The following is a 56,788-nucleotide window of genomic DNA, read 5'->3' on the forward strand; positions in this document are numbered from 1 at the left end:
AGACAAGCCATCACCCGAACGCGAGGGTCCATACGCCACCCCGGAATCCTCCCACCCACACCACCACAACACCCACCGAACTTACGAAAAGATCAGTAGAACCCAAGTTCCTCAAGGCGGGGTTCTGCCGGGTCACCGTCCCCGCCCGCCTCGGCTTCGAAGGCGCCACTACATGAACTTCGGCGAACTGTGGAAGGGCGGTCCCCTGCCCACCGTCTCCAGCCCCCTCTACCTGCCGATCGCCGACGAGATCGCCGAACGCCTGGACCGCCCCGGTGACGAGATCCCCCAGGGCGACCCGTGGACCGTGCGTATCCCCACTAACCTGGTGCGGCTGCGCGCCGATGACCAGTTGCCCCACTGGGTGCAGAACACCGACGGCGAGTGGGTCGAGGCCCCGACCTGATGAAGCACTTCATCCTGGTGGCGGGATACCCCAAGCCACCCCGCAGCCTGCCCTTCCGGACGTACTGCGAGAACCGCGTCCTGCAGCACGTCGCCGCCAACAAGACCAAGGAGGACCTGGTCTTCCAGATCCTCGACGTGGGGAGCGGGGAGAACATCGTCCGCACCTTCACCTACCCGGGCGGCAACCGCACCGAGACCCGCTCCGCGCTCCGCATCCACGTGCGCGTCACCCGCGCCCACTACAAGGACGACGTCTTCAAGGACGGCCAGGAGGGCGTGATGTCGGCCCTGGACGTCTACGCGGCGGTGCAGGGCATCGGGATCCGGGCGCCCGGCACTCTGAGGGAGCTCAGTTTCTTCTCCCACGGCCACGCCGGAGGCCCCGTCCTGGTGGACAGCATCGACGACGGCCTGCACCCGGGCCCAGGCGCCCCGCCCGGGCCCGAACGTCGGCTTAGGGGAGGGGATCTCCGCGATCCCGACGACATGGATCCCCGGCCGAAGGACTTCAGAGCGGCGAACATGGAGTCGGCGAAACATGCCGCCTTCCGAGCGGCCTACCACCCCGACGCCATCAACTGGAGCTGGGGGTGCGCGTCCGACGACGACGTCAACGAGATCCTCTACAAGCTGGAGCACCATCCCGACTACCGGTCCTCCGGCCTCCCCGACGACAAGATCCTGGTCTTCCGCACCCTCAGCCGCGCCAACGTGGCCGACCTGGAAATGATGCTGAATCACAAGTTCGCCGACCACCGCAAGGTGGAACTCACCTTCAACATGCTGAAGCTGTACATCCGCAGGCACCTCCTGGGCTCCTACGCCCACGCCCTCGCCGTCGCCTCCGACCGGACCACCTACAGCGCCCTGATCGGCACGTACGCGGAACGCGACCTCGCCGGCCCCCGCCCCCTGATGCACGTCAACCCCAGATTCGCCGCGCACTTCACCTTCTACCGGAACTACTTGGGATTCACCTTCGACCCCGAGCGGCGCTGGTACGGGGCCTTCAAGCCGACCTTCACCTGACCAGCGGCCCGCCGACGACATCTCCGCCGAACCACGCTCGTGGTGCGTCTCGCCCTCGACCTTCTCCAACGCCGCGAGCCCGGCGAGAGGATTCCGGTGATCCCGTCCCTCGCCGCGTGGCGGCCGGATGCCGAGCCGGATGTGCGGGGGTGGGCGGCCGAAGAGCTCGGCCGCCGGCACGCGGCGCCGACGGCTCCGCCGCCGCTACGAACGCAACCCCGAACACTCCGCCCCGAGAGCGGTTCTGCTGTGCGGACTTGAGGGGAGGGGCCTGTCAGTGCCCGGCGCCAGCTTGCCTACCTGGGGCATGCCCCAGATCCTCCGTCACGGGCAGGCACTCGGCGAGCAGGTCGACGACGTCGCGCCAGGCGCGCTGCGCGTGCTGTGGGTGGTAGCCGACGCCGGGGACCACGGGGTGGTCGACCGTTGGGTGGTGGAAGGCGTGCAGGGCGCCGCCGTAGACGGTGAGGCGCCAGTCGACGCCCGCGGCCTGCATCTCAGCGGTGAACGCGTTGCGTTGCGCGGGCGGCATGATCGGGTCTTCCGATCCGACCCCGGCCCACACCGGGCAGTCAATGCGCGCTGCCTCACCCGGTCGGCCGGTGGTCAGTGCGTTGACTGTCCCGATCGCGCGCAGGCTGGCGCCGTCGCGTCCGAGTTCCAGGCCGACGGCGCCCCCGGTGCCGTAGCCGACGGCGGCGATCCGGTCGGGGTCGGTCCGCGGTTCGGCGCGCAACACGTCGAGCGCCGCATGGCCGATGCCCCGCATCCGCTCGGGATCAGCGAGCAGCGGCAGACAACGGGCCAGCATCTCCTCGGGGTCCCCCAGATAGCGCCCGCCATGAAGGTCGAAGGCCAGCGCTATGTATCCGAGTTCGGCGAGAGCGTCGGCCCGGCGGCGCTCGACGTCGCTGAGCCCCATGCCCTCGGGTCCGAGCAGCACCGCGGGCCGGCGGTCGACACCGGCCGGGAGCGCGAGGTGCCCGATCATCGTCAAACCGTCGGCCGGATACGCGACCGTACGCGTCGCAATCGTCGTCATGAGACGGGACTGTAATGATCGCCGAGCCCGGTCCGGCTGCTGTTCTGCCACTGGCAGAGCAGAGCAGCACGGATGTCCCTCTGAAATACGGCGAGGGCTCACAAGAACCGTCACAGGCCTAACGGCGCGCGCGGCCTGGGAGCAGGCCCGGGTGGGAGGCGATCAGGTGCAGCAGGGCCGTGAGCTGTCAGTCGCCTCTGTTGTAGGTAAAACGTTCGACCTGGCCTGGCGAAAAGTCGTTTGGGATCACCTTGCCGTTGACGACGAGCTGGACGGCGGAGGCATCGCCGAGGACCAGATCGATACGGCGTTTGTCAGCGAATTCCTTGGTTTCGCCGCTTTCCAACGTTCCGTCGAACAGGCTCCGCCCGTTGTGGCCCTTCGCCGAGATCCAGCTTCCCTCGCTGCCAGCGGTCACCACGATGGTGACCCGGTCCTTGGGTGCTGCGCTAGGCCGGGGCGACGGGGGCTCGGACGGTGGGGCGGAAGCCTGCGGGGTGGAAGCCTGCGGGGTGGTCCGCCGGGATTCCGGGGCGGTGGCGGGAGGGCTGCCGCTCTTCTTGTCGTCCCCTTGCCGCGTGAGGGCGAGCAGACCGCCCGCAAGCGCGCTCGCCACGGCCACGGCCACGATCAGCAGGGTGATCACGCGGGGCTTGCGCGACGGGGCGGGCCGCGGGGGTTCGTCGACGCCGCCGGGAACGTCGGGCGCCAGGGCCGGTACCGGCGGCGCCGCTCGCGGCCGGTCAGGGGCGGCGAGCGCCAAGGTGTTGGTGTCCGGTACGAGGTCCGGGTTTGGGTCCGGTCCGAGCGAGGCCAGGAGCGTCTCGGGCGCGGGACGGTCGGCCGGATCCTTGGCCAGACAGGCGCCGACCAGCGCCCGTAGCTCTCCCGGCAGCGCGGAGAGGTCCGCCGGCTCGTGCACCGACCGGTACATCAACCCCATGGGCGCGCCTCCCCCGAACGCACTGCCTCCGGCCGCCGCGACGAGCACGGCCCCGAACGCGAACACGTCGGCGGCACCGTTGACTTGCTCCCCACGGGCCTGCTCGGGCGCGAGGTATCCGGGTGTGCCGAAGGTGGCCCCGGTGGCGGTCAGCCGGGTGGCCTCCACGGCCCGGGCGATGCCGAAGTCGAGGACGCGCGGGCCGTCCTCCGCCATGATGATGTTGCCCGGCTTCAGGTCCCGGTGTACGAGCCCGCAGGCGTGGACGGCTTGGAGCGCCTCGGCCAGGGCCGCTCCCAGAGACCTCAACCGCTCTTCGTCCAGGGGCCCTTGCCGCTCGACCAGCTCGGCGAGCGTGGGCCCTGGGACGTACGCGGTGGCCAGCCAGGGCGACTGTGCGTCGGGGTCGGCGTCCACGACCGGAGCCGTGTGGAAACCGCCGACTCTGCGGGCGGCCGCGACCTCCGCGCGGAACCGTTCACGGAAGTGCGGGTCGGCCGCCAGTTCGGGGCGTACCACCTTCACCGCGACGGCCCGACCGCCCGGTGAGCGGGCGAGGTAGACCTTGCCCATGCCGCCCGCGCCGAGCTCTCGCTCGACGGCGTAGACACCGATCCGCCGTGGCAGGTCCGCGTCGTTCTCCATCACCTGCACGCCTCCCCCTGCGCACGGTCACCCGCACGCGACGCCGTCCGGTCCACCCCGGCCGGACTCCGGTCCCGCGTATCCGCCCAGCAGCGTAGACGAATTCATGACCCGCCAGTCAGGAAAGCCGGACTCGGCCGCCGCCACGCTGCGAGCGGTCCTGGCCTGCTGGTGTGTCCAGGGCTGTCGGGCCGCCGCGGCAGTGGTGTTGTCCGGTGGGTGACTTTCCGTTGGAGGGGGAGGGCCGCGCCGGGGGCGGCGTACCGCGCGGTGGCGCGCGGGCCTGGCAGCGGCGGCACGCGCGCTCCTCGCTCGCTTCTGTCTGGCTGTGGATCCGTCCAGTGATGATCCCGCTCGTCGCAGTCCGTTCGTATACGCGGAGGACGGGAAGACCGCGGAGGGCTGGCTCATGAGCGCGGACGACGTTGACGCCGCGTGTGTTCGGGCTGAGACGGTGATCGCGGAGCTGCGCGGCCTGGCGGGGCTGGCGCGGTCGGCGAACGGGGCCATCCGGTCTTGAGGTCTGATGGCGGGCACGGTAGCGCCCCCGCATGCCGGTGGGGGCGTGTCTGGAGTTCTCTCTCCTGTTGATCTTTTGGTTGAGAGAGGATGGCGGTCGCTGGGTCGGCGTGTCTGGTGCGTTCTGTTCGGTTTGAGGAGGTAGACGATGTCTGTGTGCTCTGTCGATGTTCCGGGTGGCGGCGAGCCGCTGTTTGCAATGCCGCCGAAGACCGAGGCCGCGTTGCGGGTGGCGGTACGTCGTCTGGATCCGGCGGCCGCCGTTGAATTCGAGCGGGAGTTTCATGCGGCGTGGGAGGAGGCGGTGCAGTCGGACAGCACGGTTCCGATGCACACGTTCCTGCACCGGTGGGCAGTGTTCGTGGCGTTGCATCGGTACCCGGCGCGCTCGGCGCGGGTCCGGGAGTTGGAGCGGGTTGTGGGCCGGGCGGAGTCTCGGGATGAGGCGCGCGAGGCGGCTGCGGAGGTTGGTGATCTGCTAGCCGCCGCGGTGGCCGAGGTCTCTGCCGAGTGAGCGGCTGGGACTGGGAGTACCTGTCGGACGCTGAGCATGTCGTAGGCGGCTTATCGGCCGAGGCTCGGGCTGAGGTAGAGCGGATCGCCGAGCGTCTGGCGGATGCTGCCGCGGTGAAGTACCTGGGGGACCCGCCCCCGGAGGAGGCCGGGGTGGCTCCGCTGGTCTCGATCGCGGAGGGGCTGTGGATGATCTGGTACCAGGAGTACCGAGTGAGACGCGTGGTGTACATCGTATTGACGCAGCACTTGGGTTCCTGACCCCACGACGAAGCCCCCACAGTCTTCCTCAGGTGTATTTGTTCACGGGTTGAACCCGCCCTTGGCCAGTGGATCGCCTGGAACGCCTCATGCTGAGTGGTGGAGACCGCGGTGCGCTCTCGGGGAGTCATTGCCCCAAGACCGCAGTCCAGCAGCGGACCGTTGTCGCTCGCGTACGGAGTCCACGTACGGCTGGAGGTCACACCTGCACCCGTGACCGATGCCCTGTGCCGCCGGACCTTGATCGCGGGACAGCGAAGTTCGATCAGCCGCCTCTGTCAGAGGGTGGGGAGTCGCCCCATCCAGGCGTCGAAGAGGTCGAGGTCGTAGCGTGCGCGTGCCTCACTGGGCGGCAGTTCTTCGGGCCACTCCCAGACGACGCGCCCCGGATCGACGTCGTTCAGGGCCCCGTACCACTCCCGCAAAGGCAGAGCCAGACGGACGTGTTTCTCGAAGTTGCGGCGTTGGCGGGCTACGTCATCTGCCCGGCGTGCGCGGAGCGTCGACTCGGACGGGACGACACAGGCGACGAGGTCCGCGATGCCGAGCGCCCTTCGCCGCAGAGAGTCCCGGACCCATCGCAACTGGCAGCTGTACGTGTCGGCTGCGGAAACCAGGCCTGCCCGCGCAAGAGTCCAGGCGTAGTGGAGCTTCAAGGGATCGGTGTCGCAGACCGCGATGCCTTGCATCGTCTCGCTCTGGACGGCCTCAGCCCACCTCTCTTCGTTCCGACACACCCAGAAGCGGCTCACCTCCTCAAGGGAAGCCGTGCTGTCCGGCTGGAGGTACCCGGGGAGTTCCTCAACCACGCCAGGAGTCCGCAGTGAGCTGACGTAGCGGCTCTTACCAGCGGCGCTGGGCCCCTCGGCAACGAAGATCACCCTGAAAGTCTCCCACGGGGACCGGCGGATTCGGCCCCGCCGGGACCTCTCGCCGGCGCGATCAAGGCTCCGCATCATTCGGCGCCGGTGAGGTGGCCGCGGAGGCTGAACTCGTCGCGGGCGTGGCGGCGTCCGGGCATCTCCAGGTTGGCGATGGTGCGGTGACGGGAGGCGGCATGGACGTCGACGAAGTCGCGTACGGCCCCGCGGTACGCGAGGGCCCGGATCTTGGTGCCGATGACGTCGTCGAGGGCGAGGACCAGGCGGTACTCTCGCGACACCTGCCGATGAGAGTGCTAGATCTCCACGCACGGTGCGGCGGTGGCCAGGATGTTCGCTGTGCGGCGCTGTGCAGATGCTGGACCATCGAGAACTGGGCCTTGCCCCCGGATGTTGAACACGTCTATGCCGCTCGGGTCAGGGTAGTTGCTGCTGGGTGGGGGTCGTTCTCGTAGGCGAGGGGAGATCGCTGGCCGAGGCGGGAGTGCCGGCGGCGCGTGTTGTACCGGGTCAGCCAGCGGAACGCGTCGAGTCGTGCTTCGCGTTCGCTCGACCATGCCTTCCGGCCTTTGAGTGTTTCTCTCTTGAAGGTAGCGTTGAAGCTCTCCGCGGTGGCGTTGTCGGCGCTGGACCCGATCGCTCCGATGCTCTGCTGGACATCTGCTGACCTGCAGATTTCAGCGAATGCTCTACTCGCATATGGGGACCCGTGGTCCGTGTGCAGGATCGCTCCATCCGGACTGCCGCGGGTCTGCTCGGCGGCCGCCAGAGCGTCGATGACGAGCTCGGCTCGCATGTGATCGGCGATCGCCCACCCGGCCGGCCGGCGTGAGGCGAGGTCGATGACGGTCGCGAGATAGAGCGGCTTTGAGCCGCTGACCGGCAGATACGTGATGTCGCCGACGTACTTCGTGTTCACCACGGCAGCGGTGAAGTCATGTCCGATCAGGTCCGGTGCGTTCGCCGTGGCCGGGTCGGCGAGCGTGGTGCGGTGTCGGCGGCGCAGGCGGACGCCCCCGAGGCCGAGGCTCCGCATGATCCGCGCGACGCGCTTGTGGTTGACCACCGGGCCGCCCTCGTCGCGGAGTTCAGCGGTGGTCCTGGGCGCTCCGTAGGCGCCGTCAGAGTCCTGGTGGATCTTGCCTGTCCGGGCGGCCAGCCCGGCCTCGACGGTTTGCCGGGCCGCTCGTGGCGCCGCGGTGCGGCGCCAGTAGGAGAAGCTCGAGCTGGCCAGGCCGAGGATGTCGCAGAGCCGCTTCACGCCGTGACGGCGCTGGTGGTCTTCAACGAACTGGCAGCGGTTCGCCAGCGCGTCTCCGTCGCGAAATACCGGGCCGCCTTGCAAAGGATGTCGCGTTCTTTCTCCAGTTCGCGGATCCTGTTGCGGGCTGCGTCCAACTCCGCCTGAACGTCGTCACCACCGGCCTGCGAGGCGGCCGGCTGTGTCGAGTGGGAGCCGGGGCGGCGGCCGTCAGCGGCCCTGACCCAGTTCCGCAGTGTCCCGGTGTTCACCCCGAGATCACCGGCGACCGACTTGATTGTCGCTCCCGGCCGCGACCGGTACAACGCGACCGCGTCCGCCTCGAACTCGGCGGGGTACTGCTTCATCCCCACGGGGACTCCGTCCTCCTGGACCATCAAGATCCAAGTCTCTCCGGTGTCCAAAGACCGGGGTCAAGGCCCCACCGACCAGAACGGTCGCTGTAGCCGCAACCTCGATCCGGAGTACTACGCTCAGGTCAAAGCCGCTGAGCTGTGCTACGCAAGTGCGCCGCGTAGGGGATCAAACCTCGACGACCAGTGGAACCGTCCTGTCGGCGAGGGCCTCCGCACTACCGTCGAGGTCCTGATGACCGCCCAGCAGTGCTTCGGTGTCGAACAGCAGGCCTTGAGCACGCCCTCGATGCTGTTTGCTGGCGTTTCGTACCGACCTCGGCAACTCGAGATGTGCGGAGTCACAGGAGTGCTTTGAGACGTGGCTACACGCCGACGCGCCGACAACCACCGCTGTGCAGCAGTCACTTCAAGCACGTCACCCCCAACTGGCCAGGGCATTATCACCCGCACCTCGCTGTACTCGCAGAGCGCCCCCGGGCTCCGCCGCGCGCTGGCGGCGGGCAGCGGTCGTTGTGTTTCGTTCATCGACGTCGCCCTCGATAATGGCGTGACGTCGTGGGGGCATGGACGGGGGAGAGGCAGTGGCACGTAGGCGGGCGCTCATCGTGACACCCCATCAAGCGGTGATCACGGAAATAGCCAGGGACGTGATCGAGCAGATAGCTCAGGAAGAACTGCCGATGTTCTCGGCGGTCAGCAGGGCGTACTTCGCCGACCCGCGAAGGGCGTTGTCCGGCAAGGGGACACGGAAGGCGCCGCTCGGTTTCGGATCTGAGGCCGTCGAACTCATCGCGACGCCCGTCGTCCTGGCCGCCACGGCCAAGGCGGTCGAGTGCCTGGCCGACACGGTTCTGAAGCACACCACTGGGGACGGAACCATCGCTGGCCTACGGCGACTCTTCCGTCTAGGGCAGCGTTCACGTGACGTCTCAGCAGCCGACGACGCTGCCGAGAACACGGCGCCTCAGGCCGACGTCGTCGCGCTGCGGCCGGAAGACATCGAACGGCTCAGGCACGTGGTGGAAGCCACGCTCCACGACATCGGGACCACTCCGGAGAACGCACGTCTGATAGCGGACGCGATCATAGGACGATGTCAGGCCCCACGGGCGGCCGACTAGCACGGCGGCACCACCGTGATCGCGTTCAGGGAAGCAGTCTCCAGGCAGCGTGACAGGGCGAAAGCGTCATCGACTCTTCCTGGCGGCACCACCAGTCGACTGGTCCTTCTGATCGCCACTGTGGGCGCAGGCGGGCTGTACGTATTCCTACAGACGTACTTCCTCGTCCCACAGAACACGGACTTCTTCTTCGGCACGTTCAGCCAGTGCTTCCAGGACCCACGGATCGCGCTCCCGGAGCGGAGCAACGGAGGGTACGAGGAGTCACGGCGCCTGTTGGCGAGATGTCAGCAGCCTGCCTTCGTCGATCAGGCACAGTGGGTCGGGATCGGCTTCTCGCTGTTATGCGGTGTGTCTTTGGCCTGGTATTTCGCGCACCCCTGGTGGGTGACCCGTCGCAGGTGCGTGAGCTTCCCGGTCATCCCAAGCCTGCGTTCGCGGTCACTGTCACGGTTCGCGCTGAAGGACGACCCCTACGAGCGAGACATAGCCGAATACCTCGACCAGCTGTGTCACGCGGTTGGCGTGCACCCCGCGCCCGTCTGGCTGCTGGACACCTCGGCACGCACCTCAAGCGGGCTCGCCTTCGGCCTTCCCTGGAGGCGGTACGTCATCATCGACGCTCCACTGGTGAAGCGTTTCCACACCGATCGCGACATGTTCCGCCTCGTGCTCGCCCACGAGCTGGCGCACCTGCGCCATCACGACGTGGACAAGACCTACCTCGCCTTCGGCATCTGGTGGGCCTTCCTGACAGTCGCGGTGCTGCCCTTCGGAATTCTGACGTCGTACAGCGCGGCAACCGGCGGGCCACCTACGATCCCTCCGGGCATCGTGCAGTACCTCGTGGACGTGCCCCATGCCCTGGCGCTGATGGCCACACTCACCCTGCTCGTCCAGCTCGTACGGAACTCGGTTCTGCGGGCTCGTGAGTTGCACGCCGATGCCGCGGCCGCGGCGCAAGGCGGAGCCGATGAAGCAGCAGTGATCCAGCGGGCGTTGCAGGACCGGCCCGTCTCAGGCCGGGGCCAGGCACACCTCGCCCTCTCCCGGCTCGTACGCAGACTCGGATACTGGCCGACCCCCGAAACACGGCGTCGGGTCCTGCTCGAGCCGACCCTCCTGACCCGCCCGACGGTAGGGGAAGCGCTCGGCGCGGGAGTCGTCGCAGGCGTCTTCACCGCCAGTGCGGACCCCCTGGTAGACACGCTCTTCCGCTTGCTCTGGGGCAAGCTCAACACCCGGTCGGGCGATCTGACGGTCGGCTGCACGATCGGCGCCGTACTCACCGGAGTGCTCGCCGCAGCCGTCTGGCGTGCTGTCGCGGCGTCCGACCGGACACGGCGGCCCCCTGGCGCGGCCGTCTGGCTGGCGCTGCCCGCCGCACTCGTCGGAGGCTACCTCGCGGGAGCGAGCCTCCCCCTCGTCGCCGACGGAACCGTCCTGCCCGCCACCGGCCTCGAGACGCAGGGCTTCGCCTGGCTGCTGAAGACAGGACCGACTCTGCTCGCTGGAACCGTGTGCGTCACGGCCTGGCTCATCTCCACGGCGCGCTGTCTGCTTCCCCACGCCCGAGGCCGGGGTCCTCTGTACGCGATGGTGGCCACGTCCATCGCCTCCTTCGCCCCGTGGTTCGCCGTCTGGTACTCCCTCCGGCGCGACGGCTTGACCGACGCGTTCCGGCCCGCCCTGGGCGATGTCCCGGACATCGGGTCCTCGATCGGCTGGTACGCGGAGCTCAGTCAGTGGACAGGCTTCACCTGGCAACCGCTCACCGTGCAGGGGCGGCTCCCGTCCGCTCTTGTGGGCCTGTCGCTGATCTGGCTTGTGCCGCTCGTCCTCGCACTACTCGCGGGGAAGACGACCAACCCCACCACGGATGTGAAGCCACAGCTCAGGACGGCTCTGCTCGCGGGACTGTCCGGAGGCGCCGCGGTGGTCTCTGTGGGCCTGCTCCTGCCGTATCTCGCACCAGCGGCACTGCCGTCCACCGTCCTGCACTACCCGGGAACGCAACAGGACACGGGCTTTCCGGACGTCTACTGGCACACCTACATCGCCCTCGCATGCCTCGCCCAGGGCGCGGTGGCGCTGTGGATCGTTGCCCGGGCCCGAAGGCTGACGCCCGTACTCGCCCTGGCCGGTACAGCAACGACCGCGCTGGCGTCCGCGCTCGGCCGGGCACCGGCCTTCGCGGTGGTCAACTGCACTGGGCTCTTCGGCGCACCCGACCGCCAGTGCTCCATCCCGTTCGCCCCGGAGGTCCTCGCGCAGGACCTCCGGACCATCACACTGCGCGGCCTGCTGATGGTTGTCCCCGCAGTCCTGCTGGGAGCGGGCGCGAGAGCACTCGCGCAGCGCCGCCTCGTTGCCTTGCAGGGCAACGCACACAAGGCAGGCGAGCACCGGAAACGCGCCTGGATCCCTACCGGGGCCCTGGTCACGGGCCTCGTCCTCCTCACCGCGGCCGACATCGCGGCGGTGATCCTCACACTGCCCACAGACCATTTCGTCTGGAAGACCTGGCTCAGAGGCTGAGTCCTGGCGGTCGAGCTGGGCTGAATGGTGTCCAGGAAGCACAGACTGGTCAATCGGAGCTGGATCGTCCGCTACTGAGCCCGCCTGTCTCGCCTGGTGTTCGGTGCGACCACACAAGACGTGGCCGAAAGCGGCTTTGAGGACCTGCAGATTCACCGACAGCTGACGCTGCCGTCCGAAACCGGACGCTGATCGAGAATGGTGCCGATGAGGCAGCCCGACAGCGATCTCTCGCAGGGCTGCGCTCCTGGGTGGCTGGCCTCCCTGACTCGGTGGCGCCGAAGCTCTAGTGCTCTGACCGCGTAGGTTCGCCGGGTCCGCGCGCGGATCACAGTTCACGGTCCACCGGCCTGCCACTCGATACTTGGCCTTCGTCCGCACCGGGGTGAACCGGGGGGCCTGGCCTTTGGCCATCGCTCCTGCAGCGGCCGGCAGGGCCGGTCCGTCGAAAGGTGCGCGTCGGGGTAGTCGTCCTTGTCGAACTTGGGCGGCCGCCCGCCTCACGATCCGCGCTTGAGGCGGCTGCGGACGCGGTCCGTCGGGACCGGGATCCGCTTGCTTGGAGTGCACTCCAAGGCCATAGCGTTGAGACAGCTGAACCGAATACTCAACGCGTCGACGCAGCATCCCGCACGACCAACGGGAAAGGCGGCAAGTGGTAGACAACCAATTCACAACGCATACAGAGCTTTTCGATCTGTGTGGAAAGCGCGCGCTCGTCACCGGTGGTACCCGAGGCATCGGAATGATGATCGCGCGTGGCCTTCTTCAGGCGGGCGTCAGCGTGGTCATCAGCTCACGCAACGCAGAAGCGTGCGCTCAGGCGCAGGACCAACTGTCCGAATTTGGTGAGGTGCGGGCCATCCCCGCCGACCTGTCCCGCCACGACGAGTGTCGGCGACTGTCCGACCTCGTCACCGCCGACTCGGAGCATCTCGACATCCTCGTCAACAACGCGGGCGCCATGTGGGACGAGCCGCTGGCGACGTTCCCAGACGCGGCCTGGGACACGGTCGTCGACCTCAACCTGAAGTCGCCGTTCTGGCTGGTCCAGGCGCTGCTGCCCGCACTTCGCAGGGCGGGCACGGCCGACGATCCCGCACGGATCATCAACATCGGCAGCATCGCCGCCATCCACATCCCCCAGCGGCCCAACTACTCGTACTCCAGCAGCAAGGCCGCGCTGCATCAACTCACCAGAGTGCTTGCCAAGGAACTAGGACCGCAGCACGTCACCGTGAACGCCGTGGCGCCGGGACCGTTCCCGTCGACGATGATGGCTGCAACCCTCGATGAGTTCGGCGAGGCGATCGCGGCGTCGGCTCCACTACGCCGGATCGGCCGCGACGACGACATGGCGGGTGTCGCCGTGTTCCTCGCCAGCCGGGCAGGCGCATACCTAACAGGCGCCGTGATCCCCGTCGACGGCGGCATCGCCACAACCGCGTAGGCTGCCTAGCCGGGTCTGTTGATCATGCGGCGGTGCGGTGGGGACGGCCTGAGCGGTGCCCTCGTTCGCCTTTGATGCGGGCGCGTTCCCGCCGTCGGGCCTCCAGAACGTCCGGGGTGCGTTGGTGGCTGTTGCGCCAGTGCAGGTAGGCGTGCAGATGCTGGATGAATGAGGAAGGGGAGGAGGGGATGTCGTTGCCCAGGACGAAGGACCGCAGTGGGCCGAAGTGCGGCTCTATCGGGTTCGCCCAGGAGGCGTTGGTCGGGGTGAAGGACAGCGCGACGCCGGGTCGGGCCGCCCAGCGGCGTATCTTCCGGGTCTTGTTGCCTGACCAGTTGTCCAGGATGACGTAGATCGGCTCGCCGTCGGGGCGGGCAGTCCGGACGCTGCGCAGCGTGGCGAGGGTGAGGTCGGCACCCTTGCGACGGTGCACCATGCCCCACAGCGTGTCGTCGCCGAGGCTGTAGCAGCCGTGGAAGTGGCTGATCCCCGCAGTACGGTGGTAGGTGGCTGGGATCCGGTCAGGGTGCTTGGCCATCGCCCAGCAAGTGCCGTGGTTGGGCTGGATGTTGATCGGGTCGAACTGGTCGAAGGCGAAGGCCGATGGGTGAGGTAGTCGGCCAGCTTGCGCAGGCTCCAGTGGGTGAGGAGAAGCCCGAGGGCGCGGGGCCGAGTTCGGGCGAGGGCGACGAGGTATGCCTCGTCGCCTGCGGTGATGCGGCGTGGCCGGCCGCCGGCCCAGTGCGGGTCCAGGCAGGCCAGTCCGGTGTCGTTGAAGGCGTGGATGGCATCCCGGACGGTGTCGGGGTCGGCCGCGGCCAGCTCGGCGATCGCGGCGGGAGTGTTCTCGCAGGTCGAGGCGAGGACCAGCATCGCGCGACGGACCTTCACCGTCTCCTGCCGCCCGCGCCGCACGATGCGCCGCAGGGCGCGGCCCTCCTCGTCCGTCAGCCGCCGGGCACGCACCGGAGCGGCCATCATGGCCTCCTCCCGGAACAGGGCTGATGACCAACTCCTACGCCAGGAAGAGATCCACACACACCCACCGGTGAGGATTCACGGACAACGCACTAGCCGGCGTCCGGCAGCTTCAGGTCCGCCTCCGGCGCCGATGGTTCCTCGTGCCGGTCCGACTTGCGCGCGTTCTCCGTCCGCAGCGCCGTCAGCCACGGCCACAGATCCGGCAACTGCTGCTGTGGACACGCCAGTCGGTGCTCGATCCGGCACTGCTGAAACGTCTCCGGCGGGCACACCCCGTACACCGTGACCCGTCCATCCGACAGCACCACCCACCGATGCTCCGCCGGTACCACATGCGCCGGTACGGACATCTCCGGCTCCAGCAGCACCCAATCCTGGTCCAATGTCAGCATGCGATCCTGCGGCAAACCGCAATACGGGCACGTGAACCGCGCCCCGCTGCGCTGCTGCCGCGCCCCCTCACCCGACCCCATGCGTTGAGGCTGCAACCAATCGCCGTCTACCACACGGCACCAACCAGCCGGAAATCCAGGCACCCACACGGACACGCAACAACAGAAGAGACAACTGTGGGGTACCAGAACCGCACACCGCGCACCAGGCACGGCTGAAGAGGCGGTCTGGACACGACAGCGCCCCTCAGCTCTGAGCTTGAGTTCCAGTGGTCGTCACAGGGCCTCAGTCGAGGCGTTCGCCGAGCTTTGTTGCCCGACGGTTGCTGCCCTTCGTGTCCCACCACTCGAAGAGGTGCGCGTGGAAGCTGTTCGCGACGCTGCGGACCAGGTCGTACGGGGGCGCACCATCGAAGATCGCCATCTCGGACCTGTCGCTCTCAAGCCGGACCCGCCACCGCTGGCTAGTACTCTTCAGCTCCATCACCAGCGTGAACGTGCGCTCATGTTCCACGACATCCAAGCCGGTAACCGTCAGCGCGGAGCTCCCGCAGAACAGCTTGCCCATCAAATGTGGGACGAGGAGATCCCTGACTTCTGATGCCGATGGCACGAACTTGCCTCCTCTAGCGCGCTGCAGCGGATGAGGCCGCCATCGGCTTGAACGCCGTGACGACGCCCTGTGGGTTGACCAGGTGATTGCTGCGGTGCGAAACCGTTTGGTGATTGCCCTACGCAGCCTGCTCGGTGGGCACCCTCACCTGTATCCGATCGTAGATCCGCTGCCCGGGCAAGCCCGTGGTGATCTGCTCCTAGTGATCGTGATGCCGATCTCTTGTCGAAGCCCCCTCGACGCTGCTTCATCACCCGGTCATCCACCGTATGACCAGTGTGAAGGACTGGCCCTACTACGGCCAAGGGCCAGCTCCGTCACACCTGCGAGGTCCATGTCAGGAGAACTGCGCGGACCAGACGAACAAGGTCCTCCCGATCCGCACCAGCGGCAAGGAGGGCGTTTGGCGGCGGGCAGTTGATCGAGCGAGTCCGGCTCGATCAACCTTCGATCGCGCTCCCGGCCCGGACCTCCCTCCTGCTGTCCTGCGGGTGTGTCAGGTGGTGGACCAGGGCGGCGGCTTTGGCGTAGGGGCCGTCGTAGGCGGGGCGTCATCCGTCGCCGCCTGGGCACGGTCGCCCCAGCAGTGAGTGCGCCTTCGCCAGGAGCTTGTCGAAACAGCATCACGTGCCAGAGGAGACCGCAGTCGACGGGGCGGATCGCCGCTGGGAGAGGCCGCAGGGCTCGGGGCGGATGTTGACCAGCAAAGCCGGTGAGGCGCCCGGCTGGCGCCCTCCATTGCCCGGCCTGATGGCGGTCACCCAGCGGCATGGGGCCAGGGCAGGCTGGCGGGTACAGGCTGGCGCAGGACTGGCCGTGGTGAAGGCTGCGTCGAGGTCGACTACCGCGTCGGAGCCGCTGGTGTCGACCAAGGGAACTGGTCTCCAAGGAGCCTGCCACTGCCAGCGGCCGTTGCCGGGAACCTCGTCGGCGGGCAGGATCCGCGGCATGCCCTCCAGGACGATCGAGGGGCCACGCGGACTCACTGCCGACCGCACATCCCGGCCGTCGCCACCACCGCCCGGCAGACCCTCCCACGCAAGCGCCCCGCCGGTGACCATGGCCACGGCCGCCACTGCGCCCGCGGCCCGGCGTCGGGCCCGCCGTCGACCGCCCAGCGCGTGCACCCGCGCCGCGCTCGGCGGCCGTACCACCACGTCGTCGAGGAGCTCCTCGACCTTCACGTCAGCCATGGCTCTACCTCCTCGCTGATGCGTGCGGGGCGGCCCGCACCGGTGCCTTCGTCCTCGGCCAGGCGGGCGCCGAGCACCTTGCGTGCCCGGCTCAGCCGGGTGCCCACGGCGCCATTCGACGCACCCGTCTCCCGGGCGACCTGCTCCACCGGCAGGTCCAGGAGATGGTGCAGGACCACTAGCTGCCGTTGTCTGGGCGGCAGTTCACGCAGTGCCGCCACCAGCGACCTGGTCCGCCGACAACTCCGGCAGGTCGGCTTGCGGGCCGTGCCGGGACTGTGCGCGCACCCGGTTCCGCGTACGCCGCCAGGTGCTGATGGCGAGTCGGGCGGCCACGGTCCGCACCCACGGCAGCGGGTCGTCCAGAGTGGACACCGTGCGGCGGGCGGAGGAGTGCGACGCGTTCTACACGGCGACGGCCAAGCGCGTCGTCTCCGCCGTCTACGCGATGACCGGCGATCTCGCGGAGGCAGAAGACGCCGTCCAGGAGGCGTACGTACGGGCGTGGCAGCGCTGGGGGCGGCTCACGGGCGAGGGTGGCGGCGACGATCCGCGTACGACTTCACCCCAGCACCTTGTCCGTACGGGTGCCGCCCCCGCCGCACGACCTTCTGCAGCTTCTGCTCTTCCTGCTCAGTCAGCCGCCACCACCCTCACTCCAAGATCGCCCACCCTGTCTACGCTGAGGCGTCATACGCCCGGCTGCCCCTGGATGTCACGATCCGGCACTCGAACATCCCGAGATCCACTCGGTCCCTCGGAACGCCCTTAAGTACGGATTAGGCTGCCTGAATGGATGCGTCGGCCCCGAGCACAAGCAGGGAGTCGATCAGCAGGCGTCGGAGAGCCGGAAAGGCGGGTGCGTCCACCCTTCGATCGTTGCACGCGCCCAGCTCCTCAGCAGGAGCAAGCCCGAAGGCACCTGTAGTCAGCGACCCGGACAACGTTGCAGGTCAAGCACTAGCTGTGCTTGACCCCGTGCTCCGTGAGGCGCGGTGAGCGTGGGCTGGGAGCGGAGTCTGCTCTGGCAGGACCCACGGTCTGGAGACGTACGCCGGAAGCTCACTGGATCACGTTTTGCTGTGGGAGATGAGCCGCTCGGAGTCGCGCACTTTTCCGCAGACTCTCGTGATCCAGCCAATGGCGCGCTCCATCGCCCGGGCACCCGCATCGCCCTGCCGCGGCGCGTCACCGAGATCCGCGACGGCACCCGGCGCCTGGCGCCCTGGCTCGACAGCGCCCCCGCCCTCGCAGTGGCGGAACTGGCACGCCGCCAGGCCGCGGGTGCGACGACGACCTGGCTCACTAGGAATCCGGCTCGTTCCGTGAGCCGTTGGGAGTCAGCAGCTGCGGCAGCAGGATGCGGGCCAGATGGTCGGTGCCGGTGGCGTTGATGACTGCCACCGTGGCGAGTTCGCAGTTGAGGTTGCGGCGGATGGTGGTGGTGAGTTCGGTGGCGAGCAGGGAGTCGATGCCGAGGTTCTTGAGGGCGATGGACTGGTCGATGCGTTCGGTGGGGGTGCGCAGGAGCCGGGCGAGCAGCTCGGTGAGTGTGTCGCGCACCAGGGTTTCCGCTTGTGGGGGGTCGAGTGCGGTGACCTGTTCGCGCAGGGTGTGGGAGTTGTCGTCGGTCTCGGGGACGGCCGCGAGTACGTGGGTGTGGCGGGGGACGTCGCCGGCCACGGTGGCGGTGCGTACCCGGTGCCAGTCGACGTGGGCGACGACGGTGGCGACGTCGATGGTGGAGTGGGTGAGGAGCGCGAGGGATTCCAGGGCCGCGGCGGGGGCCAGCGGGGTGGTGATCTGCCGGCTCAGGTACTCGTCGGTGTAGGTGCGGGCGGCGTAGCCGACCTCGGCGATGGCGCCCCAGCCGACGGCGAGGGCCGGCAGGCCTTGTCGGCGGCGTGAGCGGGCCAGGGCTTCGGTGTAGACGTTGGCCGCGTTGTAGTTGGTCTGTCCGGGCCAGCCGAGCAGGGAGCTGGTGGAGCTGTAGAGGACGAAGAGGTCGAGGTCGAGGTGGCGGGTGAGGGTGTCCAGGAGGTGCGCGCCCGTGGCCTTGGCGGGGAGCGCGGCGCGGAAGGCCGTGTCGGTGGAGTCCCGGAGCAGGGTGTCGTTGAGTTCCATCGCGGCGTGCACGACACCGCGCAGGGGCAGGGGAGCGGAGTCGATCACGGTACGGAGGGCCGCGGGGTCGGTGACGTCGGCGGCGTGGACACCGACGTCGACGCCCTGGGCGCGCAGGTCGGTGAGGAGGGCCGCGGCTTCGCGGGTGTCGGCGCCGCGGCGGCCGACGAGGGTGAGGTGCCGGGCCCCGAGGGCGGCCAGGTGGCGGGCGGTGGCGGCGCCGAAGCCGCTGAGGCCGCCGGTGATCAGGTAGGTGCTGTGGGGGTCCAGGCGGAGCGGGGTGGGTGCGGAGCGGACCGGCGGGCGCTCTTCGAGTGACAGGACGACCTTGCCGACGTGGCGGGAGTGCTGGAAGAGGGTGAGTGCCTCCTGCAGCTGCGCGGCGGGATGAATGGTGTGCGGGAGGGGCCGGTAGACGCCGCGGCGGACGAGATCGGTGACGGCCTCCGTGACGCGCCGCGCGCGGCGCGAGGGACCTGCGACGATCTTGAGGATGTCGACGGCCAGGTAGCTGCAGTTGGCGGCGAGGGCCTTCGGCAGCAGACGGCTGTTGGTCTGGAAGCCGCGCTTGCCGAGTTCCACGAACCGGCCGCCGGGGCGCAGGAGTTCCAGGCTGCGGGCCGCGGCTTCGCCGGTCAGGGAGTTGACGACCACGTCGACTCCCTCGTCGCCGGTGAGTCGGCGGACCTGTTCGGCGAAGTCCAGGCTGCGCGAGTCGAGGACGTGCGCGGCTCCCAGGTGGCGGAGCAGACGGCGTTTGGCAGGGGTTCCCGCTGTGGCGATGACCTGGGCACCTACGTGCTGGGCGTGTTGCAGGACGGCCAGGCCGATGCCCCCGGCCCCGCCGTGGACCAGGACCGTCTCGCCTGCCTGCAGATCCGCGCGGTCGGCGAGGCTGTAGTGGACGGTGGCGAAGGCGATGGGCAGTGTCGCGGCTTCCGCGAAGCCCATGCCGGGAGGAATGCGCCCCGCCAAGTGGGCGTGCGTGGTCACCTGGGACGCGATCGAGGACGTGGTGAAGGCGAACACGCGGTCGCCCGGGGCGAAGTCCGTCACTCCGGGGCCGACCGCGGTGACGGTTCCCGCGCACTCCAGGCCCACACGGTCGTGCTCGAAGTCGGACGAGTCGGCGTCTTCGGTGATCAAGCCGGTGACGGTCATGACGTCGTGGTAGTTGAGTGCGGCGGCCTTCACGGCGATCGCGATCTGCCCGGGCCCAGGCTCAGGGCCGACACCGGTACCGGGACCGGAGGTGCGCTCCGCGTGCTGGACCCACGACAGCGACGGCGCCGGGCCACCGCGGTCGGTGTGCAGACGGTAGGGAGTGCTGGCCGCGGTGGGGGCGGCGGGCAGACGGGCCGTCGTGCGCGGGGCGAAGCAGCCGCCGCGGGTCAGGACGAGTTCGTCCTCCGCCGTGTCCGTGTTGATCACTTCAGTCAGCCGCGCGGCGTCCCGGGCGGCGTCGCTGCCGCGGTCCAGAGAGATGCGCCGGATACGCAGAGACGGCTCTTCGTTGGCCAGACTGCGCGCCATGCCCCACACGGCCGCGTCCACGGGCACGAGGGGGCGTTCGGGCGCGGGCAGCGCGCCGCTGGGCCGGGTGACGACGACGAGGGGCAGCCGGTCAGCCGACGGGTCGCGGTGCCGGGCGGCGACCAGTTCCCGCAGCAGGGCGGCCCGTTGGAGCATGGGGTCGATGAGGTCCTCGTCGGGCGAGGAGCGGCATGACGGCCGCCGGGCCCCCACCCCCGTGGTCTCGGAAGCCGTCTCGTCGAGGAGCACGATGACGCCGGACGGACGTACGCCGTGCGGCTGCGGCCACTCCGCACCAGCGGCGTCCCGCGCGGAGACGAGCGCCACCTCGGGGCTGCCGCCCTCTCGCAGCGAGTCGACGAGCCGACCCGCGAGCTCCGCATCGGGGCGCTCCGCGACGACGAGCCACCGTGCGGCGTTCTGCCCGTCCCGTGCGGCGGGCTCCGGGGCGACAGGTGTCGTAACAGCGACAGGTGTCGTATCAGCGGCAGGCGTCGTACCAGAAGCGGGCGTCGTATCAGAGGCGGGCGTCGTATCAGAAACAGGCGTCGTATCAGGGGCTGTGCGCGTGGCGAAGATGACGGTGTCGTCGGCGTCGTCGACGTCGAGGTCCTGGGTTGCATACGTGGCGTCGGTGAAGCCGCACGCGGTGAGCAACGGCATCCACCGGTCGGCGGTCAGCAGGCAGCTGCGGGTGCGCAGAGGGGCGTCGGCGAACGTCCAGAAGCCATCGAAACTGCCGAAGCACAGGTCGTCGAGGCGCGGATCGCTCGCCTCCACCGCCAGCAGGGCTCCCCGGTCGCCGAGCAGCGAGGTCACGTGGTGGAGCGCCTGGGTGAGACGTGGCGCGACGTGCAGGACGTTCGCGGCGATCACCAGGTCGAACTCGCCCTCGGCGAAGCCCTGGGCCACCGGCTCTGAGGTGATGTCCAGGGTGCGGTACTCGACGAAGTCGTAGGCGGTGAAGCGTTCTTGGGCCCGGGTGAAGAACCCTGCCGATACGTCGGTGAAGACGTACCTGGTGCGCTCGGGCGGCAGCAGCGGGAGGAGGGACGCGGTGGTGCCTCCGGTGCCGCCGCCGACCTCCAGCACGTTGAGCGGCCGGTCGGCAGGCCATCGTGCCAGGAACTCGCGCAGATAGATCCCGGCCGCTCGCCGGGCAAGGCGGGAGGGGACGGTGGTGCTGTACACCTGCTCGATGAGGTCCCGGTCGGCGCCGTTGAACATCAGGTCCACCGGATCGAGGTCACCGCGGAGCATGGGTGCCAGGTGGCTGCCGCACAGGGTGGACAGGGTCAAGAAAGCGGCCTCGGCCGGGAAGTCGGCCGCCGTCTTCCGCAGCACGGCCGCGGGGCGCGGCGGCGCGACGATCCGCCAGCGGGGGTCCTCCGCGTCGCCGTCCAGGCCCTCCGCGTCGCCGTCCAGGCCCTCCGCGTCGCCGTCCAGGGCCGTCGGGACGTCGCCGTCCAGGGCCGTCGGGACGTCGCCGTCCAGGGCCGTCGGGACGTCGCCGTCCAGGGCCGCCGAGACGTCACCATCCACGGCCGCCAGGACATCACCGTCCAAGACCTCCAGGACACCGGCGTCGCAAGCCATCCGGGCCAACGAGCGGACCAGCAGTTCCCTGTCCGGCCGCAGCCCGACCGCCAGCAGCCCACTCAGCGAGAACTCGTCTTCACCGGGCAGCATCTCCTGCACCGCCTGGGCGAAGAAGTGACCGCTGAGCTCGCCGGTCCGGGCGGCCAGGCCGTTCTCCCGGCTGTCGCGCCACCCGCGTGGCAGGGCCTCGCGTTCGGTGCGGGTCGCCTCCGCGAGTTCGGAGGCCGCGATGGCCGGGGCGGGGACGGCGGCCAGCGGCACCGCGCGCAGCTCGGTGGTGTAGTACTCCGTGGGCCGACGGCCGCGCTCGTCCAGGGCCTTCAGGCGTACCTCGGTCATGGTCAGGGTGACCTCGCCGTGCGGGTCGGTCACCGTGACGTCCACGACGCCTTCGTCAGATGTGATCGTCCGCGCCCGTACGTCGATGAGGCCGACGGCGTCCGGGGTCTGCCAGCACTGGATGGCTCCGGCGGACACGGGCAGGTAGACGCGGCCGTCGTCGGGCAGCAGCGTCAGCGCGGTCTGCAGCGCGGCGTCCATGACGACCGGGTGGGCGTGAAAGGCGGTGGTGGTGGACGGCGGCAGCTCGTAGCGGGAAGTGGCGGTGTGCGCCGTCGCCCGCAGGTCGTGCAGGACCCGCAGGTGCGGACCGTAGGTCAGGCCGGCCTCGGCACAGCGGGCGTAGTGGGCCTGGGCCGCCCGCTCCCCGGCCCCGGCATCGGCACCTGCCTCGGGTGCGGGGGCCAGCGGGTCGGGCCGGGTGCGCAGGAGGCGCCGCACCTGGGCGTGCGCGTGCGTCTGCCAGCTGGAACCGTCGCCGTCGGTGCTGCTGATCCGCGTCGTACCGTCGTCAGGAGTGAGGTGGGTGCGCAGCCGCACGTCCATCGCGTCGTCCTGCCAGGGCAGGGTCAGTGCGGCGTCGATGTGCAGGCCGACGACCTCGACGGGTGCGCCGAACACCTCGACGCCCGCGGCCACGGCCATCTCGGCGAAGGCCATGCCGGGCATGACCACGCTCTCGCTGATCTGGTGGTCGCCCGTCCACGGCACCCTCTCGGGCTCGACATCGCACTCCCAGCCGGGCTCGGGGCCCGGGACGCGCTCTCCCAGGAGCGGATGGCCGGTGCTGCCGAGCGCAAGGCGCGCGTCCCACCAGTCGGGGGAGCCGTGCCAGTGCCGCTCGTGCTGCCAGGGGTAGACCGGCAGGTCGACCACCCGGGCCGGCCGGGGAAACCACTCCTCCCATACGACGTCGGCGCCGACGGCCAGGAGATGCGCGAGCGCGGTGTCGAGCGCGGCGGATCCGTCGGCGTCGCGGAGCAGCGTGGGGACGACGGCCGTCTGTGCGGAGACCTCGGAGCACAGGCGGGTGAGGTAGCCCTTGAGGACGGGGTGGGGCCCGATCTCCACGAACGTGTCGTACCCCGTGGCGAGCAGCTCCTGGACGGCGGAGGCGAACCGCACCGGCTGCCGTACGTTGTCCCACCAGTAGCCCGTGCCCAGGGTGCGGGTGTCGACGAGGCCTCCGGTCACGGTCGAGGCGAACGCCGTGTCCGCGGTGCGCGCCTCGACGCCTTCGAGTGCCGCGAGCAGCCCGTCACGGATGCCGTCCATCGCCGCGGTGTGGAACGCGTAGTCCAGGTCGAGCAGCCGGAAGAAGATCCCTCGCCGTGCCGCTTCCTCGCCCAGCTCCCGCAGCGCGTCCAGCGGGCCGCCGACGGTGAGGTCGCGGTCGCTGTTGAACGCCGTGATCTCCAGGCGCCCTTCGTACGGGGCCAGCAGGGCACGGGCCTGTTCGCCGCCGACCCCGATGGCGGCCATGCGTCCCAGGCCCGCGGTCGGCCCCTGCGCCCGGCTGCGCTCGGCGATCACGCGGCACGCCGTGGCCAGGTCGAGCGCGCCCGAGGCCCACGCCGCCGCGACCTCCCCGACGCTGTGCCCGACCACCGCCTCCGGCTTGAAGCCCCGCTCCGCCAGTACGCACACCGTGGCCACCTGCACGGTGAACAGCAACGGCTGGGCGATCTCCGTCGCCGCCGAACTCTCCGACTTCGCCGCGCGCAGCGCCTGCTCCACCGACCAGCCCAGGACCGGTGTCAGCAGCGCGTCCACCCGCGCCACGGCGGCGGCGAACACCGCGTCGCCGTCCAGGAGATCGGCTCCCATGCCCGCCCACTGCGCACCGTTGCCGCTGAACGCGAACGCCACCTTGCCCCGCGGCACGCCACGGGCGGCCGCCGCTGACCGGGAGTCGGGTGAGTGCTCCGCCAGAGCCCGCAGCCGCCCGGCGGCCTGCCGTGCGGTGCTCGCCAGGACCGCCGCACGGTAAGGGTGCCGCTCACGGCGGTGGACCGATGTGGCGGCCAGGTGGTAGAAGTCCGGCTCGTCCAGGTCCTCCAGACGCCGCACCATCCGCTGCGAAGCCTCGACGAGAGCTTCACGGGTCCGCGCCGAGACGATGACCGGTACGTCCCCGTGCGCTGACGGCTCGTCAGGGGCGGGCGCGACGGAAGGGGGTGCCGCGAGGATCGCGTGGGCGTTGGATCCGCCCGCGCCGAAGGAGTTGACGCCGACCAGCGAGCGCGCGCTCACCTCAAGGGGGCGCGGGGCGAGGACGGGTTCGAGACCCAGCGCGGGGAAGTCGATCGCCTTGCTGAGAGGGGTGCCGTGCAAGGAGGCAGGGATCGCCCCGTGGCGGAGCACGAGCATCGCCTTCAGCAGGCCCGCGATCCCGGAAGCGCCTTCCAGGTGCCCTACGTTGGTCTTGATCGAGCCGATCGGCAAGGCGTCGGCCGCCCCCCGCGAGCGGCCCATCGCAAGACCCAGGGCCCGGCACTCGATCGGATCTCCCACCGGCGTCCCCGTACCGTGGGTCTCCAGGTACACCACATCGCCCGGATCGACGCCGGCCCGGCGATAGACCTGCTCCAAGAGGGACTGCTGCGCGCCCGCGTCCGGCACCGAAATGCCGGGCGTGTGACCGTCGTTGTTGGTGGCGGTGCCCAGGACGAGCGCGTGAACGCGGTCACCGTCGCGCTGGGCGTCCGCGAGCCGTTTGAGTACCACGAGGCCGCCGCCCTCACCGCGTACGTATCCGTCGGCGGCGGCGGAGAACGTCTGTGAACGGCCTCGTCTGGAGAGCATCGTGGCACGGGACGAGGCCACGAAGTCGGTCGGAGCGAGCAGCAGATTGGCGCCGCCCGCCACGGCCATGCCGACCCGCCCCCGGTGCAGCGCTTCACACGCCTCGTGCAGAGCCACCAGAGAGGACGAGCACGCGGACTCCACCACCAGGCTCGGCCCTCGGAGGTCGAAGTGGAAGGAGATGCGGTTGGCCGCGAAGGAGGTCATGATCCCTAGAGCGCTGTGGCTGTCCATCAGCTTGGGACGCATCGCCTGCAGCGTGGCGTAACTGTGGCCTCCCACGGAGACGAAGACACCGGTGTCCGTGCCCGCCAGCGAGCCGGTGACGGCGCCCGCGTCGTCCAGGGCCTCCACCGCGAGCTCAAGCAGCAGCCGGTGCTGCGGGTCCATCTGGGCCGCTTCCCGGGGGGAGATCCGAAAGAACCCGGCATCGAAGCCCGCCACGTCCTCCAGGAACGCGCCCGCCACCGTGTACGACTTGCCGCTCCGACGAGGGTTGGCCGATAACCACCGCTCGGCGTCGAACCGGTCGGGCGGTGCCACCCCGACCAGGTCACGCCCTTCCATCAGCGCGGTCCACAGCTCATCCAGGCCGTTGATCCCGCCCGGCAAGCGGCACGAAGCGCCTACCACTGCTATCGGCTCGTCCAGAGTCACGTAAGGTTCACCCTCCACCACCGCCTCCTTTGAGCCAGAGCAGCTGCCATCGCAACGGAAGTGCCCATAGGGGCGGACGATAGCCGTGGGCCCAGAAGGATGGCGTGAACGTTCGCAGGTATGCGCTCCCTACGCACTCCTGTTTGTGGCCATCCTGACAAATCCAGTCTGTCGCGGCCAGCTTGACGCTGTCCTTGGGCAGGTTGATCGCCACCAGCGTGTTCGTCCGCCCTCCTGCCGACGTACCGTCCCGCTGGCAGCGCCTCCAGAATCCAGTTGAGGGCCGGACCAGCAGGGCCTGTTGTAGCAGCTTGTTTGAGACTGAGCATTCCCCCTGCGCATTGGCGGTGAGGGTGAAGAAGACCATGGGGGCAGCGCAAGAGACTGCGTTGGCGTGCGGGGACGTGGTGGAGCATGAAGGGGAGCGCCGTGTGGTGATCACGTGGCGGCGGGTCGTCGAGTCGGACTTTCCGTTGCTGGGCAGCTGGCTGCGACAGCCGCATGTGCTGCGTTGGTGGAATCACGAAACCACAGCGGAAGCGGTGGCGCGTGACTTCGGCCCTGCTGCCCGGGGCGAGGAGCCGTCGGAGGACCTCCTCGCCCTGCTGGACGGCTGTCCGGTCGGCCTGGTGCAGCGTTCACGCCTGCACGATTACCCCGATTACTTGACCGAGTTGGTGGCCGTCGTTGCCGTACCTGACGAGGCGATGACCATCGACTACCTGATCGGTGATCCGCAGCGGATCGGGCAGGGCCTGGGGACGGCGATGATTCGCTCGGTCATCGACCGCACCTGGTCCGAGCACCCGGCGACTCCGTGCGTTCTCGTCCCTGTGGCGGCCGCCAACCGCGCTTCGTGGCGAGCTCTGGAGAAGGCCGGGCTGCGCCGGGTCGGCACCGGAAACCTGAAACCGGACAATCCGGTCGATGGCTGGACGCACTACGTCTACCGCGCTGACCGGCCCGGGCCCGGCGACTGACATGCGCCCGGCGTCCGCGGCAGCTGGCGCGCGGCCTTGCGCCCGCTTGCCGGGCGATGACGCGAACGCCAAATGGCTTACGCCTTCCAGGTGCAGGGTTGGCGTGCCGAGGTCGGTGCCGAACTCGCCCCGGACGGTGAAGGTCACGTCCCCTGAGCACATGCAGGCGAAGGGGGCGGCGGTCGGATCGACTTCCAGGAGGCCGGCCAACTCGGCGACGGCGTCGCGCTCCGCGCGGCGCGGCGGGACGGGGTCAGAGCTGGCGGATGTGGTCGGCCGTCTGGTAGACGGTGGATTGTGGCTCTGGGTCCGAGCCGGGGCAGGGTGTGCAGCGGGACGGCGTCGCGCCAGACGATGTCGATGTTACGTTCCCAGCACCTTCCGGCGCCTACCGGTCCGCTCCCCGTGAGGGCCGTCAGCTTCGGCGCCGGTATTCGCGGGCCAGCAGGCGCAGTGCCGCCGGAATGGAGGCGCGCGCCGAGGAGCTCAGCAGTTGTGCTCCCTTGCGCCTGGCGGCGTCGGCTGTCAGTTCTTCCATGCCGATGAGCGCCCTTCCCATCGGGCGGTGGGCCTCGGGCAGGTACGCCACCAGGGTGTAGCTCTCGATGAGACTTGCTTGGGCCTGACGAATCAACTCGGCGAGGAGGGCACGGACGTCTGGGGATTCCCTGCGCGATTCGAGGTCGGCACGGGTCACCCCGTGCCGCTCCAGTGTCTCGGTGGGGATGTTCAACCGCCCTGCTCGCAGGTCCTCGGCCAGGTCGGTGGCGAAGTCGAGACGCTGGCTGCCGTCGATGAACCGGCGGCAGGCGCTGAGGTAACCGGCCTCGTCCGCGCGGGGCGTCAGAAGGCCGGCCACGAGCATGAAAGCGGGCAGGGAGTAGGCGTCGATGTAGTGCTGGTAGTCCTGTTCACCGGCGAATCCGGTGAACTCCAGGTCCACCCGTCCGGCGCCGAGGAACTCTTTGATGTGGTGTTCGAGCTGGGGGAACGCCCTGTACGTGTGCAGGAGCGGGCGCAGCACGGGGTGGTCGCTCTGCTGGGCCGTCAGGGCTTCGCGCACCAGATCCTCCCACCGGTCATAGGCGGCGGCACGCCCTTCCACCGGCCCTTCCCGGTCCAGGATGGTGTCGGTGTGGTGCATGAAAACGGTCGTGGCGATCACGTGCGGGACGATGGGCTTGGGCAGCAGCAGGCGGACAGCCAGGTACTGGTGGCGCCGGTAGCGCGAGACCACACGGCGCAGGCGGGTGAAGTCCGCGCGCAGCTGGGGACTGTCGATGCCCGCCGCGTCCAGCGTGGCCTTCCACGAATTCATCGCACTCCTCAGCTTCCCGGGCGGTTGCCGTCGCTACACGGACGATCTGTCCTTTGAGGTGACGGTACGCGGTCCTGACGGCACGGCATCGGCCCCCACCCGCAGCTCGTGCCTGCCGACGGCGGGACTGTCGTCAGGCGTGGTTCCGCCCGGGGCCCCATCCGTGGGGATTGTCGCGCTCGCCCAGGCAGCACGCCGACGGCGTGGCAGACTGCCAGGACCATCAAGGCCGTCCGACCCGTCGACATGATCGTTCTGTGCAGTGTGGCCTGTGGCCGTTCCGGTACACGCATCGGCGAAGGAGCCGGCGGGACTGGTCACGCGCAAGACGCTCGTCGTCGCTGCGATCCCATCCCTCCCACGCCGGGCGTCCTGTGGGAGCGATTCCCGCCCGACAGGATCGCTGTGATACCAGCACTCCAGTCACGAGTCGACCGACGTTCAGGGGCGTAGCCGTGGACGAACCGGCTGAACGGCGGCTTCGCGCGCCCCACACGGGGCGTCTGCCCTGCCAGGGCCGGGCGGCTGTATACCCGGCGCGGCAGATGTCCGCGCACCTGAGGTCGATTCCCGCATCAGCGTTGATGTGGTGGAAACGCGACACGAGGCCGGTGCCTACCGATGGGACGCGATAGGCACCGTCTCACTGACGCTGGCGGCGACCGCTCGACTGACGACGGAGTGACCCGCTGTGATGTGGGGCGGGTACGGACCGGCGGCGTGGAGTCGGCGCACACGTGGACGCTAAGGGTGACTCGCCTCCTGTTCGACGGCGTGTACCTGGTGCGGGGCACGGTTGCGCGGGTGGTGCGGGTTGAGGAACCACTTCCGGGCCGAGGCCAGCCACCAGATGCCGCAGAAGGCGATGACGATGCCGACGGCGATGGGGGCGTAGTTGAAGGTCTTGGCGGTGACGGGAGAGGCCTGGGGGAGCATGAAGAGCACGGTGATCACCGCGACCCAGGCGACGGCGACGGTGCCGATGATGGTGGACCAGGAGCCGAGGTGCCAGGGGCCGCGCTCGAACCGGTCGCCCTGGCGCAGGCGGAGGTAGGTGGGGATGACGTAGGCGATGTACAGGCCGATGGTGGCGATGGAGGTGACGGCGGCGTAGGCGGTGCTGTTCCACAGGTAGGGCAGGCCCAGGCAGAAGGCGCCGCCGGTGGCGAGCCAGACGGCGTTGGTGGGGGTGCGGGTGGCGGAGTGGAGCTTGTGCCAGATCCGGGAGAAGGGCAGCGCGCCGTCACGGGAGAAGGCGTAGATCATGCGGGAGTTGGCGGTCACCGAGGCCATGCCGCAGAACAGTTGCGCGACGATGATCACGACGAGGAGCCACTTGCCGGTGGCCGCGCCGAGGGCGTCCATGAGGATCTGAGCCGGGGGTACGCCTGTCTCGGAGCCGAGGGCGCCGGAGTACGACTGGATGGCGTAGGTGAAGCCGAAGAGCAGGACGAATCCGGCCGCGAGGGAGACGAGGATGGAGCGGACGATGCCTTTGGGTCCTGCGGTGGCCGCGTCGATGGTCTCCTCGGTCATGTGGGCGGAGGCGTCGTAGCCGGTGAAGGTGTACTGGGCCATCAGCAGCCCGATGGCCACCACGTACAAGCTGGAGGTGAAGCCGGTGTTGTTGACGAACTCGCCGAAGACGAAGCGGGTCGACTGGTGGTGGTCGGGGACGAGGACCAGGGCGCCGCAGATGACCAGGACGCCGCCGATGTGCCACCAGATGGAGAGTTCGTTGAGGAAGGCGACGATGCGCACGCCGAAGGTGTTGAGGACGCCGTGCAGGAGCAGGATGGCGCCGAACAGGGTGATGGTGTGGCCCGGGGTGGCTGCGTAGCCGAATTGGAGGTCGAGCAGGGCGTTGAGGAAGGTGGCGGCGCCGAAGTCGATGCCCGCGGTGACCGCGATCTGCCCGAGGGTGTTGAACCAGCCGGTGAACCACGCCGCCGACGAACAGCGTCATCAGGCCGACGAACAGCCAGCCCCACATGATGACGGCGGGGCCGCCGGTGTTCATGCCGTAGCCGTACAGCGTCATGCAGCCGGACAGGATCGAGATGATGGTGAAGCTGACGCCGAAGTTGGCGCGGCCGGACATGGAGCGCGACAGCGTCTGCCGGTAGCCGAGCTGCTTGAGGCGCTCCTCGTCGGAGACGCGGGATACATCGAGAGGCACCGGGTGCCCTTCCCTTCCTGTGTGACTCCTGTGTGACGGTCATGGCGTGCGGGGAGCAGCCCCGCCCTCAGGGGCGCTTTCGCCGCCGGGGCGGGCTGTGGGCCCAGGTGCGGTGGCGCAGGAACAGTTCGCGGGCGCGGCCGCAGTAGGACCAGGGGACGTGCGTGGCGTACGGGCCGATCGCGTCGAAGACCTCCCGCGCCTCGCCGTGCCGGTTCGCGAACGACAGGGCGTGCGCCAGGTAGTTGGCGTCGTCGGCGAAGCAGGCGTGCGGCTGCGGTGTCCGGTGGCGCCACCAGCGCTCCAGTGCCTGCTCGGCCTGTGGGCAGTCGGCCCAGGGATGGATCACCAGGCCGTACGCGCCCTGGTTCTGCTCCTGCCGACAGCGGTGTGCCTCGGCAAGCACCACGAGCGGCAGGACCGCGAGGGGCTGGCCTTGGGGGGCGAGGGCCACCTGCTCCTCGGCCCACCACATGGCCTCGCCCTGGGCGCCGTGATGGCGGGGAAAGAGATAGGTGACGATCTCGTGGTGTGCCTCGCGGTTCCACGGATCGCGTTGTTTGATCTCCGACCACACGTGGTTGAGGGTGTCGCGGTCGGGGGCGTGGGTGCGGAGCAGCGCGAGCATGACGACCAGGGGCGCCACGTCTTGGGGCCACACGTCCAGCGCGGCTCGGCAGGTGGCCCAGGCCTCTTCCATCTGAGTGCGGCCCTTGTCGTGTCCCGCGAGGGCGTGCGCGGAGTGCGGCTCGGCCTCGGCCCAGGTGTCGGCGAACCGGAGCCGTGCCCCGGCCTCCGCGAGAACCTGAAGGCGGAAGATCCTTCGGTCCCAGTCCGACCCGGTGGCGACGAGTACGTCCCGCGGCCCTTCCCACCGGCCCATCGATGCGTCCTCGAGCACGTGCCGCAGCGCTTCGTCGTCTCTCGCCGGGTGCGAGTCAAGCCTGGTGGACACGGCTCGGCTTCCTGCGGGTGGGGGGAAACCCTGCTCCGGGGTGCCCGGCCGTGTCGCGGGGGAGTTGGATACGACGTCGGCCGGGGCCCCGGAGCAGGCAGCCGCGGGTGGTGCGCACCCTCCGCCGGGCGCCGCGGGGTGGAGATTGTCCTGATGCCATGTGCGTCGTCCCCCTCATGGTCTGTGCCGCCGGTTCACGTGGCCAGTTACGAGTGACGTTGCTGTGCGTGCCGTCCGAAGAGGCCTGGGTGCCGTGGCTCTTGGTGGTCAGTCAGGATGGTGCGTCCTGGTGGGCGTGGTCCCGTGGTTCCGTGGTGCCGACGCCCCGCGATGCAGTGGTCCGCGGTGCCGTGATGCCCGCACCGGCACGTGCAGGCCCCGCTCTGCGGTGGTGGCGATCGCGTGCGCGCAGCCGTCATCGAGTCCGAGGAGGGTGGTGAGCCCCGCCCGGTGCGCATGGGGGCGCCGGTGCACCCATCATTACTCCCTCTTCTCCCTCTGGCCGCAAGAGGCGCGTGCGTACCAACTCAAAGTGGGGAGGCGAGCTTCGGCCATCGTTGGTGTGTGGTGAGCCGGGGCGCGCGGTGCCTCGAGCCTTGGCCCCTGACACGTCATGGACTGACGGCTAATCAGATAGCGTGCCATTGCGAACACGGCCTGAAGAGTGGGTAGTTGGCGTGTGCCGAAGGGCATTTACTCCTTCCACGTGCACTACGGCACCCCCGATACGACCCAGGTGCCCCGGCTCTGGCTCCGGCAACGATCAGCAATGCCCCAGACGGGCATAGAGAACCACGCGGGCCCCATCGGCGCGGCGAGTCGCGCAGGGCTTGAAGTGCCGTGCCAGCACCTCCCGTTTCACCTTCTCGCCCGGTACCGCGTCGACGGGCTGTCCGGCGGGATCGGTGACCACGACGACGCGGTTCTCGGCGAGCAGTCGCACGCGCAGGACGTCGGGGGCCACCTCGGTGCCGTACAGGGTGTGCGAGTCGGCCGGGCTCCGGGCGAGGGCGATGTCGCGCAGGCCGCGCGCGGCCCACGGGTACGGGAGTGACCACACGCGGCGGCGCAGCGGAAGGTACAGCACGGCGTCGCCGGACTCCCCGGTGGCGCGCAGGGCCCGCGCGGCCGCCGTGGTGTCGTCGACCCGGCTCTCCGGGGCCCGTACATCGAGCGAGACCGGCAGCAGCGCCACGACGGCGGTGCCCAGTGCCACGACCGCCCCGAGGGCGTGCCGTCGCGCGTTACGGGTGAGCCGGTCGAGGGCCGCGCCGAGCAGGAGGGCGAGACCGGCTTGCGCGTACAGCACGTACCGGTCCACGTAGAGCGGCTTGACCACGGAGACGAGGCACAGCACGAGCGGAGGCAGGACCAGCAGCGCGAGGCCGAGGACCGGCAGCGAGACGGTGGCGCGCGCCCTCGGCCCGGGGTGCGGGCGTCTCGTCACGACGGTCACCGCGATCAGCGCGAGCGCCCACGTGCCGAGCAGTGACAGGACCGACGACCAGCTCGGGGCGCCGATCCAGTCCACCTGTGCCGACTGCCGGTGACTGAGCAGCGCCAAGGGGGCGAGCCCGAGGCCGACCGCCGTGGCGGCCACGGCCCAGGGGCGCCGAGCCGCGCGGGGCAGGGCCACGGCGTGGGCCGCCAGGGCGAGCACCGCGAACTCGTGCAGCACGCAGGCCGTCAGCATCAGCGCCCCGTAGAGGGCCCATCGGTGTGGGCGGCGCGTCTCGACCGCACGTACCAGCGCGTACGTCGCCCAGACCACCGCCGCGAGGACCAGCGCGTACGACCGTCCCTCTTGCGCGTACCACTGCACCAGGGGCAGCGGCGCGAAGGTCACCCCGGCCAGCAGCCCCGCGCGCGGCCCCGCGAGGCGTCGGCCGAGGCACGCCACCCCGGCCGTGGCGACGGCGGTCGCGGCGACGGACGGCAGCCGGAGCACCAGCAGCGGATCGGCGTCGCCGAACAGGAGGAACAGGCTCCGCATGAGGAGGTAGTACAGCCCGTGGACGGCGTCCGCGTTCTCCAGCGTCCGCCACAGGTCGGGCAGGCCGCGCCGCGCCATGTCGTAGGTGACCGCCTCGTCCCGCCACAGCGTGCCGTCACGCCGCACGCCCCACAGGCCGAGGGCCAGGGACAGCAGGACGCCGGGCGCGGTGACGGCCCGGGCGGTTCTCCGCCGACGGCGCGGGGCCGCGGGAGGAGCGGTCGTGCGAACAGGGCGGGGTACGTGCGCAGAGGTGTCGACGGCAGCGATGGCGGGCTCCGCCTACGTAGGTGTCGGCCAGGGCTACGGCCTCTACGTGCTCAGTGGCGGGCCCAACTACACGGTCGACGGCGCAGTCCTCTCCCAGCGACTCCTCTTGGCCCTCGCTCTTTCATGCATCGCGATCTTCTTCAACCGCATCCCCAAGACGCACCGGAAGATCGCCGCATACGCTCCGGTCAAGGCCCGCGCACTCATGGCCGCATCCGTGCTGCTGGCCTTCGTTCTCGTGCCGCTCATCGCCGTGTCGGGACCCGTACGGGTAACGCGCCCGGCCACGGCGGTAGCACCCCTGTGCGATCGCGGCAGTGATCGCAGCGCCTAGGTCTGCGTATGGCCGGAGCATCGCAAGTACCTCCCTGAACTGACCGCCATGGCCGATCGACTCGCCTGGATTCCGCAAGGCTGGGTCAAGCAGCCGGCCGCGTTCTACGAGTTCGGCCTGCGACCCACGAGGCTGGGAGATCCCGGCTTCGACATAGCCGAGGGGCACGTACGCCCCGCCGCCATTTCCATGGCCGCTCAGGTGTCCACACAGTCCCTGGGCTGCACGCCCCCGCGCAACGCCCGGCGCGCCTGGGAAGCCTCCAACCGCCTCGACCTGTGGCTGGAGTACCGAGCCATGGGCACGGACCCCAAGGCAGCCGACGCAGGCCTGAACATGGTGGGAGTCGCTCAGGAGCAGAGGGCAGCCGGCGAAGCCGTCGCCCTCACAGAGGCCGAGCAGGAGGTGTGGGCTGCCAAGCAGCGCGCTCAAATGAAGAAGGCCGGATGCGAAGGCTGATGCCCAGCCCTCATGTGCTCAGCCTCGCGAGGGTTCACCGGGTCGTCCCCGTGCTGGGGGGAGTCGCCGCCGTCACCGTCCTGTCCGCCGTCCTCGGCGGCACCCAGGTCCCCGTGCCTTCCCTCGAGGACGGCGGCGGCACCGTCGGCATCCCGTTCCGACGGGATCTGCCTCTCCTGTCGGCAGTGTTCCTGGCCACCCTGTGGTCGGGGCCCATGGCTGCCCACGAGCAGCTCGGCTCACGCGCCTTCCACCGGGCTCGCGTCCAGCTCCTTGCCGGAGGGGTCCTGATTGCCGTCTGCCTCTCCCTGGCAGCCGAGCCCCTGGCGGTCGACGCGGCGGCCGGACTGGTCTTCGTGCGCTCATTGCTCACCTGGTTCGGCCTGGCACAGCTGTCCACCGCCCTCTTCGGGTCCCGCCTCGCCTGGGTGCTCCCTCTGACCTCGGCCTTCCCCATCATCTGGTTCACCGGCAGCACCTGGGACTGGACCGACGGGGCTGCCCCTGATGTCGGCTTCTGGGCACTGGCGGCGGGATCTGTCGCACTGGGGAGCGCGAGCCTCGCCTGGACACCATGGCGACGGTACGCGTCACGACGTCGCAGCGAGGAGCCGAGCTGAGTGCTCAACTCGTGAATCTCCCGGCGAAGTGAGCTGGGGCAACACCACCGCAATTGGTCAGGCGGGACCACCGGGAGGGCGGCCATGATCGGCGGTCGCCTTGCCGCGGCCGCCGCGCGGTTTGTCGGATCCGGATCCGGAGCCGGCGTTGGCTGATCCGTCCGCGATGCGCTGGTGGTAGGTCTGACGGTCGATGACTTCCAGTCCGTCGACCTCCCACGGCGGCAGCCTTGCGGAATCCCGGTGCTCGTACCACACGCGCAGCGCGACGGCGGCCGCATCGTGCAGGTCATGGGCCTCCTCCCAGTAGCGGATCTCGGCGTGGTCGGTCGTGTAACGGCTGGTCAGTATGAAGGGGTGCTCATGGGCCAGTTGCTCCAGGGCTCGGCGCACCTCGGCCAGCGGCCTGGCAGGGCCGGTGACTGTCAGGGTGACGTGCCAGAGCCTTGGGGCTTCGGCGCCTTGCTCCTCGGTGTGGCTGGCACGAGTGTGCGTGGTGGTGCTCTGGCCGCTGGCAGTGACGGAATCGTCGGAGTCGCTGCCTTCCTGGGGGCCGAGGGTGCTGAGTCCTGGGCCCTCGGCGGGACGTTCACGAGTGCTTCGAGAGGCGGACTTGCGTGCCGTGGGAGTCGATGCGCGACCTGTGGTCGACTGACGGCGGGAGAGCTCTCCGGGGTGCCCGGATGCTTGCTCTGCGCGGCTCGGGTCAACGGTCTCCGTGCACGCTGTGGGCAACGCCGTGGGGCATGCCGCCTCGCGCGGATCATTGGAGGCCACGTCGTCCGCGGCGTAGCCGAGGGACCCCACCAGATGCTGCAGCTCACGAACAGAAGAGAGTCGTTCGGCCTCTCCGGTGGTCAGGCGGGTGATGTGGTGGCGCAGATGCGCGATCCTGCGCACCGCCCTGGCCAGGGAGAGAGGAGTGCGTTCACTGAGCTGCCGGGCCCCCTCGGTCCCCAGGGACGATTGCTTCAACAGAGCGTCGAATTCCTCATCCTGGGCGTCGACGGCTTCGTCCTGGTCACTCATGGCGCTCATCCTCCTCCCGCTTCGCCGCCGTCCTCCACCGGTAGAGCAGTCCCTCGATGGCGCGGACCGATGACGCGCCGAGGATCTGCTTGATCTCTTCCTGCGTGTAGTCGTCAAGTGTCAGGGCGACGGCCGTCCGCATGCGAGGGTCGCAGATGTTGGTGAGGTCATCCAGCACCCGAAGTTTGCCCAGGACCTCGGAGGCGACGTTGTTGACCGTGGGGGGTTCAGCGGTGGCCCCGGCCTGGTGCACGGCGCGGCGCCACCTCTCTTGGTGGCTGCGGTGTCGGCGGTACTCGTTGGGAAACTCGTATGCGCACGCGCCCATGAAGTACGTGGCGATACTGGCGCCGCCGTTGGGGCTCCACCCGCCCTCCACCAGGGCCCGCTGGCGGAACCGCGGCAAGGCGCGAGCCACCGTCATCGTCGCCAACTCCTCCCGCACGTCGCTGTCCCGGGCAAGCTCTTCGATTTCGCGCTCATCAGGGTGGAGGTCGAAGCCGTGCGTGGCGAGGAGCTGGAACAAGAACCCGGAGTGCATCCAGGCGCGGAGCACCGAGATGCCGTACCTGGCCAGTTCCTCCTCGAACCGTTCGTAACGACGTCCGGCGAAGCCGTCCCGGGCCAGCAGCAGGACCATCTGTCGGTCGGCCATCCGACGGTCGATGTTCTCCTGCAACCGCCGCGTCTCGCGCCTGTGAGGGGAATCCACCTTGCGCAGTGTGCTCGCGGGGACCGGGGCGCCGAGCTGGTTCCCGCAGGGCTCACCGGCAGGTGGTAGGTTCCGGGCACGCGTACCGGCGGACTGCCCGTCGCCGGGCTGACCGTCATCTCGCATCGCCTCCCCCTTTGGTCGTCACCGTCGCGCCCCGGCCGGAAGCGCTGGCTCTGGCTGCTACCTCGGCTCCCTCACAGGACGCCCCCTTGTATGTCCGGTGCCCGCAGGGACCCCACGAGCTCTTTCATGATTCTTTGGGGCCGGTCCGTTCGGAGTCGTCCGGTGCAACACGTCCGTGGGGTGCCAGGAGAGCCACGACATAGGAGCGGTCGTCACAACCCCGACCCAGCCATGGAGACGTACGTGAGCTCTTCGCCTGCACCCACGCCGCCGAACCAGCCCGAGCGCGATCCGTTCCTGTCAGTGCACACCGCCCTCGTGCTCCTGACGGCGGCCGTCGTCGGCCTGGTCATGGGAGGGCTCGTCCTCGTCGGCGGCGGCACGGCCGCCGAAGCGGCCCTCACCGGCCTCACCGCAGGCGGCGCCAGCGTTCCCGTGCTCCGTCGCCTCATCGGCTGATGTCCCGCTCGCACGGAGGCATGCGACCGGGACAAGCTGGCCTGGCACACCCGGACGCTTCTCGGGCGCGCACTTCTCAGGGCGAGTCTGCTGCTGAACGGTGGCACCCGGTAGAGGTTCGTCCGCATCCGTGTCTGAGTGGCCACCTGGCCCGCGCGGCCGAGGCACTGATCATGAGCTGGCTGCCCGGCGGGCAGAGAGGAAGCAAGCAGGCCGAGATCACGTACGCCCCTCTGAACCCCGAGATCAAGAAGCCGGTCGGCTGATGACGACTCGTGCTCGCCGCGTCGTTCATCCTGCTGTTCGGCGCGATCCTGGTCGCCGGTAACGCGTCCGTGGCGGTGGGGGGGGCAGCGGCGCTGGCCTGACCGAACGACGATGAGGGACGGTGCTGCCGCGGCTCGCTCTGCTGTGGGTCTGTGGATGCTGGCGGCCCATCATCACCGGACCTCACCACCATGCACTCCGATGCATGGCTGATCGCTGGGGTCCGTTGTGCCTCCCTGGTCGGAACGGAGACGTAACATCGCCGCCCTCCCGGGCGTGTACCAGGCAGACAACAACGACCGGGCGAGGGAATGGGGGACGATGGGACAGCGTAGAGAGGGGCCGGCCGCAGCGCGGCGGGTGGAGGAGTTCGACGCGTTCTACGCCGCGACGGCCAAGCGGACCGTCGCTGTCGTCTACGCGATGACGGGGGACCTCGCCGAGGCGGAGGACGCCGTCCAAGAGGCGTACGTACGGGCATGGCAGCGCTGGGGGAAGCTCACAGGAGAGGGGGATGACCCCTTGCCCTGGGTGCGGACGGTGGCTGCCCGTCTCGCCATCAGCACCTGGCGCAGGACGCGGAACCGGGTGCGCGCCCAGTTCCGGCACGGCCCGCAGACGGACGTACCGGAACTGTCGGCGGACCGGGTGGCGCTGGTGGCGGCCCTGCGCGAACTCCCGCCCCGGCAGCGGCAGGTGGTGGTCCTGCACCACCTCCTGGACCTGCCGGTGGAGCAGGTCGCCCGGGAGACGGGCACGACCAACGGCGCGGTGCGCACCCGGCTGAGCCGGGCACGCAAGGCACTCGGCGCCCGCCTGACCCGTGACGAGGACACCGGCGCGGCCCGTTCCGCACCCATCACCGAGGAGGTCGCGAATCATGGCTGATGTGAAGATCGAGGAACTCCTCGACGACGTGGCGGTGCGACTGCCGAGTGCGGTGCAGGTGCGCGCCCGGGGCGGACGGCGGCGGGTCCGTCGCCGGGTCGCGGGCGCGGTCATGGGCGCGACGGTGGTGATGGCCGGGGCGCTGGTGTGGGCGAGCACGGATGCCCTCGACCGACGGGCGCACCCGGCAACGAATCCGAGTACCCCGGCGATCGTCGTCGACGGCATGCCGCGGATTCTGCCCGCCGACGAGGTCCCGGGGAACGACCGCTGGCACTGGCAGGCCCAGGAAGAGGACACGAAGGACTCACCGCTGCCGCGGATCGCGGAGCGCGACACGTGCCCCGATTCGTTCCGCGAGCGGAAGACCCCCGAGCACATCCAGTACTCCGCCACGTACTACTCCGAGGCCGTCGACGGCGGGGCTTCCGCGAGTCACCGCATCGTCTCCTACGCGAGCTCGGAGGAGGCTGGCCGCGAACGCGCGGCTTACGAGGCGGAACTGGAGGCCTGCGGTCTGACCTACCGGGGCGGTGAGCGGCCGCGCTGGTCGGGCATGGCCACCGGCGATGGCAGCCGCCTGCGCGTCACCGTCCAGCAGGACGGCAAGTGGCTCTCGGTGGTGGAGGTGCAGGTCGAGTCCTCCTGATGGAGTTTCCGCCCCCTGCACGCGGCGGTCAGCGTGGACCAGCACGCCATCAAACAGAAGGCTGACTACCCATCAAATGGATCAACTCGCGCGACAGCGTTCTCTGCGCTGGCTGGGTGCCGTTCAACGAGGTGGCTGTTGCCGACTCGACTCGTACAGCCTGTGCAGGCCGCGGAGGAACGCCTGTCGGTCTGGGGCCGGGATCTGTTCGAGCAGGCGATGCGCTCCGTCCTGGATGGCGGTCCGCGCGGAGTCCCGAAGCCGGCGGCCTTCGGTGGTGGGAGAGAGCAGGCGTGCCCTGCGGTCCTTGGGGTCCGGCTGGCGGGTGAGCAGTCCGCGTGCCTCCAAGTCGTCGAGTACGGCGATGATTCGCGTCTTGTCGGCGCGGATGGCCTCGGCCGGCGCGGCCTGGGCAGCTGCGGGCCGCGCCGCGGCGGCCGAGTGCGCAACGGCGTCTCATCGAGCTGGGACAGCACGGCGTAGGCCCACATGGTCAGGCCGTGGGCGTCAAGGACCGGCTGTTGGGCTGCCATCAGAGTCCTGGACGCCTGGTGCCGACCACGGCCGGGGCGGCTCCGTCCTGGTCAGCACCACCGACTTCAAGCTCGACGGGATCACCGACCTACTGGGCGTCCATCGCGCGGCCCGGCGGCTCGCGACGGGCTGGCCGGAGCTGGCAGGGGCCTACGGGATGTGGCTCTGGGCGCGCACAGCGCCTGAACGGCGTGGCAGGCGGAGGCTTGTGGGTGAGGTCGCTGTTCGAACGGTTCCGCAGCGGGTCGGGGTCGACGGGGCTCGGCCTGTCCATCGCCTCCTGGGTCGCCCACGCGTACGGCGGCAGCCTCACCGCCGAGAGCGCTGAGCGCGGAGAGGGTGGCGGGGCCCGCTTCGTGCTGCGCCTGCCCGCCGGGGACTGACCGCTCGCCCGGCCGGGCCGCGGGCCTCATCAAAACCTCATCATCGTCCAGCGATGCGTCCGTGCCCTGACCCGATCGTAAATCCCGGAGCCCGCGGCGGCTGGTGGGCCCTCGGGGCGGCTCGTGGTGCCCGGCCCTCAGGGCCACACGCTCAGTAACCGAAGGGTGAGGTCTTGCGACCGAGCCGAGGAGCAGCGGCCGGTTCGCACGGGCGAGATCACGTGCTGACCCACACACTGCTCCGGTCGTCTCCTAGGGTCGTCCTTATGATGATCGACACTGCAGCCGACGGCTTGCTCTTCGAATCGCTTCGGGCGGACGCCCTCACCAGCCCTGACCAGCTGCGCGAGCTCTACGAGCAGCCGAACGAAAACGCGCTCCGCAAGGAGATCGACCACCTGACCGAGGAGACCCGGGCGCTGATCGGCTGTTCCTCGCTGATGTTCATCGGCAGTGCGGACGCCGAGGGCCGGGCGGACGTGACGCCGCGTGGCGGCCCGGCGGGATTCGTCTCGGTGCTGGACGAGCGAACCTTGGTGATACCCGACGCGACCGGCAACAAGCGGCTCGACACCATGCACAACATCCTGCAGACAGGACGCGTCGGACTGCTCTTCCTCATCCCCGGCCGCCCGACCACGCTGCGCGTCAACGGCCGCGCCTGCGTCTCCGCGAGCCCGGAGCTGCTCGCCCAACTCACACCCGTGGGAAAGCCGCCGGTCGCGGCGATCGTGGTGCAGGTCGAGCAGGCCTACCCGCACTGCCCGAAGTCGCTGATGCGCGCCAACGCCTGGCGACCGGAGCAGTGGCTTCCTGCTGACGCCCAGCCGACCAGCGCCGAGGTGACGCTGGCTCAGCTGAACCTGCCGGGCCTGACCATCGAGCAGATCGAGGAGATCGAGCGGGAGTCGCTGCGCACGCGGTACGAGTGACTTCGGACGGAGTCGCGCCTCGACCGGCCCTGACCGATGGCGCGGCTTCCCCGTACGGCCCGCGTCGCTGTGGGACGACGGGCCGTACGGGGGTGACTCGTTCACCGCAGAAGCGGACGCAGCGGGGTCTGTCAGTGGGTCCTGCCAGACTCCGCGGTATGACCACCGACTCCTTCCACCTGCACCAGGCCGCCTCAATCCGCGACACCGATCCGCACCTGCGCCAAGCCCTGCTCGAGTGCTGGGTCGACGTCACCAACGACGGCGGCGCCGCGGGCTTCCCCTTACCGCCCATCGACACCCAGCACGCCGCGCCCGCCCTCGACGCCATCATCGAGAGCCTCGCCCCGTACACGTCCCGTCTGCTGACCGCCTGGGACGGCAGCGAACTGGTCGGCTGGCTGCACCTGCGCCGCGACCCGGCTCCGCTCACCGCCCACTGGGGGACCGTGCACCACGTGCAGACCCACCCCAGCACCCGCGGCCGGGGTATCGGCGCCGCCCTGATGGAACACGCCCACCACGTCGCCCGCACCGAGATGGGCCTGGAGCAACTCCACCTGGCCGCACGCGCCGGAGCGGGTCTGGAGACCTTCTACGCCCGACTCGGCTGGAAGGAGATCGGCCGCTGGCCCGGAGCCCTGCGCCTGGCCCCCGGAGACGACCGCGACGAAGTCCTCATGCTCCTCCACCTGTAACGGCACGCGGGGGCGGCCTTCATCGTCGCTTGGGTCACGCGGCGTCGAGGGCATCGGTGATCTTCCGGGCCACGGCGGCCGGCGCGGGCCCGGGCTCACCCTGGTGTGCGCGGGCGGCCGCCTTCACGGCGATGACGACGGTGTCGCGGAAGTCGGCGGCCTCTGCCGGGGACTGCTGGTTGAGCAGGTCCATCGCCGCGGTGAGGGCGGGCAGGACGTGGTCGGCGAGCGCGGCCGTGGTGGTGCCGCCCAGGTTCTTGATGCGGGTCTTTTCAGCGAGGATGTGCCCGACTTGGCCGGTGGCGGACGTGAGGGCGATGGTGCCGTGGGTGGCGGCCATGTGGGGCTTGCCTGCGGCACCCGCGGCGGCCATCAGCGAGACGGCACCGTAGGCGGCGCTGCGCAGGGTGTCCTTGTCCTGGGCGGTGAGGGCAGGACACCTCTGCTCCCGGGGAGGTGTCTCGGCGGCGGCCGTCAGCGCGGCACGGTGGTAGGCGTCCGCTCCACAGGAGCGGCGGACACGCGGCCGGCGTCAGGAGTCATCACGGACGGGCAGCTGAAGCGTGCGCGCCAGGGCCTGGATGCTCTCGTCGACGCGGTGCAGGTGCCGCAGGGCCCGTCGTGTCGCGTGGATGTCCTCGGCGCGCGCCTCACCCTCGCTCACTGCTGGCTGGGTGGGAATTCCGGGGCCGCGCACGAGCGCGGTGCCGCCCTCGTTTCGGACGGCCACCTGGCTGATCAGGATCGCGAGGTTGCGGTCGATCCGGTAGGCCTCGCGAACCAGGCGGGGATCGGTGCCGATGCGGAGGTCGGCGGGTACCAGTTCGGCCGTGGCAGCCAGGCTGCGGGCGTGGAAGGCCGCGGTTTCCAGCAGCCCCAGCACGCAGAGCGCGGTGCGCCGTCGGGACCGCGACGGGCTGAGCGGGGTGATCAGCGGCTGCACCGAAAGGCGCAGGCTCTCCAGGGCCGAATCCAGCGCGCGGGCCGGATCGAGCAGGTCTCCGCCGGACTCGCCGCCCAACTGGGCCAGCGATGAGGAGAGCACCGCGCGCAGTTGCTCCAGCGCGTCGCGCAGCATCTGGTCCGTGCGTTCCCGGGTGCGCACCGGCAGTACGAGCAGAGCGGCGATCAGCCCGCACGCGATCCCCAGCGCGGTCTCCTCGATCCGCACCACCAGCACGCCAGGGGTGAGGGAGTGGAGCAGCGCGTACAGCATGCCGATCATCGTGGTGACGAAGAAGGACATCAGGGTGTAGGACACCGTGATCGTGTAGTACATCCCGAACACGCTGAGGCCCGCCAGGGCGAAGGACAGCCAGGAGGTGTTGCCTATCAGGGCGGCGAGGGCGAGCCCGGCGGCGACACCCGCGACCGTGCCGACCAGGCGCCGGTATCCCCTGACCAGGATCTCGCCGGTGGAGGAGGTGCTGATGAACACCACCCAGCAGGTGAACACGGCCCAGTACCAGCGCTGCGGCGAGATCAGTTCACCGCCGATGACAGCCAGCGCCGATCCCGTCGCGACCTGGAGTGCGGTCCTGGTGGTGGGGCGGACGCGAGGGCCCTGTTGCTGCGGTACGGGCTCCTTTGCCAGGCCGGAGTCCTCTGTCATGGACTCCTTGCGCGACCGAGCCGTCTCGGGGGTGCCCCGGGCCGCCAGGGTTGGCCCGTCGGCGGCCGGGCACAGCCCGATCAGGGCGCGGGTGAGGTCCCCGGCAGAGCGGAAGACGTCCTGCATCGCCGGGGACGCGTCGGGCAGTTGCTCGTCACCGAGGTAGCCGAGCAGCCGATCACGCACCGCGGCGGGATCGGTGTCCGCCGGCCGCTGCGGACCCGTGCCGATCGCCGCGCGCAACGCACGCAGCTCCGAGACCAGCACGGGCAGCGCCGCCGCATCAAGGGCGCTGATGGCGGATCCGGCGGGGCGGACCTTCGGCAGGTGCGGGGTCAGGGTGTCGACGTCCGCACCGGGCCGCAGGACCCGCAGCACGAGGACGGCCAGCCGCTCCACGGCCGTCTCCGCTTCGGCCACGCGGCGCTGGACCGAGGAGGCGGTGCGTGCGTCGGGCGTGCCGGCTGCCAGCCCGTTCTGGATCATCAACGCGCCTGTGTGCAGGCGGGCCGTGGACCGGCGCAAGGCGCTCACCGCCCGCTCGGCGCGCGGCGCTCGCGGTCCGTCCTCGGCCACTTCGATCAGCGCGTCGAGCACCAGGGCCAGACGCAGCCCAAAGGCCCGCCGCAGCCGTGCCAGCGTCCGCCCGGGCGACGAACGCAGGACGGCGAACCGGACCAGCGCCGAGCTGGCGAAGGCCACAAGGACGGCCAGGAACAGCTGCGGCAACTGCTCCACGCGGGTGTTGACGAACTGGGTCACGAAGAAGAGCTGGAAGGCGAAGATGCCCAGCGTGGTCGCGCGCGGGCCCAGCCGCCGGATGTAGAGGGCGGCGAAGATCAACAGCACGAACACCACGTCCGCCGCGACCCGGTACGGTGCCAGCACGCTGCCGACCGCCACGGCCGCCAAGGCGACCGGCACCCCCGTCGCGAGGGTCAGCGCCTGGTCGCGCGGCCGGGGTTCGGTGACCGCGGCCGCGCTGACCATCGCCGTGAGGGCACCCGTCACCAGGATCGGCACCGGGGCATGCAGCGCCGCGAGGACGCCGAGTGTCAGCCCGGTCGCGCAGACCGTGCTGAGCGCGGACCGCATCCGGATCAGTCCGGGATCGGATGCCAGGAAGCGGTCGTAAGCGTCCGCCAACCGCGTTCGTACCCGCTGCATGCCCTGCTGCTCTCTTCGCCGGATCGGTGGTGAAGGTGTTACGCCGTCAGCTCGTCGAGCGAGGCCAGGAAGTCGTCAACGCCGGTCACGTTGTGGGAGACCATGGTCAGGCCGCGCATCATCGCCTGGTAGGTGACCAGACCGCCGGGGGCGGCTATCGCATCGGTGAACGCCGTCACGTGGTAGCCGCGCTCCATCGCGGTGCGGGCCGTTGACTCCACGGCCATGATCCCGGAGACCCCCGCGATCGCCAGATAGTCGACGTTGCGCTGCCGCAGCTGGAACTCGAGGTCGGTGTGCTGGAGCACGTCGAGGCCCTTGTGCGGTGCGAGGATCACCTCACCCGGCTGCGGGGCCAGCTCCTCGTGGAACTTGGTGTTCCAGGTGCCGGCCTCGAACATCCGCTGGTCGAACATCTGCCGGTGAATCCCGGAGACGTGCCGCCAGGTCGAGTAGTCCTCATCGGTGAAGGCGGTCGTCGAGTAGAAGACGGGAACGTCCTGGTGCCGCCGCACTCCGGCGATGAGCTTCTTCAGGCTGTCGATCGTGCCCAGGCGTTCGTATTCCGGCGCGTAGATGGAATAGCCCTTGCCGTCCTTCGAGAAGTTCTCGTTGACGAGGTCAACGAGCAGCAGTCCCACTCGACCGCGTTCGTAGTTGCCTGCCATGGCCGTCCTCCAGGTAGAAGTCGTCAGCGGTGGCCCCGCCGAGGTCAATCGTTACAGTGAATGACTGTAACTTAATTGGTGCGTGAGCGCGAGCCCGACCATCAACTCCCCCTCCTGAAGCGGTTGCGGAGGGACGGACAGAACGCCGTCCCTGTACGGCCCACCGAGTGCCGAATGGCCCGAGGCCCTGGTCCGCAGGGCACCTTCAGGAGGTGCTGGACACCTGCTGCGGAAGCGCCAGGGCCAGCCTCCTCGTGCTGATCCAACGGCTCGGCTCGGCCGGCACTGTCTTCGGCGCCGCTACGCCGAGCTCGCCCGGGAGGCCGCCGAGCTGTGCCCGCCACCACGCGAAGCGGACCCCAGCGCGACGAGAGCGCGTCGCACGCAAGACGAAGCCCTGCCGTCGGCAACCGGGAGTCACCCCGCGCTCGCCCGCGCCGCCCCGCAGGGCCCGCGCTGCCGGAACCGCCGGGCCGGGCGTCGTGCGCATCGCTGGGCCGCGTGACTTGCCGGCGCCGCTGGGCCTGGCGCGGCCCGGCAGAACCTCGTCCTGGCCGAGGCCTGGATCGAGGATCCAGTCGTCTGCGAAGGCGGAACACCCCGGAGATCTGCAGGGTGTCGCCCGCCGCGCGTAGTTGAGCAGTTCGCGGAGCTTCGGGCGCTGACGGGGGAGGCGGCTGGAGGTTCCGGAGCCCTCTCGTGCGCGGCGCCCGGCACATCCTCGAGGTGCTCGACGTCCTCCACCGCGGCCGCCCCGCCCTGCGCATCCGACGCGCTCTTCGTGATGGACCTCGCCGCCCGCGCTCCGGGGAAGCGCAGTCGAGGACGAGGGCGTTGCCGTCCTTGTCTCGCCGCGAGCGAGGTCCTTCCTGACGGTCGCGTGGCTCAACTGTGAAGGATCATGCACCATAGATAACGTTACAGATAAGGTACGTAACTAAACTTCGAGTGCCGCAGATCCTAGAGGCCTACTACTGTGAACCCGACAAGGAGGAACCGCTGTGAGCAGCAGGAACGAGACGGCCGTCAGTCGCACGCGCCGCCCGCGGGGCCGCGCGCAGGCGGCCGAGGCAACGACCAAGCAGCAGGCCGCACCGCATCCCGGTGGCAGGCCCCGCGACCCCGCGATCGAGGAGGCAATCCTCAAGGCCACCCGCGCGCGCCTGGCCGCCGACGGCTACTCGCGCATGACGATCGGTGACATCGTCGCGGACGCCGGCGTCACCCGCCCCACCCTCTACCGCCGCTGGCCCGGCAAGTACGAACTCACCGTGGATGCCCTCCTGTACGGCCTGCGCAAACAACGCGAGGCCTACCAGCCCCTCGCCTTGGAGGCCATGACCCCGCTCGAGGCGTTCACCGAGGCGGTCCGCCGGGTCGACCCCCGCTACAGCAATCCGCGTGCCATGTCCCTGCACGGCAACTTCATGGCCGAAGCCGAACGCGAACCCGAGCTGTTCGCCTTGATCCGCGAGCACGCCACCAAGCCGCGCTGCGACGAACTCCTGGAGACCCTGCGCCACCTCCAGGACGCCGGGGCTGTCCGACAGGACGCCGACCTCGACGCCGCCGTCACCCTCTGCCTCGGCAGCTACTTCGGCGACTACCTGCTCACCGGTCGGGAGACCCCCGACGACCTCGCCGACCGCACCGTCGCCCTTCTGTGGCCCGTCCTGCGGGCGGACGACAGCGCACAGGCGCCGCCCGCCGCGTGAGGGCGGACACACCCGGAGGGAATGCCCGACGGCCGCGGCCCAGTGTGGTCTTGGCCGTCTCCCGGGCGCCCCACCCGTCTGCAACCGGTTACTGAGTTCCGGCACGGGCGACCGGTCCAAGCCCTAAGTCCGGGTGAGAGGTCTGGGCTTGGGGGCGGACGGGGGTGAGGCGACACCGACGGAATGCGCTGCCCCAGGCCTCGACAAGGGCGCGGCGGCCGCAGGCTCCGGGCCGGCTGGCTGGAGCGGGCTATGCGGTGCGGTTCTGTGCGGCGAACAGCCTGGCTGCTGCGGCGCTGCTGCCTCGTCGCGCCGGGCGGTCGCCTTGCCGGTCAGCGGGACCGGCTGATGGCGATCGTCGGCCACAGGGCGGCGGCGACCCGCTGTGTGTGGTCGGCGGGGGTCACGCGGCCGGTGCGCAGGTAGTCGGCGAAGTAGCTGCCGAAACACAAGCGGACGACCGTTTCGAGGTCGCTGTCCGCGCGCACGGCGCCGCGCTGCCAGCCGAACTCACATAGGCGGTGGAGGCTGGTCAGCCGCGCAGGGCGCGGGCCCGTGCGTCGCGCTGTGCCAGCACCGTTTGGCGGTTGGCGGCCATCTCCTGAAGTGCGCGGGTGCGCTGCTCGGGGGTGAGGTGGTCGATGTAGAGGGTGCCGTCGAGGTGGTCGGTCTCGTGCTGGAAACACCGGGCGAGCAGGCCCTGGCCCTCGAGGGCGTTGCCGTCCTTGTCCTGGCCGCGCACGATCGTACGCGCGGCCCGGGGGACTTCGTGGAGCCCACCGCCCGGCACCGAGAGGCAGCCCTCCTTGCCCGCGGCGGGCTCTGCGGGTTCTGTGGGCCCAGCGGGCTCTGCGGGCCGAGGGGCGTCGATGACGGGGTTGCAGATGTGTCCGATGTGGCGCAGCCCGTCCTCGCCGGGGCAGTCGTAGACGAAGACCTGGAGGTCGACACCGATCTGGTTCGCGGCCAGGCCGACCCCCTGGGCCACGTGCATGGTGAAGAACATGTCATCGATGAGCCGCGCGAGCTCGGGGCCGAACTCGGTGACCTCGGCACACCGGCGGTGCAGCACCGGCGCACCGACCTCGGTGATGGACTGGTAGGAACCGCGCAGGGCTTCCGGTGGCAGTGACCGCTCAGTCGGCGGGGCGGGGACGGCATCGGTCCGGGGCGTGGACATAGCGAGTGAGGTCCTTTCTGATGGCCGTACGGCTCAGCTGTGGAGGATCATGCAATGAGTAGCGTTACAAAGAAGAATTGTAACTAAATCTGGATCGCGGACTTCAGGGCCTGCTACCGGAAGGCGCGGGGCGCTGCGGTGAGCGCAGCAAGAGGGATCGAGACCAGGTTCAGTTCGCCGCAGGGGCGGGCGTGTGATGCGGGCCGCGGTGGCCTTGGATGCTCCCCAGAGGGACGGCGGTGTGCTGAAGCAGCCGCCCGCCGAGGGCGGTGGTTGCTGCGCTGGCCATCCGGGGCCGACATCGGCGTCTCAGTGGGTGTGGTCCAGCCAGGGAGCCTCGGGGTGGGCCAGGAGCTGGTCCATGCGCGAGCGGCTGTCCTCATCGGCAGGGGTCCACACGGTGACGATCGTTTCGGCTACGGCGGGCAGTTCCATGCGCGTCAGGGACAGCGACAGCTCGCCGACCGCCGCGTGGTGGTAGGTCATGGTCTGGGTCGGCGGTGCCCCGACGTCGTGGGTGGCCCACAGCCGCGTGAATTCCGGGCTGGCGGTGGCCAGTGCGCGGATCAGGTCGGTCCAGGCCGGGTCGTCGAGGTGGTGGGCGAAGTCGGCGCGGAACGAAGCGACCATGTGCGGCAGGCCGACGTCGCGGTTGACGAACTGGCGGCAGCACTCGGGGGTGGTGAACATCTCCCACAAGACGTTGCGGGAGCTCTCGGGTGAGGTGAGCCGTGGCCACAGGGCGGCGGCCGCCGCGTTCCAGCCCAGCAGGTCCCAGCGGGTGTTGATGGCCGCGGCGGGGAAGCCGGTGATGGCGTCGAGGATCGTCTGCAAGGTGGGGGTGATCGGGTTGGCGGTGGTGGCCACCGCGGGGATCGGGACCTCCGCCAGGCGGTAGAGGTGGGCGCGTTCGGCGGCGTCCAGGCGCAGGGTGGTGGCGATGGCGTCCAGGATCTGCGCGCCGACGTTGATGGGGCGTCCCTGCTCGAGCCAGGTGTACCAGGTGATGGAGACTCCGGCCAGATGCGCGACCTCTTCGCGGCGCAGTCCTGGTGTCCGGCGGCGCAGTCCTGGTGCCAGGCCGGCCGCGGCGGGGGTGAGGCGGTCGCGGCGGCTGCGCAGGAACGCGGCGAGTTCGGTGCGGCGGGGGGTGGCGGCGGAGTTCACCTCCCCATCATCAGCCATGCCCGGCACCGACTGCCAGGTGCTGCTGGCACCAGCGTTAGCAGCGTCTTGGTGCGGGTGTCACAGCGGCGACAGGGTGGCTCTGCGACACCCGCTCCGACAAGAACTGGAGGTCCGCGCTGTGCGTGCCGCGCCGTTTCCGATGCGTTTCACCGTCCACAGTGACGAGCCCGCCACCCAGGAAGACGTGCTGCCCTCACCGGACGGCACCCTCGCCGCAGAGGCGCACAGCATCAGCGGGCCGCTGGACGTGCGGACTTGGCGTCCGGCCGACCCGGCGACCGTGGTGCGGGCGCGTACCACCCGTCCCGCGCTGCTGGGCCCGGCGTGATCAAGCACCCGATGCCCGCCGCCCAGACCACCAACCAGCGGAGAACGACATGAAATACCCTCTGGGACTGATCGATCACGGCTTCGTGCCGCGCAAGCTCACGGTCAACTATGTGGCGATCTGTGCGGGTGCGGTCGATATCGCGGGACTGCAGACCGCGTTCGGGCTGCTGTGCGACAAGTATCCGATGCTGCGCGGCACGATAGAGACGACCGGCGAGCAGTGCTGGCTGCACATTGACGACGACGGCGCCGGCAACGCGGCCACCGAAGTCGTGCACGGCACGGTCTCCGACTGGCTCGGGCGCGGCCTCACCGTCCTGGATCCCGCGCGCGGCCTGGCAAGACTCACCATCGTGACCGGGGGCGAGCGGACCGCGGTCGCCCTGCAGGTGTCTCACGCGATCAACGACGCCACGCTGGGATCGGTGCTGCTGGAGTACTTCTGGCACACGGCCGCCGCCCTGGCCCAGGGCGCGACGCTCCCCGATCCGGTCCCGGTCCACCCACGCAGCCTCGAACAGGCCCATCACACCCGCGCCATGGCCCTGCCCGGCCTCACCGCGGCGGCTGCGGGCCCGGTGCACAGCCTCCCCGTCGCCGACACCGGGGGCGGCGCGGGCTTCGCTCCCGACCCGGCACAGCGGATCACCCTGTCGCAACGTGAGACCGCGGCCCTGCTCGCTCACGCGCGGGCAGCGGGAACGACGCTGCACGCCCTGCTGGCCGGGGCGATCATCCGCGCCGAACGCGCGACGCTCACCGAAGCAGCCGGTGCCGGCCCCGAACTGCCGATGATCATGTTCCATCTCGTGGACCTGCGTCCCCATCTGCGCCCCGTGGCGCGCCCCGACGAGGTCACCAATGCCCTGGGATTCGCGCCCACGGTCACCGCGTGCGGGCCCACTTCGGATCTGGGTGTGCTGGCCAAGGAGACGAAGAAGCAGCTCGTCGCCGGGATCGAAGACGGGAGGGCGCTCGCGGTCATGCGAGCCGCGGCGTCGGCGGCCGCCCAGGGCCGCGCGCGTACCGGCGTCGGGAACTTCATCACCAACTGGGGCCCGGTGCCCGAGCTCGCCGTGCCGCCTGGGACCGAGATCGTCGACTTCCGCGGCTTCGCCACCTCTGAGGCGGTGTCCTGGGTGGGCTATTTCATCTCCACCTTCACCGGGCGGTGCAGCATCGAACTGGCCTGCTCCCCGCGCTATCACCCGCCCGCGCAGATGGCACACCTGCACGAGCGCATCGTCGCGGGCCTGGCCGAACTGACCGACCCCCCTCCACACCCACCCACGACTGCCAGGGCAACAAGCGGCATGGCGCTTTCCGGCAAGGCAGGCCCTTCGGCATGACGGCCACCGCACCCCCTCGGGCGGACACCCCCTCCCGCCCGTCCGGCCCGCCCGCCCGCGTAGTCATCACCACGCTCCTGGCAACGACCTTCCTGGTCAAAGCCTGCGGCTTCGCCTACGACTTCCTCGGCTACTCCATCAGCGCCGCGCACGGCACGACCGCCGCCGGCGCCGCGCTCACGGTCTTCGGCCTCGGCTGGTGCGTCGGACAGCTGGTCAGCGGGGCGATGACCGACCGGATCGGAGCCCGTGCCGCGTGCACGGCGGGACTGCTCCTTGCCGCAGCGGTGTGCGCCGGGCTGGCCGTGGCCAGCAGCCTGCACGCCCTGCTGCTGCTCGCCTTCTGCCTGGGCTGCACCATGGACGTCCACCGGCCGGCCGTCTCCGCGCAGATCAACGACCGCCTGACGAACGAAGGAGCACGCACCCGCGCCCAGGGCTGGGTCTACTGGGTGTCGAACGTGGGGCTCTCGCTGAGCTCTGGTGTCGGCGGCTTCATCGCCCACGCCCACGGCTACCGGCTGCTGTTCGCCCTCAACGCCGTTGCCTGCGTGGCCGCAGCCCTCCTGGTGCGCGCCATGCTGAGTGGCCGCCCCAACACGCCCCGGGGCGAACGCCAGCACGAGCACGCCACCTACGCACAGATCGTCTCCGACCCCCGGCTGCGCTGGATGGTCGCCGCCGCCGTCGCGGCGACGACCTGCGCCTACGGCCTGATCAGTGTCCTGCCTCTGGTCATGAGCGCGGACCACCTCGCCCCGTTCGCCTACGGCACCGCCATGCTCGCCAACTCCGCTGCGGTCCTACTGCTGAGCCCGCCGCTGACCCGCCTGCTGGTCGGCCCCGACGACCGCGTGCGCTATCCCATAGGCCCGGTGTTCGCCGCCGGAAGCCTGATCCTGGGTGCCGCCATGGCACTGGCGGCACTGCAGCACACCACCGTGGGGTACACCAGCGCAGCAGTGATCATGGTGCCCGGCGAGATCTGCTACAGCGTCGCCGCCGGCGCGTTCGTCGCAACGGCCGCCCCGCCCGGCGCCATCGGCCGCTACCAAGCCGCCCTCAGCATCGCGGGCGCGATCGCCTCGCTCACCCCGCTGGGCATCGCCGGCGCCCTCAACGCGGGAGGCCGCCCCCTGGTCGCCGGCCTCCTCATCACCAGCGCCGCGCTGGGAGCTCTGGCCTGCGTGCCGCTCTCCCGCGCCCTGCACGCCTCCCACACCTCAGAACCCGCCTAGCACCGCCCCTGCCCAACTGCCCCTGCGACAGCCGGCATCCCCACTCCCACAGCACCACGAGAGGAACAGCTCCATGAAGGTAGCGATCGTCGACGGATACTCCACCGGGGCGACGCTGGCCAGGCGACTGGCACAAGCGGGGGTCGACTGCATCCACGTGCGAAGCCAGCCGGACATAGGCGCCTTCCTCCTGCGCTCGTACAGCCCCGACGACTACGTCCTCGATCTGGGCTTCACCGCCGACTTCACGAACCTCACGCGGGAACTCGCCCGCCTGCGCGTCTCCCGCGTGATGGCCGGCACCGAAACCGGTGTCGTGCTGGCGGAGACCCTCGCGAGCGCTCTGGGGCTGCCGACGAACGACCCCGCGCTGGTCGCAGCCCGCCGCGACAAGTTCCTCATGCAGCAGGCGGTCCAGGCCGCAGGCCTTGCCACCCCGCATACCACCGTCGCCCGCTCCGCCCGCGCCGCAGCCGACTGGTACGCCGCATGGGGCCTCCAGGAGGCGGTCGTCAAGCCCCTGGCCAGCGCGGGCACCGACGGCGTGACGTTCTGCGGCTCGGCCGAGGAGGTCGGCCAGGCCGCCACCGCCGTCCTGGGCGGCCCCAACCTCTTCGGCGAACCCAACGACGCCGTGCTCGTCCAAGAACGCCTGCACGGAACCGAGTACTGCATCAACACGGTCTCCTCGGGTGGGCAGCACCACGTCGCCGAGATCTGGCGCTACACCAAACGCCTCGGCCCCACCGCCGCACCCATCTACGACTTCCAGGAGCCCGTCGCCCCTGCCAGCGCCGACGGGAAGGTGCTCACCGGCTACGTCCGCGACGTCCTGGACGCACTTGGCATCACCGAGACGCCCGCCCACACCGAAGTCATGCTCACCGACAGGGGACCGATCCTCATCGAGACCGGCGCCCGCCTGGGCGGAGGCACCGGGCCCGACGTGGTGGACGCCTACCTCGGCCCCTCCCAGACCACCCTGACGGTCACCGCCACGATCGATCCCGCATCCCTGCACACCCGCACCACTCCCGATCCGGGTCGGCAGCCGGTGCTGCGGTGGGTCGACTTCATCAACCACCACCCCGGCCACGCCAACCCCGACGCCCTCACCAAGATCGCGGAACTGCCCAGCGTCGTCGCCGTCTTCCCCGGCTTCGCCCCGGGCCAGCACCTCGCCCCCACCAGCAGCCTGCCGACCTCCCCCGGGTTCGCCTACCTTGCGGCCCCCACCGGCCCGGAGCTGATCGAGGACTACGACACCCTGCGGGCCTGGGAGCACGAGGGCCTCTACACAAGTCCACGCTGAGGCACGACCAGGCCGGGCTTTATGAGGCCGTTGAGGACGCATGGCGCGCCGCGTACACCGGCGAGGCCGTCACACCAGGCCTGCGCACCGGACTGCGTCTGGCGGCGACACATGCCGCTCGCACGTCCGCGGACGTCGTCCGGTCCATGTACGACCTCGGCGGCGGATCGGCCATCTACGACGACTCGCCGTTGCAGCGCCGCCTCCGGGACGCGGCCACCGTCACCGCCCACGTCCAGGTGAACCCGGCCACTTGGGAGACAACCGGCCGCGTGCCGCTCGGCATCCCGACGGACACGGACCGACTGTAGGAACCGTACCGGCGCAGCTCCCTCCGGCAGCAGGTGCTGTTCCGCTCAGATGTCCGCGTCCTTGCTCCAGACCACTGGCTGGCCGCGCTGCTGGTCCAGGCCGCGGGGGAGCGCGTCCTCCACCCGCTCGCGATGGTTCGGCCAGCGTCGGTTCAGGGCAGGCGCCGCCGCACAGGCGCCCGCCAGCACCTTGCCGACCGTCATCTACGTGGGCCCGCCGGTGGCCAGATATTCGCTCCCGGTCTGCAGGGCCGCCTGGCGACCGCCGGGTCCCGCGGTCTGCCCACGGGCGGGGTGCGCACCGTCGCCCCGGCCCGGCGCCGCGGTCGGTGTGCGCGGCCGACGCCCGCCTGGTTCTTGCTGATCACAGCGCGTTCCTGCCTGCTGGCCACCCGCACGAGCGCCGACGCGGCGCCGGCCCCCGTGAGGTTTAGTTTCAGCTATTGACTGTAATCAAACTTGTGGTGCATCGTTGTCCCGCCGGACGGCGCGCCACTGGGCGGCCTGGCCGAAAGCCTCCGCCCACCGCCCCTGCTGGGAGCGCGACATCCGCGCCCGGCGATCCATCCGCGGCCATGCCGCACCCTCACGAAGGAATCTCATGAGCACCGACAAGCACACCGGTCGCACCGCCGCGGTCGTCGGAACGGCCGCAGCAGCGGTCGTCGCCTCCCTCACCTCCCTGGCGCCTTCCGCCGGCGCGCAGGACCTGGACGCCGCGAAGCCCAAGCCGACGGTGGTGCTGGTCCACGGGGCCTTCGCCGACGCCTCCGGCTGGGCGGAGACCGCGGCCCGGCTGCGCCACCAGGGCTTCAAGGTCCGGGCGGTGGCCAACCCACTGCGCGGCCTGGACTACGACACGGCGTACCTGCAGGGCATGCTCAAGGGCATCAAGGGGCCGAAGATCCTCGTCGGCCACTCCTACGGCGGCGCCGTGATCACCAATGCGGCCACCGCCATCCCCGACGTCAAGGCGCTGGTCTACGTCGCCGCCTTCGCTCCGGACAAGGGCGAGACGCTCGGCGGGCTCCTCGAGACGCACCCGGACCCGAGCGTCCCGCCGCTGCCGCAGCAGGCCTTCCAGTTCACCCGGCCCGACGGCACCACCGGCACCGAGGTCATGCTCGACCCGGCCAAGTTCGCCGACGCGTTCGCCGCCGACGTGCCCGCGAAGACCGCGGCCCTGATGGCCGCTTCCCAGCGGCCCATCGCGGCGGAGGCCTTCGGGCAGCCGGCCAAGCACGCCGCGTGGAAGACCATCCCGTCCTGGGCGCTGGTGGCCAAGAAGGACCACGCCATCGCCCCGAGCCTGGAGCGCTTCATGGCCAAGCGCGCCGACGCCCACATCACCGAGGTCAACAGCTCCCACGCGGTCATGGTCAGCCACCCCAACGTCGTCGGCGATGTGATCAACCGGGCCTACCACGCCACCCGTTGACCCTCAGCTCCGCGCGGCGGCAATCCGCCGCAGCCGCGCGGACAGCGCCCGCCCGGCGGTATCCCCCGGCCACCGGGCGGGCAGCCCCCTTCTTCCGCCCATCCGACGTTGCACACGTCCGCCCTGCGGCGGGCCGAGAAATTCGAGGAACCCATGTCTTTGTTCGACCCTGCCCTCTGGTCCGGAAAGATCAACATCGACGGCTGGCAGGACGCCTCCGGCGGCAAGACGGACGTCATCAACCCCTCCACCGGTGACACCCTGGAGCACATCGGCTCCGCCGACGCGAGCGACATCACCCGCGCCGCCGCCCGCGCCGCCGAGGTCAAGGGCGCCTGGGCCGCCACCCCGCACACCGAGCGCGCCGCCATACTCCGGCGGGCCGGGGAACTGTTCGCCGCCCACGCTCCTCAGATCCAGGACTGGCTGATCCGCGAGAGCGGCAGCACCCGGGCCCGGGCCGCCTTCGAGACGGACCAGGCGGAGCAGGAGTGCTACGAGGCGGCCGTGCTGTGCTCGCACCCGACCGGCCAGGTCATGCCGTCCACCGAGCCGCGCCTCAGCATGACCCGCCGGATGCCCGCCGGAGTCGTCGGCGTCATCTCACCGTTCAACGTGCCGCTGATTCTGGCCATCCGGTCCGTCGCCCCGGCCCTGGCACTCGGCAACACCGTGGTCCTCAAGCCGGACCCGCGCACCGCGGTCGGCGGCGGCGTCACCATCATGCGGATCTTCGAGGAGGCGGGCCTGCCGCAGGGCGTGCTCACCCTGGTCCCCGGCGACGGCGCGGCGGGCGCGGCGCTGGTCGATGACCCGCACGTGCGCGTCATCTCCTTCACCGGATCCACCGGGGCCGGCCGCAAGGTCGGCGAGGCGGCGGCCCGCGGCGTCAAGCGCGCCCACCTCGAACTCGGCGGCAACAACCCGATGATCGTGCTGGCCGACGCCGACCTGGACCGTGCCATCTCCACGGTGGCCTGGGGGTCCTTCTTCAACCAGGGCCAGGTCTGTATGGCCACCGGACGCATCCTCGTCCACGCCGACATCGCCGAGGAGTTCACCGCGCGCCTGGTCGCCAAGGCGGAGCAGCTCACCGTCGGCGACCCCGCCGCTGCCGACGTCGACCTCGGCCCCCTCATCAACGCCCACCAGCGTGACACCATCCACGCCCAGGTCACCGCCAGCATCGCCGCCGGCGCCCGCCTGCTGGCCGGCGGCACCTACGACGACCTCTTCTACCGCCCCACCGTCCTCGTCGACGTGCCCGACGACGCGCCCGCCTACGCCGAGGAGGTCTTCGGCCCGGTCGTACCCGTGCGGACGTTCACCACCCTGGACGAGGCCGCGCAGCTGGCCGCCGACGACCCGTACGGCCTCTCGCTGGGCATCCTCACCCGCGACGTGATGGCCGGCCTGGAGCTGGCCGAGCGCATCCCCAGCGGTCTGGTGCACATCAACGACCAGACCATCAACGACGACGCCCGCATCCCCTTCGGCGGGGTGGGCTGGTCCGGCACCGGCGCCCGCTTCGGCGGCGAGGCGAACATCGACGCCTTCACCGAGACCCGCTGGATCACCGTCCGCAGTTCCCAGCCGGTCTACCCGATCTAACAGCCCCACCTCGGCCCGCGCGTCGGCCCCCGCAGCCCCGCGGGCGTACGCCGCGGTGCCCGGCCGGGCCGGCACCGCCTCTGGTGCCGGCCCGGCACCGACCGCCCTCCCGCCCCGCCCGTGCCTCCTTCGAAGGGCCCTCCGCGATGTCCGACCTGACCTTCCTCGCGATCTCCGGCAGCCTGCGCCGCTCCTCCCACAACACCGGCCTGCTGCGCGCCGTGCAGAACCTCGCGCCCCACGGTGTCACCATCGACCTCTACGAGGGTCTTGGCCGGCTTCCCTTCTTCAACGAGGACCTCGAGGACGGCCCCGAACCCGCCGCCGTCGCCGACCTGAGCCGACGCGTGCGGGAGGCGGACGGCGTCCTCATCGCCACCCCGGAGTACAACTCGGCCATCCCCGGCGTGCTGATGAACGCCCTCGACTGGCTCTCGCGCCCTGCCGGGCGGCACGCCCTGCGCCACAAGCCCGTCGCCGTCCTGGGCGCCTCGCCCTCCCAGTTCGGCACCGCCCGCGGCCAGCTGGTCCTGCGCCAGATCCTGCACCGCATCCAGGCCCCGGTCGTGGCCCACCCCGAGGTCACCGTCTTCCAGTCGCACCAGCGCTTCGACGCCGACGGCGTCTTCACCGGCGACGACATCACCGAGAGCCTGCTGCGCGCCCTGCTGGCCGAACTGG

General features: G+C 70.2%; 51 protein-coding genes and 4 pseudogenes (1 of these 55 cut by a window edge). 28 read left to right on the forward strand and 27 right to left on the reverse strand.

Annotated features, from left to right (window positions below; translation table 11 throughout):
* Positions 1-172 precede the first annotated feature (172 nt).
* Positions 173-406, forward strand: a complete 234-nt coding sequence (locus IG74_RS0139115; RefSeq protein ID WP_030687310.1) for a hypothetical protein — start codon at positions 173-175, stop codon at positions 404-406.
* On the forward strand, positions 406-1,437 hold the full coding sequence (locus IG74_RS0139120) for a hypothetical protein (protein ID WP_030687311.1): 1,032 nt from the start codon (positions 406-408) through the stop codon (positions 1,435-1,437). The genes IG74_RS0139115 and IG74_RS0139120 overlap by 1 nt, the downstream gene beginning before the upstream one ends.
* A gap of 274 nt (positions 1,438-1,711) precedes the next feature.
* Here the strand turns inward: IG74_RS0139120 and IG74_RS0139125 are convergent, their stop codons facing one another.
* Positions 1,712-2,479 (reverse strand): dienelactone hydrolase family protein, encoded by a 768-nt coding sequence (locus IG74_RS0139125; protein WP_030687312.1) that lies wholly within the window; start codon positions 2,477-2,479, stop codon positions 1,712-1,714.
* A 187-nt stretch (positions 2,480-2,666) separates the two neighbouring features.
* Positions 2,667-4,067 carry a RodZ domain-containing protein gene (locus IG74_RS50150; protein WP_078869446.1) on the reverse strand — a complete coding sequence of 467 codons (1,401 nt, stop codon included), beginning with the start codon at positions 4,065-4,067 and terminating at the stop codon, positions 2,667-2,669.
* Positions 4,068-4,734: 667 nt separating this feature from the next.
* Here IG74_RS50150 and IG74_RS0139140 point away from each other — a divergent pair.
* Together IG74_RS0139140 and IG74_RS0139145 are read left to right on the forward strand one after the other, a co-directional pair.
* On the forward strand, positions 4,735-5,100 hold the full coding sequence (locus IG74_RS0139140) for a DUF6247 family protein (RefSeq protein ID WP_030687315.1): 366 nt from the start codon (positions 4,735-4,737) through the stop codon (positions 5,098-5,100).
* The gene (locus tag IG74_RS0139145) at positions 5,097-5,360 is read left to right on the forward strand and encodes a hypothetical protein (RefSeq protein WP_030687316.1); all 264 of its coding nucleotides are present in this window, start codon (positions 5,097-5,099) and stop codon (positions 5,358-5,360) included. Before IG74_RS0139140 ends, IG74_RS0139145 begins: the two co-directional genes overlap by 4 nt.
* Positions 5,361-5,638: 278 nt before the next feature.
* On the opposite strand, the gene IG74_RS0139150 is transcribed toward IG74_RS0139145, so the two are convergent.
* From IG74_RS0139150 to IG74_RS0139160, 3 genes and pseudogenes are all read right to left on the reverse strand, one after another.
* A complete protein-coding gene (locus tag IG74_RS0139150; RefSeq protein WP_030687317.1) occupies positions 5,639-6,241 on the reverse strand; it encodes a hypothetical protein in 603 nt (200 codons plus the stop codon).
* Between the two features lie 77 nt (positions 6,242-6,318).
* Positions 6,319-6,510: pseudogene (locus IG74_RS0139155) on the reverse strand (nucleotidyl transferase AbiEii/AbiGii toxin family protein); the annotation flags it as partial.
* 134 nt (positions 6,511-6,644) lie between these two features.
* Positions 6,645-7,855, reverse strand: a protein-coding gene (locus tag IG74_RS0139160) for an IS3 family transposase (RefSeq protein ID WP_420710020.1) whose coding sequence is annotated in 2 segments (ribosomal slippage) — positions 6,645-7,561 and positions 7,561-7,855 — 1,212 coding nt in all. Because the reading frame shifts where the segments join, the coding sequence is not laid out codon by codon here.
* 566 nt (positions 7,856-8,421) lie between these two features.
* Here IG74_RS0139160 and IG74_RS0139170 point away from each other — a divergent pair.
* The 3 genes from IG74_RS0139170 (at position 8,422) to IG74_RS0139180 (ending at position 12,967) form a co-directional block, all read left to right on the forward strand.
* Positions 8,422-8,979, forward strand: a complete 558-nt coding sequence (locus tag IG74_RS0139170) for a hypothetical protein (RefSeq protein WP_158857964.1) — start codon at positions 8,422-8,424, stop codon at positions 8,977-8,979.
* 15 nt (positions 8,980-8,994) lie between these two features.
* Positions 8,995-11,517, forward strand: coding sequence for a M48 family metalloprotease (locus IG74_RS0139175; protein WP_078869448.1), 2,523 nt, complete (start codon positions 8,995-8,997; stop codon positions 11,515-11,517).
* Positions 11,518-12,172: 655 nt separating this feature from the next.
* Complete coding sequence (locus IG74_RS0139180; RefSeq protein ID WP_030687325.1) at positions 12,173-12,967, forward strand: SDR family oxidoreductase; 795 nt, start codon at positions 12,173-12,175, stop codon at positions 12,965-12,967.
* Between the two features lie 22 nt (positions 12,968-12,989).
* Here IG74_RS0139180 and IG74_RS54825 read toward each other — a convergent pair whose 3' ends face one another.
* From IG74_RS54825 to IG74_RS54840, 7 genes and pseudogenes are all read right to left on the reverse strand, one after another.
* A complete protein-coding gene (locus IG74_RS54825) occupies positions 12,990-13,505 on the reverse strand; it encodes a transposase (protein WP_420710021.1) in 516 nt (171 codons plus the stop codon).
* 107 nt (positions 13,506-13,612) lie between these two features.
* A pseudogene (locus IG74_RS54830) lies at positions 13,613-13,948 on the reverse strand (helix-turn-helix domain-containing protein); the annotation flags it as partial.
* Positions 13,949-14,037: 89 nt separating this feature from the next.
* Positions 14,038-14,421 (reverse strand): DUF6083 domain-containing protein, encoded by a 384-nt coding sequence (locus tag IG74_RS0139190; RefSeq protein WP_030687327.1) that lies wholly within the window; start codon positions 14,419-14,421, stop codon positions 14,038-14,040.
* Positions 14,422-14,626: 205 nt separating this feature from the next.
* Positions 14,627-14,908, reverse strand: coding sequence for a hypothetical protein (locus IG74_RS0139195; RefSeq protein WP_234334597.1), 282 nt, complete (start codon positions 14,906-14,908; stop codon positions 14,627-14,629).
* Positions 14,909-15,576: 668 nt separating this feature from the next.
* Entirely contained in the window at positions 15,577-16,146 is a 570-nt protein-coding gene (locus IG74_RS0139200; RefSeq protein ID WP_030687332.1) for a hypothetical protein, read from the reverse strand.
* Positions 16,134-16,325, reverse strand: coding sequence for a sigma factor-like helix-turn-helix DNA-binding protein (locus tag IG74_RS54835; protein WP_051856324.1), 192 nt, complete (start codon positions 16,323-16,325; stop codon positions 16,134-16,136). The genes IG74_RS0139200 and IG74_RS54835 overlap by 13 nt, the downstream gene beginning before the upstream one ends.
* 25 nt (positions 16,326-16,350) lie before the next feature.
* Positions 16,351-16,521: a hypothetical protein gene (locus tag IG74_RS54840; RefSeq protein WP_420710024.1), complete on the reverse strand. Its 171-nt coding sequence runs from the start codon at positions 16,519-16,521 to the stop codon at positions 16,351-16,353.
* On the opposite strand from IG74_RS54840, the gene IG74_RS54845 reads away from it, so the two are divergent.
* Complete coding sequence (locus IG74_RS54845; RefSeq protein ID WP_078869454.1) at positions 16,463-16,918, forward strand: sigma factor; 456 nt, start codon at positions 16,463-16,465, stop codon at positions 16,916-16,918. The genes IG74_RS54840 and IG74_RS54845 overlap by 59 nt on opposite strands.
* A 310-nt stretch (positions 16,919-17,228) precedes the next feature.
* Complete coding sequence (locus IG74_RS54850) at positions 17,229-17,540, forward strand: DUF6545 domain-containing protein (RefSeq protein WP_420710022.1); 312 nt, start codon at positions 17,229-17,231, stop codon at positions 17,538-17,540.
* Here the strand turns inward: IG74_RS54850 and IG74_RS0139210 are convergent.
* A complete protein-coding gene (locus IG74_RS0139210) occupies positions 17,452-25,224 on the reverse strand; it encodes a type I polyketide synthase (protein ID WP_078869450.1) in 7,773 nt (2,590 codons plus the stop codon). The two genes, IG74_RS54850 and IG74_RS0139210, sit on opposite strands and share 89 nt — an antisense overlap.
* A gap of 332 nt (positions 25,225-25,556) precedes the next feature.
* Here IG74_RS0139210 and IG74_RS0139215 point away from each other — a divergent pair, with 332 nt between their 5' ends.
* Positions 25,557-26,183, forward strand: a complete 627-nt coding sequence (locus tag IG74_RS0139215; protein ID WP_324607533.1) for a GNAT family N-acetyltransferase — start codon at positions 25,557-25,559, stop codon at positions 26,181-26,183.
* 415 nt (positions 26,184-26,598) lie between these two features.
* On the opposite strand, the gene IG74_RS0139220 is transcribed toward IG74_RS0139215, so the two are convergent.
* From IG74_RS0139220 to IG74_RS0139235, 4 genes and pseudogenes are all read right to left on the reverse strand, one after another.
* Positions 26,599-27,501, reverse strand: a complete 903-nt coding sequence (locus IG74_RS0139220) for a phytoene/squalene synthase family protein (RefSeq protein ID WP_030687339.1) — start codon at positions 27,499-27,501, stop codon at positions 26,599-26,601.
* A 744-nt stretch (positions 27,502-28,245) separates the two neighbouring features.
* A pseudogene (locus IG74_RS46670) lies at positions 28,246-29,680 on the reverse strand (amino acid permease).
* A gap of 67 nt (positions 29,681-29,747) precedes the next feature.
* Complete coding sequence (locus tag IG74_RS0139230; protein ID WP_234334598.1) at positions 29,748-30,635, reverse strand: hypothetical protein; 888 nt, start codon at positions 30,633-30,635, stop codon at positions 29,748-29,750.
* Between the two features lie 763 nt (positions 30,636-31,398).
* Positions 31,399-32,754: a glycosyltransferase family 39 protein gene (locus IG74_RS0139235; RefSeq protein ID WP_234334599.1), complete on the reverse strand. Its 1,356-nt coding sequence runs from the start codon at positions 32,752-32,754 to the stop codon at positions 31,399-31,401.
* 127 nt (positions 32,755-32,881) lie between these two features.
* On the opposite strand from IG74_RS0139235, the gene IG74_RS48325 reads away from it, so the two are divergent.
* From IG74_RS48325 to IG74_RS0139245, 3 genes are read left to right on the forward strand one after another with little or no spacing between them, the layout of a single operon-like run.
* The gene (locus IG74_RS48325) at positions 32,882-33,232 is read left to right on the forward strand and encodes a hypothetical protein (RefSeq protein WP_158857966.1); all 351 of its coding nucleotides are present in this window, start codon (positions 32,882-32,884) and stop codon (positions 33,230-33,232) included.
* Between the two features lie 48 nt (positions 33,233-33,280).
* Positions 33,281-33,691 carry a hypothetical protein gene (locus IG74_RS48330; protein ID WP_051856329.1) on the forward strand — a complete coding sequence of 137 codons (411 nt, stop codon included), beginning with the start codon at positions 33,281-33,283 and terminating at the stop codon, positions 33,689-33,691.
* Positions 33,679-34,311: a hypothetical protein gene (locus IG74_RS0139245; protein WP_051856331.1), complete on the forward strand. Its 633-nt coding sequence runs from the start codon at positions 33,679-33,681 to the stop codon at positions 34,309-34,311. Before IG74_RS48330 ends, IG74_RS0139245 begins: the two co-directional genes overlap by 13 nt.
* 57 nt (positions 34,312-34,368) lie before the next feature.
* Here IG74_RS0139245 and IG74_RS46680 read toward each other — a convergent pair.
* Positions 34,369-34,767 (reverse strand): annotated as a pseudogene (locus IG74_RS46680) (hypothetical protein); the annotation flags it as partial.
* A gap of 565 nt (positions 34,768-35,332) precedes the next feature.
* The gene (locus IG74_RS0139255; protein WP_158857968.1) at positions 35,333-36,019 is read right to left on the reverse strand and encodes a hypothetical protein; all 687 of its coding nucleotides are present in this window, start codon (positions 36,017-36,019) and stop codon (positions 35,333-35,335) included.
* Positions 36,020-36,421: 402 nt separating this feature from the next.
* On the opposite strand from IG74_RS0139255, the gene IG74_RS0139260 reads away from it, so the two are divergent.
* The 3 genes from IG74_RS0139260 to IG74_RS0139280 all read left to right on the forward strand — a co-directional run bounded on the left by IG74_RS0139260 (position 36,422) and on the right by IG74_RS0139280 (position 38,441).
* A complete protein-coding gene (locus tag IG74_RS0139260) occupies positions 36,422-36,637 on the forward strand; it encodes a hypothetical protein (RefSeq protein ID WP_234334600.1) in 216 nt (71 codons plus the stop codon).
* A gap of 588 nt (positions 36,638-37,225) precedes the next feature.
* The gene (locus IG74_RS0139275; protein WP_051856333.1) at positions 37,226-37,792 is read left to right on the forward strand and encodes a SigE family RNA polymerase sigma factor; all 567 of its coding nucleotides are present in this window, start codon (positions 37,226-37,228) and stop codon (positions 37,790-37,792) included.
* Positions 37,785-38,441, forward strand: a complete 657-nt coding sequence (locus IG74_RS0139280; RefSeq protein WP_158857970.1) for a hypothetical protein — start codon at positions 37,785-37,787, stop codon at positions 38,439-38,441. The genes IG74_RS0139275 and IG74_RS0139280 overlap by 8 nt, the downstream gene beginning before the upstream one ends.
* 123 nt (positions 38,442-38,564) lie before the next feature.
* On the opposite strand, the gene IG74_RS53785 is transcribed toward IG74_RS0139280, so the two are convergent.
* Positions 38,565-38,831 carry a MarR family winged helix-turn-helix transcriptional regulator gene (locus IG74_RS53785; RefSeq protein WP_324607534.1) on the reverse strand — a complete coding sequence of 89 codons (267 nt, stop codon included), beginning with the start codon at positions 38,829-38,831 and terminating at the stop codon, positions 38,565-38,567.
* 356 nt (positions 38,832-39,187) lie between these two features.
* Between IG74_RS53785 and IG74_RS51500 the strand changes: the two genes are divergently transcribed.
* From IG74_RS51500 to IG74_RS0139300, 3 genes are all read left to right on the forward strand, one after another.
* Complete coding sequence (locus IG74_RS51500) at positions 39,188-39,358, forward strand: ATP-binding protein (RefSeq protein WP_234334604.1); 171 nt, start codon at positions 39,188-39,190, stop codon at positions 39,356-39,358.
* Positions 39,359-39,627: 269 nt separating this feature from the next.
* Positions 39,628-40,290: an MSMEG_1061 family FMN-dependent PPOX-type flavoprotein gene (locus IG74_RS0139295; protein ID WP_037826849.1), complete on the forward strand. Its 663-nt coding sequence runs from the start codon at positions 39,628-39,630 to the stop codon at positions 40,288-40,290.
* Positions 40,291-40,448: 158 nt separating this feature from the next.
* Positions 40,449-40,988 carry a GNAT family N-acetyltransferase gene (locus IG74_RS0139300; RefSeq protein WP_030687364.1) on the forward strand — a complete coding sequence of 180 codons (540 nt, stop codon included), beginning with the start codon at positions 40,449-40,451 and terminating at the stop codon, positions 40,986-40,988.
* Between the two features lie 34 nt (positions 40,989-41,022).
* Here the strand turns inward: IG74_RS0139300 and IG74_RS0139305 are convergent, their stop codons facing one another.
* The 3 genes from IG74_RS0139305 to IG74_RS0139315 all read right to left on the reverse strand — a co-directional run bounded on the left by IG74_RS0139305 (position 41,023) and on the right by IG74_RS0139315 (position 44,435).
* Complete coding sequence (locus IG74_RS0139305; RefSeq protein WP_234334602.1) at positions 41,023-41,361, reverse strand: hypothetical protein; 339 nt, start codon at positions 41,359-41,361, stop codon at positions 41,023-41,025.
* Positions 41,362-41,520: 159 nt separating this feature from the next.
* Complete coding sequence (locus IG74_RS0139310) at positions 41,521-43,767, reverse strand: FUSC family protein (protein ID WP_030687368.1); 2,247 nt, start codon at positions 43,765-43,767, stop codon at positions 41,521-41,523.
* A gap of 38 nt (positions 43,768-43,805) precedes the next feature.
* Entirely contained in the window at positions 43,806-44,435 is a 630-nt protein-coding gene (locus IG74_RS0139315) for a cysteine hydrolase family protein (RefSeq protein WP_030687370.1), read from the reverse strand.
* Positions 44,436-45,436: 1,001 nt separating this feature from the next.
* On the opposite strand from IG74_RS0139315, the gene IG74_RS0139320 reads away from it, so the two are divergent.
* The gene (locus IG74_RS0139320; protein ID WP_063761331.1) at positions 45,437-46,150 is read left to right on the forward strand and encodes a TetR/AcrR family transcriptional regulator; all 714 of its coding nucleotides are present in this window, start codon (positions 45,437-45,439) and stop codon (positions 46,148-46,150) included.
* A 332-nt stretch (positions 46,151-46,482) separates the two neighbouring features.
* On the opposite strand, the gene IG74_RS52455 is transcribed toward IG74_RS0139320, so the two are convergent.
* From IG74_RS52455 to IG74_RS0139335, 3 genes are all read right to left on the reverse strand, one after another.
* Positions 46,483-46,638, reverse strand: coding sequence for a hypothetical protein (locus IG74_RS52455; RefSeq protein ID WP_158857972.1), 156 nt, complete (start codon positions 46,636-46,638; stop codon positions 46,483-46,485).
* A 44-nt stretch (positions 46,639-46,682) separates the two neighbouring features.
* Positions 46,683-47,330, reverse strand: a complete 648-nt coding sequence (gene def, locus IG74_RS0139330) for a peptide deformylase (protein WP_030687375.1) — start codon at positions 47,328-47,330, stop codon at positions 46,683-46,685.
* A gap of 309 nt (positions 47,331-47,639) precedes the next feature.
* Positions 47,640-48,515 (reverse strand): helix-turn-helix transcriptional regulator, encoded by an 876-nt coding sequence (locus tag IG74_RS0139335; RefSeq protein WP_030687377.1) that lies wholly within the window; start codon positions 48,513-48,515, stop codon positions 47,640-47,642.
* 142 nt (positions 48,516-48,657) lie between these two features.
* On the opposite strand from IG74_RS0139335, the gene IG74_RS0139340 reads away from it, so the two are divergent.
* The 5 genes from IG74_RS0139340 (at position 48,658) to IG74_RS50170 (ending at position 53,058) form a co-directional block, all read left to right on the forward strand.
* Entirely contained in the window at positions 48,658-48,846 is a 189-nt protein-coding gene (locus IG74_RS0139340; protein WP_030687379.1) for a hypothetical protein, read from the forward strand.
* 49 nt (positions 48,847-48,895) lie between these two features.
* Positions 48,896-50,197: a phthiocerol/phthiodiolone dimycocerosyl transferase family protein gene (locus IG74_RS0139345; protein WP_030687382.1), complete on the forward strand. Its 1,302-nt coding sequence runs from the start codon at positions 48,896-48,898 to the stop codon at positions 50,195-50,197.
* Entirely contained in the window at positions 50,194-51,435 is a 1,242-nt protein-coding gene (locus IG74_RS0139350) for an MFS transporter (RefSeq protein ID WP_030687385.1), read from the forward strand. The genes IG74_RS0139345 and IG74_RS0139350 overlap by 4 nt, the downstream gene beginning before the upstream one ends.
* Positions 51,436-51,508: 73 nt before the next feature.
* On the forward strand, positions 51,509-52,747 hold the full coding sequence (locus IG74_RS0139355; RefSeq protein WP_030687387.1) for an ATP-grasp domain-containing protein: 1,239 nt from the start codon (positions 51,509-51,511) through the stop codon (positions 52,745-52,747).
* Positions 52,744-53,058 carry a hypothetical protein gene (locus IG74_RS50170; RefSeq protein ID WP_234334603.1) on the forward strand — a complete coding sequence of 105 codons (315 nt, stop codon included), beginning with the start codon at positions 52,744-52,746 and terminating at the stop codon, positions 53,056-53,058. Before IG74_RS0139355 ends, IG74_RS50170 begins: the two co-directional genes overlap by 4 nt.
* Before the next feature lie 45 nt (positions 53,059-53,103).
* Here IG74_RS50170 and IG74_RS52460 read toward each other — a convergent pair whose 3' ends face one another.
* Positions 53,104-53,262: a hypothetical protein gene (locus IG74_RS52460; protein WP_158857974.1), complete on the reverse strand. Its 159-nt coding sequence runs from the start codon at positions 53,260-53,262 to the stop codon at positions 53,104-53,106.
* A 397-nt stretch (positions 53,263-53,659) separates the two neighbouring features.
* On the opposite strand from IG74_RS52460, the gene IG74_RS0139370 reads away from it, so the two are divergent.
* The 3 genes from IG74_RS0139370 to IG74_RS0139380 form a co-directional block, all read left to right on the forward strand.
* A complete protein-coding gene (locus IG74_RS0139370) occupies positions 53,660-54,496 on the forward strand; it encodes an alpha/beta fold hydrolase (protein WP_030687392.1) in 837 nt (278 codons plus the stop codon).
* 153 nt (positions 54,497-54,649) lie between these two features.
* A complete protein-coding gene (locus IG74_RS0139375) occupies positions 54,650-56,107 on the forward strand; it encodes a benzaldehyde dehydrogenase (protein ID WP_030687393.1) in 1,458 nt (485 codons plus the stop codon).
* Positions 56,108-56,253: 146 nt separating this feature from the next.
* On the forward strand, positions 56,254-56,788 hold the 5' portion of the coding sequence (locus tag IG74_RS0139380; protein WP_030687395.1) for an NADPH-dependent FMN reductase. 41 nt of this gene lie beyond the right edge of the window; 535 of the gene's 576 nt are visible here — the first part of the coding sequence; the start codon lies at positions 56,254-56,256; its stop codon lies off the right edge, out of view.

Source organism: Streptomyces sp. NRRL B-1347 (genome assembly GCF_000720325.1).
Classification (GTDB): domain Bacteria; phylum Actinomycetota; class Actinomycetes; order Streptomycetales; family Streptomycetaceae; genus Streptomyces.

Bases quoted from the DNA above. Each gene is read 5' to 3' on its own strand.
- IG74_RS0139115 (WP_030687310.1), top strand. From the start codon at position 173: ATGAACTTCGGCGAACTGTGGAAGGGCGGTCCCCTGCCCACCGTCTCC.
- IG74_RS0139120 (WP_030687311.1), top strand. From the start codon at position 406: ATGAAGCACTTCATCCTGGTGGCGGGATACCCCAAGCCACCCCGCAGC.
- IG74_RS0139125 (WP_030687312.1), bottom strand. From the start codon at position 2,479: ATGACGACGATTGCGACGCGTACGGTCGCGTATCCGGCCGACGGTTTG.
- IG74_RS50150 (WP_078869446.1), bottom strand. From the start codon at position 4,067: ATGGAGAACGACGCGGACCTGCCACGGCGGATCGGTGTCTACGCCGTC.
- IG74_RS0139140 (WP_030687315.1), top strand. From the start codon at position 4,735: ATGTCTGTGTGCTCTGTCGATGTTCCGGGTGGCGGCGAGCCGCTGTTT.
- IG74_RS0139170 (WP_158857964.1), top strand. From the start codon at position 8,422: ATGGACGGGGGAGAGGCAGTGGCACGTAGGCGGGCGCTCATCGTGACA.
- IG74_RS54825 (WP_420710021.1), bottom strand. From the start codon at position 13,505: ATGGCCAAGCACCCTGACCGGATCCCAGCCACCTACCACCGTACTGCG.
- IG74_RS0139190 (WP_030687327.1), bottom strand. From the start codon at position 14,421: ATGGGGTCGGGTGAGGGGGCGCGGCAGCAGCGCAGCGGGGCGCGGTTC.
- IG74_RS0139195 (WP_234334597.1), bottom strand. From the start codon at position 14,908: ATGGGCAAGCTGTTCTGCGGGAGCTCCGCGCTGACGGTTACCGGCTTG.
- IG74_RS0139200 (WP_030687332.1), bottom strand. From the start codon at position 16,146: ATGGCTGACGTGAAGGTCGAGGAGCTCCTCGACGACGTGGTGGTACGG.
- IG74_RS54845 (WP_078869454.1), top strand. From the start codon at position 16,463: ATGGCGAGTCGGGCGGCCACGGTCCGCACCCACGGCAGCGGGTCGTCC.
- IG74_RS0139220 (WP_030687339.1), bottom strand. From the start codon at position 27,501: ATGAATTCGTGGAAGGCCACGCTGGACGCGGCGGGCATCGACAGTCCC.
- IG74_RS48330 (WP_051856329.1), top strand. From the start codon at position 33,281: ATGGCCGATCGACTCGCCTGGATTCCGCAAGGCTGGGTCAAGCAGCCG.
- IG74_RS0139245 (WP_051856331.1), top strand. From the start codon at position 33,679: ATGCGAAGGCTGATGCCCAGCCCTCATGTGCTCAGCCTCGCGAGGGTT.
- IG74_RS0139275 (WP_051856333.1), top strand. From the start codon at position 37,226: ATGGGACAGCGTAGAGAGGGGCCGGCCGCAGCGCGGCGGGTGGAGGAG.
- IG74_RS0139280 (WP_158857970.1), top strand. From the start codon at position 37,785: ATGGCTGATGTGAAGATCGAGGAACTCCTCGACGACGTGGCGGTGCGA.
- IG74_RS0139295 (WP_037826849.1), top strand. From the start codon at position 39,628: ATGATCGACACTGCAGCCGACGGCTTGCTCTTCGAATCGCTTCGGGCG.
- IG74_RS0139300 (WP_030687364.1), top strand. From the start codon at position 40,449: ATGACCACCGACTCCTTCCACCTGCACCAGGCCGCCTCAATCCGCGAC.
- IG74_RS0139305 (WP_234334602.1), bottom strand. From the start codon at position 41,361: ATGGCCGCCGCGGGTGCCGCAGGCAAGCCCCACATGGCCGCCACCCAC.
- IG74_RS0139310 (WP_030687368.1), bottom strand. From the start codon at position 43,767: ATGCAGCGGGTACGAACGCGGTTGGCGGACGCTTACGACCGCTTCCTG.
- IG74_RS0139315 (WP_030687370.1), bottom strand. From the start codon at position 44,435: ATGGCAGGCAACTACGAACGCGGTCGAGTGGGACTGCTGCTCGTTGAC.
- def (WP_030687375.1), bottom strand. From the start codon at position 47,330: ATGTCCACGCCCCGGACCGATGCCGTCCCCGCCCCGCCGACTGAGCGG.
- IG74_RS0139335 (WP_030687377.1), bottom strand. From the start codon at position 48,515: ATGGCTGATGATGGGGAGGTGAACTCCGCCGCCACCCCCCGCCGCACC.
- IG74_RS0139340 (WP_030687379.1), top strand. From the start codon at position 48,658: ATGCGTTTCACCGTCCACAGTGACGAGCCCGCCACCCAGGAAGACGTG.
- IG74_RS0139345 (WP_030687382.1), top strand. From the start codon at position 48,896: ATGAAATACCCTCTGGGACTGATCGATCACGGCTTCGTGCCGCGCAAG.
- IG74_RS0139350 (WP_030687385.1), top strand. From the start codon at position 50,194: ATGACGGCCACCGCACCCCCTCGGGCGGACACCCCCTCCCGCCCGTCC.
- IG74_RS0139355 (WP_030687387.1), top strand. From the start codon at position 51,509: ATGAAGGTAGCGATCGTCGACGGATACTCCACCGGGGCGACGCTGGCC.
- IG74_RS52460 (WP_158857974.1), bottom strand. From the start codon at position 53,262: ATGACGGTCGGCAAGGTGCTGGCGGGCGCCTGTGCGGCGGCGCCTGCC.
- IG74_RS0139370 (WP_030687392.1), top strand. From the start codon at position 53,660: ATGAGCACCGACAAGCACACCGGTCGCACCGCCGCGGTCGTCGGAACG.
- IG74_RS0139375 (WP_030687393.1), top strand. From the start codon at position 54,650: ATGTCTTTGTTCGACCCTGCCCTCTGGTCCGGAAAGATCAACATCGAC.